This is a genomic window from Ralstonia pickettii (genome assembly GCF_030582395.1).
In the GTDB taxonomy this organism is placed as follows: Bacteria; Pseudomonadota; Gammaproteobacteria; order Burkholderiales; family Burkholderiaceae; genus Ralstonia; species Ralstonia pickettii_D.
Genome location: NZ_CP104382.1, coordinates 917694 through 975049, shown reverse-complemented (window position 1 = coordinate 975049; position 57356 = coordinate 917694). Strand labels below are relative to the sequence as shown.

The 57356-nt window shown below is 64.3% G+C and carries 50 protein-coding genes (2 of these 50 cut by a window edge); 35 read left to right on the top strand and 15 right to left on the bottom strand.

Annotated elements, in window-relative coordinates:
- The 8 genes from N5B55_RS21055 to N5B55_RS21020 form a co-directional block, all read left to right on the top strand.
- On the top strand, window positions 1-396 hold the 3' end of the coding sequence (locus tag N5B55_RS21055) for a DASH family cryptochrome (protein WP_304539942.1). It extends 906 nt beyond the left edge of the window; 396 of the gene's 1302 nt are visible here — the last part of the coding sequence; its start codon lies beyond the left edge, outside the window; it ends in the stop codon at window positions 394-396.
- 149 nt (window positions 397-545) lie between these two features.
- Entirely contained in the window at window positions 546-1925 is a 1380-nt protein-coding gene (locus tag N5B55_RS21050; RefSeq protein WP_304539941.1) for a sensor domain-containing diguanylate cyclase, read from the top strand.
- Between the two features lie 548 nt (window positions 1926-2473).
- Window positions 2474-3283, top strand: coding sequence for a polysaccharide lyase family 7 protein (locus N5B55_RS21045; RefSeq protein WP_154207635.1), 810 nt, complete (start codon window positions 2474-2476; stop codon window positions 3281-3283).
- Window positions 3284-3671: 388 nt separating this feature from the next.
- The gene (locus N5B55_RS21040; protein WP_304539940.1) at window positions 3672-5264 is read left to right on the top strand and encodes an MFS transporter; all 1593 of its coding nucleotides are present in this window, start codon (window positions 3672-3674) and stop codon (window positions 5262-5264) included.
- 70 nt (window positions 5265-5334) lie between these two features.
- Window positions 5335-5829 (top strand): MarR family winged helix-turn-helix transcriptional regulator, encoded by a 495-nt coding sequence (locus tag N5B55_RS21035; RefSeq protein ID WP_304539939.1) that lies wholly within the window; start codon window positions 5335-5337, stop codon window positions 5827-5829.
- Between the two features lie 29 nt (window positions 5830-5858).
- A complete protein-coding gene (locus N5B55_RS21030) occupies window positions 5859-6830 on the top strand; it encodes a magnesium and cobalt transport protein CorA (RefSeq protein ID WP_304539938.1) in 972 nt (323 codons plus the stop codon).
- Between the two features lie 10 nt (window positions 6831-6840).
- Complete coding sequence (locus N5B55_RS21025) at window positions 6841-7398, top strand: DNA-3-methyladenine glycosylase I (protein WP_304539937.1); 558 nt, start codon at window positions 6841-6843, stop codon at window positions 7396-7398.
- A 74-nt stretch (window positions 7399-7472) separates the two neighbouring features.
- Window positions 7473-8018, top strand: a complete 546-nt coding sequence (locus N5B55_RS21020; RefSeq protein ID WP_304539936.1) for an NADPH-dependent FMN reductase — start codon at window positions 7473-7475, stop codon at window positions 8016-8018.
- 22 nt (window positions 8019-8040) lie between these two features.
- Here N5B55_RS21020 and N5B55_RS21015 read toward each other — a convergent pair whose 3' ends face one another.
- Both N5B55_RS21015 and N5B55_RS21010 read right to left on the bottom strand, forming a co-directional pair.
- Window positions 8041-9267, bottom strand: coding sequence for a CynX/NimT family MFS transporter (locus N5B55_RS21015; protein WP_304539935.1), 1227 nt, complete (start codon window positions 9265-9267; stop codon window positions 8041-8043).
- A gap of 91 nt (window positions 9268-9358) precedes the next feature.
- Window positions 9359-10240, bottom strand: a complete 882-nt coding sequence (locus N5B55_RS21010; RefSeq protein ID WP_304539934.1) for a Rossmann-like and DUF2520 domain-containing protein — start codon at window positions 10238-10240, stop codon at window positions 9359-9361.
- Between the two features lie 180 nt (window positions 10241-10420).
- Between N5B55_RS21010 and yddG the strand changes: the two genes are divergently transcribed.
- From yddG to N5B55_RS20965, 9 genes are all read left to right on the top strand, one after another.
- Window positions 10421-11341, top strand: coding sequence for an aromatic amino acid DMT transporter YddG (gene yddG, locus N5B55_RS21005; protein WP_304539933.1), 921 nt, complete (start codon window positions 10421-10423; stop codon window positions 11339-11341).
- 173 nt (window positions 11342-11514) lie between these two features.
- On the top strand, window positions 11515-11670 hold the full coding sequence (locus tag N5B55_RS21000) for a DUF3309 family protein (protein WP_004634893.1): 156 nt from the start codon (window positions 11515-11517) through the stop codon (window positions 11668-11670).
- A gap of 141 nt (window positions 11671-11811) precedes the next feature.
- The gene (locus tag N5B55_RS20995) at window positions 11812-13371 is read left to right on the top strand and encodes an efflux transporter outer membrane subunit (RefSeq protein WP_304539932.1); all 1560 of its coding nucleotides are present in this window, start codon (window positions 11812-11814) and stop codon (window positions 13369-13371) included.
- Window positions 13368-14519, top strand: coding sequence for an efflux RND transporter periplasmic adaptor subunit (locus tag N5B55_RS20990; RefSeq protein WP_304539931.1), 1152 nt, complete (start codon window positions 13368-13370; stop codon window positions 14517-14519). Before N5B55_RS20995 ends, N5B55_RS20990 begins: the two co-directional genes overlap by 4 nt.
- Entirely contained in the window at window positions 14516-17611 is a 3096-nt protein-coding gene (locus N5B55_RS20985; protein WP_304539930.1) for an efflux RND transporter permease subunit, read from the top strand. Before N5B55_RS20990 ends, N5B55_RS20985 begins: the two co-directional genes overlap by 4 nt.
- 48 nt (window positions 17612-17659) lie before the next feature.
- Window positions 17660-18430 carry a crotonase/enoyl-CoA hydratase family protein gene (locus tag N5B55_RS20980; protein ID WP_304539929.1) on the top strand — a complete coding sequence of 257 codons (771 nt, stop codon included), beginning with the start codon at window positions 17660-17662 and terminating at the stop codon, window positions 18428-18430.
- A 385-nt stretch (window positions 18431-18815) separates the two neighbouring features.
- Complete coding sequence (locus N5B55_RS20975; RefSeq protein ID WP_304539928.1) at window positions 18816-19499, top strand: CsgG/HfaB family protein; 684 nt, start codon at window positions 18816-18818, stop codon at window positions 19497-19499.
- Between the two features lie 49 nt (window positions 19500-19548).
- Window positions 19549-19914 carry a DUF4810 domain-containing protein gene (locus N5B55_RS20970; RefSeq protein WP_004634880.1) on the top strand — a complete coding sequence of 122 codons (366 nt, stop codon included), beginning with the start codon at window positions 19549-19551 and terminating at the stop codon, window positions 19912-19914.
- A complete protein-coding gene (locus N5B55_RS20965; protein ID WP_004634877.1) occupies window positions 19914-20576 on the top strand; it encodes a DUF799 domain-containing protein in 663 nt (220 codons plus the stop codon). Before N5B55_RS20970 ends, N5B55_RS20965 begins: the two co-directional genes overlap by 1 nt.
- A 73-nt stretch (window positions 20577-20649) precedes the next feature.
- On the opposite strand, the gene metE is transcribed toward N5B55_RS20965, so the two are convergent.
- The gene (metE, locus tag N5B55_RS20960; RefSeq protein WP_304539927.1) at window positions 20650-22980 is read right to left on the bottom strand and encodes a 5-methyltetrahydropteroyltriglutamate--homocysteine S-methyltransferase; all 2331 of its coding nucleotides are present in this window, start codon (window positions 22978-22980) and stop codon (window positions 20650-20652) included.
- Window positions 22981-23104: 124 nt separating this feature from the next.
- Here metE and N5B55_RS20955 point away from each other — a divergent pair, with 124 nt between their 5' ends.
- Window positions 23105-24022 carry a LysR family transcriptional regulator gene (locus tag N5B55_RS20955; protein WP_178960825.1) on the top strand — a complete coding sequence of 306 codons (918 nt, stop codon included), beginning with the start codon at window positions 23105-23107 and terminating at the stop codon, window positions 24020-24022.
- On the opposite strand, the gene N5B55_RS20950 is transcribed toward N5B55_RS20955, so the two are convergent.
- Window positions 24023-24943 (bottom strand): LysR family transcriptional regulator, encoded by a 921-nt coding sequence (locus N5B55_RS20950; RefSeq protein ID WP_304539926.1) that lies wholly within the window; start codon window positions 24941-24943, stop codon window positions 24023-24025.
- Window positions 24944-25056: 113 nt separating this feature from the next.
- Here N5B55_RS20950 and N5B55_RS20945 point away from each other — a divergent pair, with 113 nt between their 5' ends.
- Entirely contained in the window at window positions 25057-26214 is a 1158-nt protein-coding gene (locus N5B55_RS20945) for an acyl-CoA dehydrogenase family protein (RefSeq protein WP_304539925.1), read from the top strand.
- Window positions 26215-26318: 104 nt separating this feature from the next.
- Complete coding sequence (locus N5B55_RS20940; RefSeq protein WP_304539924.1) at window positions 26319-26957, top strand: FMN-binding negative transcriptional regulator; 639 nt, start codon at window positions 26319-26321, stop codon at window positions 26955-26957.
- A 42-nt stretch (window positions 26958-26999) separates the two neighbouring features.
- Here the strand turns inward: N5B55_RS20940 and fahA are convergent, their stop codons facing one another.
- From fahA to N5B55_RS20925, 3 genes are all read right to left on the bottom strand, one after another.
- Window positions 27000-28271 (bottom strand): fumarylacetoacetase, encoded by a 1272-nt coding sequence (gene fahA, locus N5B55_RS20935; RefSeq protein WP_009239779.1) that lies wholly within the window; start codon window positions 28269-28271, stop codon window positions 27000-27002.
- Window positions 28272-28584: 313 nt separating this feature from the next.
- Window positions 28585-29931, bottom strand: a complete 1347-nt coding sequence (hmgA, locus tag N5B55_RS20930) for a homogentisate 1,2-dioxygenase (RefSeq protein ID WP_102065206.1) — start codon at window positions 29929-29931, stop codon at window positions 28585-28587.
- A 63-nt stretch (window positions 29932-29994) separates the two neighbouring features.
- Window positions 29995-31404 (bottom strand): MFS transporter, encoded by a 1410-nt coding sequence (locus N5B55_RS20925; protein WP_304539923.1) that lies wholly within the window; start codon window positions 31402-31404, stop codon window positions 29995-29997.
- Window positions 31405-31537: 133 nt separating this feature from the next.
- Here N5B55_RS20925 and N5B55_RS20920 point away from each other — a divergent pair, with 133 nt between their 5' ends.
- Window positions 31538-32455, top strand: coding sequence for a LysR family transcriptional regulator (locus N5B55_RS20920; protein ID WP_304539922.1), 918 nt, complete (start codon window positions 31538-31540; stop codon window positions 32453-32455).
- A gap of 207 nt (window positions 32456-32662) precedes the next feature.
- A complete protein-coding gene (locus N5B55_RS20915; protein WP_009239775.1) occupies window positions 32663-33715 on the top strand; it encodes an aldo/keto reductase in 1053 nt (350 codons plus the stop codon).
- 200 nt (window positions 33716-33915) lie between these two features.
- On the opposite strand, the gene N5B55_RS20910 is transcribed toward N5B55_RS20915, so the two are convergent.
- From N5B55_RS20910 to N5B55_RS20900, 3 genes are read right to left on the bottom strand one after another with little or no spacing between them, the layout of a single operon-like run.
- Window positions 33916-34125, bottom strand: a complete 210-nt coding sequence (locus N5B55_RS20910) for a DUF2783 domain-containing protein (protein ID WP_039375072.1) — start codon at window positions 34123-34125, stop codon at window positions 33916-33918.
- A 31-nt stretch (window positions 34126-34156) separates the two neighbouring features.
- Entirely contained in the window at window positions 34157-35836 is a 1680-nt protein-coding gene (locus N5B55_RS20905) for an FAD-dependent oxidoreductase (RefSeq protein WP_304539921.1), read from the bottom strand.
- A 2-nt stretch (window positions 35837-35838) separates the two neighbouring features.
- Window positions 35839-36798, bottom strand: a complete 960-nt coding sequence (locus N5B55_RS20900) for an MBL fold metallo-hydrolase (protein ID WP_116576286.1) — start codon at window positions 36796-36798, stop codon at window positions 35839-35841.
- Window positions 36799-37073: 275 nt separating this feature from the next.
- On the opposite strand from N5B55_RS20900, the gene N5B55_RS20895 reads away from it, so the two are divergent.
- The 4 genes from N5B55_RS20895 to N5B55_RS20880 all read left to right on the top strand — a co-directional run bounded on the left by N5B55_RS20895 (window position 37074) and on the right by N5B55_RS20880 (window position 41711).
- The gene (locus N5B55_RS20895) at window positions 37074-37958 is read left to right on the top strand and encodes an IclR family transcriptional regulator (protein ID WP_304539920.1); all 885 of its coding nucleotides are present in this window, start codon (window positions 37074-37076) and stop codon (window positions 37956-37958) included.
- A gap of 114 nt (window positions 37959-38072) precedes the next feature.
- Complete coding sequence (locus tag N5B55_RS20890) at window positions 38073-39125, top strand: branched-chain amino acid ABC transporter permease (protein WP_009239770.1); 1053 nt, start codon at window positions 38073-38075, stop codon at window positions 39123-39125.
- Between the two features lie 4 nt (window positions 39126-39129).
- Window positions 39130-40956, top strand: coding sequence for a branched-chain amino acid ABC transporter ATP-binding protein/permease (locus tag N5B55_RS20885; protein ID WP_304539919.1), 1827 nt, complete (start codon window positions 39130-39132; stop codon window positions 40954-40956).
- A gap of 11 nt (window positions 40957-40967) precedes the next feature.
- Window positions 40968-41711, top strand: a complete 744-nt coding sequence (locus N5B55_RS20880) for an ABC transporter ATP-binding protein (protein ID WP_304539918.1) — start codon at window positions 40968-40970, stop codon at window positions 41709-41711.
- Window positions 41712-41729: 18 nt separating this feature from the next.
- On the opposite strand, the gene N5B55_RS20875 is transcribed toward N5B55_RS20880, so the two are convergent.
- Window positions 41730-42071 (bottom strand): hypothetical protein, encoded by a 342-nt coding sequence (locus N5B55_RS20875; RefSeq protein WP_154207656.1) that lies wholly within the window; start codon window positions 42069-42071, stop codon window positions 41730-41732.
- A gap of 104 nt (window positions 42072-42175) precedes the next feature.
- Complete coding sequence (locus N5B55_RS20870; protein WP_304539917.1) at window positions 42176-42685, bottom strand: GNAT family N-acetyltransferase; 510 nt, start codon at window positions 42683-42685, stop codon at window positions 42176-42178.
- A gap of 164 nt (window positions 42686-42849) precedes the next feature.
- Here N5B55_RS20870 and N5B55_RS20865 point away from each other — a divergent pair, with 164 nt between their 5' ends.
- Together N5B55_RS20865 and N5B55_RS20860 are read left to right on the top strand one after the other, a co-directional pair.
- Window positions 42850-43722, top strand: coding sequence for a D-amino-acid transaminase (locus N5B55_RS20865; RefSeq protein ID WP_304539916.1), 873 nt, complete (start codon window positions 42850-42852; stop codon window positions 43720-43722).
- 66 nt (window positions 43723-43788) lie between these two features.
- A complete protein-coding gene (locus tag N5B55_RS20860; RefSeq protein WP_304539915.1) occupies window positions 43789-44343 on the top strand; it encodes a surface-adhesin E family protein in 555 nt (184 codons plus the stop codon).
- Window positions 44344-44392: 49 nt separating this feature from the next.
- Here the strand turns inward: N5B55_RS20860 and N5B55_RS20855 are convergent, their stop codons facing one another.
- Window positions 44393-44617 (bottom strand): hypothetical protein, encoded by a 225-nt coding sequence (locus N5B55_RS20855; protein WP_009239764.1) that lies wholly within the window; start codon window positions 44615-44617, stop codon window positions 44393-44395.
- Window positions 44618-44957: 340 nt separating this feature from the next.
- Here N5B55_RS20855 and aspT point away from each other — a divergent pair, with 340 nt between their 5' ends.
- Window positions 44958-46643 carry an aspartate-alanine antiporter gene (gene aspT / locus N5B55_RS20850; RefSeq protein ID WP_304539914.1) on the top strand — a complete coding sequence of 562 codons (1686 nt, stop codon included), beginning with the start codon at window positions 44958-44960 and terminating at the stop codon, window positions 46641-46643.
- 69 nt (window positions 46644-46712) lie between these two features.
- Window positions 46713-48338: a bifunctional aspartate transaminase/aspartate 4-decarboxylase gene (locus N5B55_RS20845; RefSeq protein ID WP_065855370.1), complete on the top strand. Its 1626-nt coding sequence runs from the start codon at window positions 46713-46715 to the stop codon at window positions 48336-48338.
- A gap of 13 nt (window positions 48339-48351) precedes the next feature.
- On the opposite strand, the gene N5B55_RS20840 is transcribed toward N5B55_RS20845, so the two are convergent.
- Window positions 48352-49302: an alpha/beta fold hydrolase gene (locus tag N5B55_RS20840; protein WP_304539913.1), complete on the bottom strand. Its 951-nt coding sequence runs from the start codon at window positions 49300-49302 to the stop codon at window positions 48352-48354.
- Window positions 49303-49390: 88 nt separating this feature from the next.
- Window positions 49391-50311, bottom strand: a complete 921-nt coding sequence (locus N5B55_RS20835) for a LysR family transcriptional regulator (RefSeq protein ID WP_304539912.1) — start codon at window positions 50309-50311, stop codon at window positions 49391-49393.
- A gap of 106 nt (window positions 50312-50417) precedes the next feature.
- Between N5B55_RS20835 and N5B55_RS20830 the strand changes: the two genes are divergently transcribed.
- The 5 genes from N5B55_RS20830 to N5B55_RS20810 all read left to right on the top strand — a co-directional run.
- Window positions 50418-50669, top strand: a complete 252-nt coding sequence (locus N5B55_RS20830) for a DUF2798 domain-containing protein (protein ID WP_304539911.1) — start codon at window positions 50418-50420, stop codon at window positions 50667-50669.
- A 420-nt stretch (window positions 50670-51089) separates the two neighbouring features.
- Complete coding sequence (locus tag N5B55_RS20825) at window positions 51090-51362, top strand: hypothetical protein (RefSeq protein ID WP_304539910.1); 273 nt, start codon at window positions 51090-51092, stop codon at window positions 51360-51362.
- Between the two features lie 79 nt (window positions 51363-51441).
- The gene (locus N5B55_RS20820; protein WP_304539909.1) at window positions 51442-51909 is read left to right on the top strand and encodes a GNAT family N-acetyltransferase; all 468 of its coding nucleotides are present in this window, start codon (window positions 51442-51444) and stop codon (window positions 51907-51909) included.
- A gap of 231 nt (window positions 51910-52140) precedes the next feature.
- Window positions 52141-53523 carry a hypothetical protein gene (locus N5B55_RS20815; protein WP_304539908.1) on the top strand — a complete coding sequence of 461 codons (1383 nt, stop codon included), beginning with the start codon at window positions 52141-52143 and terminating at the stop codon, window positions 53521-53523.
- 30 nt (window positions 53524-53553) lie between these two features.
- On the top strand, window positions 53554-57356 hold the 5' portion of the coding sequence (locus tag N5B55_RS20810; protein ID WP_304539907.1) for a PIG-L deacetylase family protein. 112 nt of this gene lie beyond the right edge of the window; only the first 3803 of its 3915 coding nucleotides appear in the window; its start codon is at window positions 53554-53556; the stop codon falls past the right edge of the window.

Here is a 57356-nt window from a genome sequence, read left to right as displayed (position 1 = left end):
GGCGCTCGGCTGTACCGCGCACGCGGTCTCGCAAATGAGGTACGGCACGCGGATCGCCCAGATGTGCAGGGCTTCGAGCGCTGGCGTCGTGCATTGACCGGCGAGCCGCTCGTCGATGCCGCGATGCGCGAGCTGGAGACCACCGGCTACCTCAGCAACAGGCTCAGACAGGTGGTCGCGAGCTACCTCGTGCATGAGCTCAGAGGCGACTGGCGTGCCGGTGCAGCGTGGTTTGAGTCCCAGCTCGTCGACTACGACGTCTACAGCAATCAGGGCAATTGGCTGTATATCGCGGGGCGCGGCACGGACCCACGTGGCGGCCGGCGATTCAACGTCCGGAAACAGGCCGCTGAGTACGATCCCGATGGGTCTTATCTCCGTCTATGGGCGGCGTGACAGTGCATGGCGAGCAATGCCCTGGACCGCAAGCGCCGGCTGTGAAGGGCGGCGGCGGAAATGAGCTTCGAATCACACATGCGGCCCACCGGCTAAAGACTGCGCATGTCGCGTCGATTACTCATGACGACGCCCCGAGCTAGCACGACATGACTGAAGCAGTACAACTGGAAGGTGGACGGCCCTCACGCACCGAGATTCTCGCAGCCGCGCTGATCAGCGCCATGATTGTTGCCGTGGCTGCGATCGCCTTCCGCCACGCCCAGCGCACCTTGCCAGAGGTCAAGCCGTTTCTGCCCATGTTCCTGACGGTGGTCGTCCTGTGTGAAGGGCTGACCGGCTATCTGTTATTTCAGCGCGCCCGCCTGGCCAGAACGCCTTTTTATGGGGCGCTTGCCGGCGCCTACTTTTTTGCCGCGGCGATTGCCATTGCGCAATTGCCTACATTTCCGGGCGTATTCAGTGCCGACGGCCTGCTCGGAGCCGGCCCTCAATCCGCCGTGTGGCTATGGACCTTCTGGCATTCGGGCTATCCGGTGTTGTTGCTGCTCGCGGCGCTGGGCCGGTATTGCCATGAACACAGTCGCGCAAGCCCTCAGCTCACGCAAGTGTTGCGAGCATTGCCGTGGTTGGGACCGATTTCAGCAGCTGTCGTAGTGCCGATCTGTATCTGGGGCACCAAGTATTTACCGGCGCTCATCCAGGGTGGGACATACGTCAACCTCGTTCGCATCCTAGGTGTTCCCGTGATCGGATCGAACGTCGTTGCGCTTGCAGGCTATCTGGCGCTGACCAGACTCCGGCGCTCGGTGGATGTCTGGGTCACTGTGGCGCTTGCTGTCGGTTTGGCCGACTCGTTATTGACCCTGCATGGTGGCGCTCGTTATACGCTGGGCTGGTACGCGGCACGGCTGCTCAGCGTGGTGTCCTCGGCGGTTGTACTGTCAATGCTGATTGCAGATATCACACGGCTATATCGGGCGCTGATGGCTGCGAATCACCGGCTTGAGCGGCAGTCGTTGCTCGACGGTCTGACGCAAGTTGGCAACCGTCAAGCATTCGACAGGTGCTGGGCGGCGGAATGGAAGCGCGCGCGGCGAACAGGGCTTCCGCTGTCGGTGCTGATGATCGACATCGACCATTTCAAGCAGATCAACGACACATACGGGCATGGCAGGGGCGACGCGTGTCTTGTCGAGGTGGCTGACATCCTTTCACGCGTTGCGGGAAAGCGCCCAACCGACCTGGTGGCACGCTATGGCGGCGAAGAGTTTGTCGTTCTGTTGGCAGACACAGAGCGTTCGCGCGCCCAGGTTATCGCCGAGCAGGTGCGCCGGGCGGTGGAGCAGGCTGCGCTGCCTGCGCCCTCCGTTCACGGTGTCGTGACCGTCAGCATTGGCGTGGCTGCTTACGCGCCGTCTACCGACCGCACGCCGGTCGCGGACCCTATATCCGACGTGCTGATGCAAGCCGATATGGCGCTCTACGATGCAAAGCGCGCCGGCAGGAATGCGGTGGTGGTGCGCTAGCGCAGCGGCTGCACATTCGGACTTTCATCGCATGCTCGGCACACCCCTGCCGCAAGTCAGCCGAGCGTGAAATGCGATACATCAACGTCAACTCATGCATGGCAAAGAGGCCGCACCGCATGACGGTTGCCCGGGGCAGGGGATCATGCCGTCACGCAAATTAGCCGGCTCGTAGGGCATCAGCTCTCCGGTCGCACACGCCCACGTCATGCGCATCAGGGTAGCGATCTTGGAGAGTCCAAGACGTTTCGCCCTTATGTGCCCCCGGCCGCTTTTTTCCCTTCAATTGCAAAGCAATCTTCAGCTCCGGATAACCTCGCGTCCCGGGCAGATTGGGAAAACGATATCTAAAAATCCTCCTAAACTCCTCGCACGGATGGAGGTCAGCTGGCATAAAGGCTTATGCCTTGTAAATTGTGAGAAAGATCCTCAAAAGAGAAAAAAATTACCTGTTGCAGGAAAACGTTTCCTATCGTAGCCTCCCGGCCAATGACCTATCGAGAGCAGCCCAACGAGATTTCAACCAGCAGCACAAACGAGGAGACGAGATGAAACATCGAATGGTGATTTGCCTGACGGCAGCCCTGGTGAGCAGCGTGCTCTCGGCATGCGGCGGCGGGGAGGACAGCGCGCTGTCCGTGCAGGGTCGAACCCTCCAGAAGATGGCCAGCGCGGCGGCCCCTGCAGTCAGCTTCAGTGACCCTCCCGGATCGAACTTCGACCTGACGCCTTTCACGCTGCAGTTGCCAACCGGCTCCTCCGGCAAGATCACCACGGTCAGTGGCTCCGACCTCGCGGCGGGCTACACCGACCCGACCTACTTCTACACGGACAGCACGGACGGCTCGATGGTCATGATGGACCCGACCCAGGGTTGGACGACCTCCGGCTCCCGACATCCGCGCACGGAACTGCGCGAGAACGCCATCTGGGACACCTCGGGTACAAATAAGCTGAACGCCACGGTTGCCGTTACGCAAGTGCCGGATCACACCGCGATCGGCCAGATTTTCCAGGGCACCGGTCCTAGCAAGCCACTGTGCGAGCTTCAGGTGAACTCGAGCGGAGGCGTCCAACTCCTGCTTGAAGACACCAACCAGGGCGGCAGCGCGACGATCTATCCGATTGCCACCGTGCCGGTCGGCAGCACGTTCGACTATGAACTGAGCCTCAGCGGCAGCACCATCACGGTCACCGTCAACGGCACGGTCAGCACCTTCACGATGGATTCAAGCTTCGAGGGGGAGAGCTTCTACTTCAAGGCCGGCAACTACGATCAGACTGCCGTATCGGGCCCGCCACTGACAACGCCGGGCACCGTGGTCAAGTTCTACGCGTTGACGCTGACGCACGAGTAAGCAGATCGTTCTCGCGACTGTCATCCCCAAGGCCCAGCGCAACATCGTTGGGCCTGGGCGTACAAAGCGAGCCGATGCTGTCACCCTCAGAAGCCTCGTTAGAGCAGCGGCCCCTCTAGCAAGGGGCTTGAGCGCTTTCTCGTTCAACTGGTCCCACTGATGGAAGTCAACGGCGCGCCGCGAATCACTTGCGCGTCGTAGATGTACGGCCCGGACGGCGTCATGTGCGGGGAGCAGTGCTCCATGCGTCTCAGGAAGGCGGACGGCACAGGCAAGTCGAGCGGGCATTATTTCCCGATCAACTGAAAGCAAGCCCTCGAGTCTTTCGCTACAATATTCGTTGACTCATCAATCGTTGATTTAGCATTTGTCTTGCCGCCCTCCCGCCATGGCCGTCCACACCGCGCTCCCGCACTCTCATACCCAGATCCTGCCGTTCAAGGAATCGCTCTTGGCGATGATCGGCATTTGCTTTGTCGTCGTGCTGGTGGCGTTCGACCAGACGGTGGTGGGCACGGCGCTGCCGACGGTGGTGGCTGAGCTCAAAGGCTTCGAGCTGTACGCGTGGGTGGCGACGTCGTACCTGTTGACCTCGGTGGTGACGGTGCCGATCTTCGGGCGTCTTGGCGACTTCTACGGGCGCAAGCCGTTCGTCATTGCCTCCATCGTGGTCTTCACGCTGGCGTCGGTCATGTGCGGCATGGCGGGCAGCATGACGTTTCTGGTGTGGTCCAGGGCGCTGCAGGGCATTGGCGGCGGCATGCTGGTCGGCACGGCTTACGCATGTATTCCCGATCTCTTTCCCGATGCGCGGGTACGTTTGCGCTGGCAGGTGATGCTGAGCGCGTCGTTTGGTATTGCCAACGCCATCGGCCCCACGCTCGGTGGGTGGATGACGCAGGCGTTCGGCTGGCGGTCGGTGTTTTACGTGAACATTCCGTTTGGCGTGCTGGGGCTGTGGTTCGCCTGGCGCTTCTTGCCGCATCTGCGCCAGAACGTGCACACCGGCCGTATCCGGCTGGATTGGCAGGGCGCGGTGCTCATCACGGTGGCGCTGGGCGCGTTGCAATTGTTTGTGGAATGGCTGCCGCGACATGGCCTGTCGCCGGCCTTGTTCGGCTGGCTGGTGCTGTCGGCCGCGGCGTTCGTGGCGCTGTGGTGGTGGGAGCAGCGCGCGGAGCAACCCCTGCTGCCGTTCGACATGCTGCGCAACCCGGCGCTGGCTGCGCTGTTCATGTTGGCGTTGCTGTCGGGTTTTTCCATGTTTGCGGTGTTGTTCTACGCACCGTTGCTGTTCCAGGGCGGGTTTGGCATGTCACCGCAGGAAGCCGGCCTGGTGATCACGCCGCTGGTGGTCTGCATCACGCTGGGCAGCATCATCAACGGACGTCTCGTCACGCGCATTCCCAAGCCCAACGCCATGCTGTATGCCGGCTTTGCGCTGCTGACGGTGGCGGTGGGGGGCATGTCAGTGTCGTTCCCGGGCATGTCGCATGTGGTACTGACGCTTCTGATGCTGCTGGCAGGGTTGGGGCTCGGCTTCGTGCTGCCCAATCTGACCGTGTTTGCGCAGCAGACGGCTGGCCGCTCGCACCTGGGCATTGCCACGGCGCTGCTCCAATCGCTGCGAATGGTGGGCGGCATGGTGGGCACGGCGCTGGTCGGCACGCTGGTGAGCGAGCGCTATGCCTCGGGCGTTGCCACTGCGCTGAGCGCCGACAGCGCGACGCAGTGGCTGCATCAGCTTGCCGATCCTGAAATTCTCATCGATCATGAGGCGCAAGCCGCCTTGCTCTCGCAGTTGCATGCTGCCGGCCACGACGGTGCGGCGCTGCTCGAAGCCGCCCGGCATGTGCTGGTCAGTGCCATCCACATCGGCCTGATCGTGGCAACGGTGGTGGCGCTGATTGGCCTCTGGTATGTGCGCCGTGTGCCGCCCGTGGTGCTGCACCATGTCGAGCCCGTGCAACATTCGGAATAGGCGCCAGATAGGCGAGAACAAGCCGGAGCGGTTAGGATGCGCGGTTTCCCAGCAATCTCAGCCCTGATCGATGACCTCTGAACGCGAACGCTTCGCCGTCATGCACCAGTTTGGGCGCACCTATCGTGCGTTCATGGCCGCTTTCGAGGCGCATGTCGGCCAGCCGATGCCGCGCTGGCGGATCTTACTGGCGCTGCACGACAACACCGGCGGCGGCATGGCTCAGAAGCAGCTCGCCGAGCGCCTGCAGATGGACCCTGGCGCGCTCACCCGCCAGCTCAAGGTGCTCGAGCAGCTCGGCTGGATCGAACGCGTAACGGACGCACGCGACAACCGTCTGACCAACGTGTCGCTGTCAGACGCCGGCTTGGCCGTCGTGCTTGACTGCATGCCGCGCCGCATCGCCTTCATCAATGCCACGCTCGACGGGCTGCCGGACGATCTCATGCACGCGCTGTCCGAAGCGCTGGCGCAAATTGAAACACGCCTGGCAGAAGTGCCGGCGCCGGCCGCCGCGGCCTCCGCCTCCGATATCAAGACGGCAGATCAGCCCGCAGACCGCTAATGCGCGCCGAATGCGTTCCGGAGACAACCATGTCCATGGTGATCAACAGCGCGCTGTACCGCAATGGCAAGCGCGAGCGTGACCTTTCCGTCGAGGCCATCAGCGACGTGCTGCACACGCCGGGCTCCTTTGTCTGGCTGGGACTGCATGAGCCCGACAATGCGATGCTCGACCGCGTGCAGGAGGAATTCGACCTGCACGATCTCGCCATTGAAGACGCGCGCAATGCCCACCAGCGGCCCAAGCTGGAGGTCTACGGCGACGTGCTCTTCATCGTGTTGAACACCGCGCAGATGGAAAACGGTAACGTCGTCTTTGGCGAGACGCACCTGTTTGTCGGTCGGGACTTTCTTGTCTCGGTGCGGCATGGGCCGTCGGCGTCGTATTCGCCGGTGCGCGAGCGTTGCGAGCGCACGCCGCAATTGCTGGCCAAGGGCGCGCCGTTTGCGCTGTACGCGGTGATGGACTTCGTGGTCGACAACTATCAGCCCGTGCTGGAACGCCTGCAGGAAGAGTTCGAGCAGATCGAAAGCCAGATCTTTGGCGACACGTTCGATCGCGCGGCCATCGAGCGGCTTTATACGCTCAAGCGCCAGCTTCTGCGCCTGCGCAACGCCGCACTGCCCGTGGAAGACATCGCCGGTCAGCTTGTGCGCCTGCATGAAGACGTGGTCCCCAAAGAACTGCGCGCATATTTTCGCGATATTGCCGACCATGCGCACCGTGCGGTGGGCGCACTCGATGTGATTCGCGAAATGCTGACCACGGCCATCTCCGTAAATGTGGCGCTGGTGTCGGTCACGCAGAACGACATCGTGAAGCGCCTGGCCGGTTGGGGCGCTATTCTGGCTATTCCGACCGTGGTGTTCAGCAACTACGGCATGAACTTCAAGGGCATGCCGGAGCTGGAGCATCCGGCGGGGTATCCCATCGTGCTGGCGTGCACGGCCACTGCTTGCGTGTGGCTGTATCGCAAGCTGCGCAAATCGGGCTGGATCTAGGAGACAAGAGATGGCGCGTTGCTGCTGGGCGGGCGAAGACCCGCTGATGATCGCGTATCACGACACCGAATGGGGCGTGCCGTCACACGATGATCGTCACCTCTACGAGATGATGATCCTGGAAGGTGCGCAGGCCGGGCTGTCGTGGCAGACCATCCTTCGCAAGCGGGCGCGCTATCAGGAAGTGTTCGAAGGGTTTGACGCGGCACGCGTGGCACGCTTCACGCCGGCACGTATCGAAAAGCTGCTCGCCGATCCGGGCATCGTGCGCAATCGGGCCAAGGTAGAAGGTGCCGTCATCAACGCGAGGAAGGTGCTGGAGCTTCAGGAAGAAATGGGTTCGCTCGATGCTTTCCTGTGGTCGTTTGTCGATGGCAAGACCATCGTCAACCGTTGGGAGAGCTACCGCGACGCTCCCGCCGCGACCGATGCGTCCAAGGCGATGAGCAAGGCGCTCATCAAGCGCGGTTTCAAGTTTGTCGGCCCGACCATCTGCTACGCCTTCATGCAGGCCACCGGCATGGTGGATGACCACGAAGCCGGGTGTTTTCGCGCCGGCAAGGTGTAACGCGTAAGGCCTCTTTTTGATCGGGCGAATGTCCGTTATTCTCGCCAGTCCCAACATTGACGGAGTCGTTCTTCATGTCGCTGAATTTTCTCGGCATTGCCGGTAGCCTGCGCCGCAAATCCACCAACCAGGGCCTGCTGCGCGCAGCATCCAGCCGCCTGCCCGCCGGCGTGGAGATGGACCTGGCCGACCTGACGGATATTCCGTTCTACAACGCCGACATGACGGAAAAGCCCGCTTCGGTGGTGCGCGTACTCGAACAGATCGGGCGCGCCGATGCGCTGGTGCTGGCTTGTCCTGAATACAACTACTCGCTAGCGCCGGCGCTGAAGAACATTCTGGATTGGGCCTCGCGCGAGCCCAACAACGCGTTGCTGGCCGGCAAGCCGGTCGCGATCCTGGGTGCAGGCGGCGGCATGGGCACGTCGCGCGCGCAGTACCACCTGCGTCAGGTCTGCGTGTTTCTCGACCTGCATCCGCTGAACAAGCCGGAAGTATTCGCCAACGCATTTGCCGGCGGCTTCACCGCTGATGGCGATCTGACGGACGAGCGCATCGCCGGGCTGATCACCGAGCAGATGCAGGCGCTGGCCAACTGGACGTTGAAGCACAAGGCTTGAAAAAAACCTTGCCGTAGATGACTCACTCGCCGGCGTGCAGCGTGCGGTTGCGCCCGGCGAGCGAGCCTGCCACAAGGGAGGCCAGCGCAATCGCGCTGAACAGCCAGCCCATCACGGCCCAACTGCCGGTTAGATCGTGCAGCACCCCCATGAGATACGGCCCGGCCGCCGCCATGGTGTAGCCAATGCCCTGCGTCATGGCCGACAGGCTTGCCGCCACGCGCACGTCGGCGGAGCGCAGCACAATCAGCGACAGCGCCACGCTGAAATTGCCGCCCTGGCCGAGTCCCAACAAGACCGCCCACCACCACAGCGTCGACAGCGGCGCATACAGACAGCCCATCAGGCCGGCCCAGCACATCAGCATCATCAAGATCACGGCGGGGCGTTGGTCGCGGCCGAGCCGCGCCACAAAGGGTCCACCCAGTGCGGTGATGAGCTGCACGAGAATCGACACCGCGACGACCACGCCGGACTGAACGGCTGACAGCCCGCGGTCTTGCAGGATCACGGGCAGCCAGCCGAACACGCAATACGCCAGCGACGATTGGAGCCCCATATGGAGCGTCACCTGCCAGGCGATCGGCTTGTTCCATAGAGAAACACGCTGCAGCCGGGTGGCCGCGCCCTTGCCGTGCGCATGCCGCATGTGCGGCCACCAGCCCACAAAGGCCAGCAGCGCCGGCAGGGCCCAGAACGCCAACGCAGGCTGCCAGCCGCCCAGCCATGCCGAAAGCGGAGCGCTTGCCCCGGCCGCCACCGCCGCACCAAAGCACAGCGCCATGGTGTAGACGCCCGTCATCAGGTCAGCCTGGCGGCCGAAATCGCGCTTGACGATGCCCGGCAACAGAATGCCCGTCACGCCAATGCAGGCGCCTGCAGCCAGCGTCCCGATGAAGAGCGGTACGACGCCACCCGCACTGCGCAACGCAATGCCTGCCGCCAACGCAATCAGCAAGCCACCCACGGCGCGTTCTGCGCCAAACCGGCGAGCCAGCACGGCGGCGGCCGGCGCAAATAGGCCCAGGCATAGCACCGGCAGCGTTGTCAGCAACCCCGCCGTCGCGCCCGATAACCCCGTGCCCGCCGCCACCTGCTTGAGCACGGGCGACAGGCTCGACAGCGCTGGACGCAGGTTCACGCCCACCAGCACCAGCCCGACAACGAGCAGGATCAGCGCTCCGGACGAACGGCGATCTGCAGCGTCATGCGTGACAGGAGAGGGCGAAGCGTGTGGACGTTGGGACATGGCAGAACAGGCGTGCGAGCAAGCTGCCGATTGTAGGGCGTGCGCCGGTTTGGTGCATGCGCGCCATCCGATACCAATCACGCCGACTCCGTCATTGCGTAGGATTCAGGCGCGCAGCGAGGCCGGCCAGTACGTCTGCGGAAGGTGTGCCGCGTTCGGCCGCCAATGCCAGCGCACGCCGTGTGAGCGCTGTGTAAAGCGCGGCGTGATCCGCGCCCAGTGCATCAAGCGCTTGCAGATGTTTGTTGATGACGCCGCTGTCTCCGCGCGAGACCGGGCCTGCCAGAGCGCCAGCCAGGCCACGTGCGCGGGCCGCCGCCAGCGTGCCGTCCACCAGCGGCCACATGGCCGCCACGGCGGCATCACGGTCGATGCCTGCCGCCTCCCACAACGTGGCAGCTTCGTGGAGTGCGCACAGCAAAAAGCTGGCCGCGTAGTTGGCGCCTGCGTGATACACGGCGCGTTGCCCGGCACGCACCTTCAACGGCGTGCAGCCGAGCCGCAGTGCAAAGCTGGCGAGTGCCGCGTCGTGCGGCGCATCGGCGTCAATGGCGATGGAGGCGCCGCCCAGCCGTTCGGCATCGTCCGGCAAGCCGGCAAACAGAAACAGCGGGTGAAAACTGGCGGTGTCTGCCCCGGCGTGGCGAGCGGCGTCCAGCAAGTCGCGTTCGCCGGCACCGCTGCAGTGGAGTACGAGTTGGCCGGGTCGCCAGCGCACGTGGTTGACCACGCCCGGAATAGCGTCATCCGGCACGGTCACGAACACCCAGTCGGCGGCATCCGCCACGCCTTGCGGGTCGGCCGCCTTGGCGCCGGTAGCGTGCGCAAGCCACGCGGCGGGTGCGCTTGAACGGTTGGCAACCGCCACGGTACGCACGCCTGCGCCGTGGGCCCGCATGGCCAATGCCCGCGCCAGCCGGCCCGCGCCAATCCAGCCCACCGAAACCGGCGTTTCGATTGCAAAAGACGTCATGGCTAATCCCGATTTTTCATGGTCCGCATCTTATAGCGAAGCCACATCGATAGACCGGGATGCAGCAGTCGGCCGATCGGGCGATGCCGCCGGTACACTGCACGCTTTTGCCGGCAGCGTTGATGCCGGGCCTAAGCAAGCGGTTTTCTCCAGGTGGACATGTCAGTGCAGGCAGGCGTTATGCAAAGCAAAAGTAGGGCAACCCTCATCGGTCTCATCGCAGTGCTGCTGTGGAGTTCGATCGTCGGATTGATCCGGGGTGTGAGCCAGCATTTGGGCGCCGTCGGTGGCGCTGCCATGATCTATACGGTCGCGTCGGGGCTGCTGGTATTCACCGTCGGTTTCAATCAGTTGAAGACGTTTCCGCGGCGCTACCTGCTGTGGGGCAGCCTGTTGTTCGTGTCCTACGAGCTGTGCCTGTCGCTGTCGATCGGCTATGCCAACAGCGGGCGGCAGGCGATTGAAGTCGGAATGGTCAACTACCTGTGGCCGACATTCACGATGCTGTCCGCGATTGCCTTCAACAAGCAGCGGGCAAACGCTCTGATCGTGCCCGGTGTGCTGATCTCCATCCTGGGGATCTGCTTCGTGCTCGGCGGTGAGCAGGGGCTGGACATCGCCGGCATGGCGGAGAACGTCAAGGACAACCCGCTCAGCTACGGATTGGCGTTCACGGGCGCGGTGATCTGGGCGGCGTATTGCACCGTCACCAGCCGGATTGCCGCAGGCAAAAACGGCGCGACGCTGTTTTTCATCCTGACCGCGCTGGCCCTGTGGATCAAGTTTTTCGCCACGGGCGGCGGCGCGATGCACTTCAGCGTGTCCGCGTTGATCTATCTTGCGTTGGCCGCGTCGGCAATGGGGTTTGGCTACGCAGCGTGGAACGTCGGCATTTTGCACGGCAACGTCACGGTATTGGCGGGCGCGTCGTATTTCATCCCGGTGTTTTCCGCGGCCCTGGCAGCGGCGCTGCTGCATGCCCCGCTATCCCTTACCTTCTGGCAGGGGGCGGCGATGGTGGTGGCGGGGTCGATCCTGTGCTGGCTTGCGACGCGCGGCGGTCGCGCCAAGACGTTGCCTTCGCCCAAGTCGTCCACCTGACGCAACAACGGGCACATCGGGAAACTGCCACCCTCACCCATTTCGCAATTAACCGCCAGGAAATAAAAAAAACCGCAGAGCGAGCCTGCATGGGAACGGGGCGTGCTAGATGCCGTGTAAGCCGCAGCGCCACGACGGAACGGCGGCATACCAACACAGAAACAGGAGGCATCATGTTGAGCACCATCCTCATCATCGTTCTCATCTTGCTGCTGATCGGCGCACTGCCGTCGTGGCCGTACAGCCGGGGTTGGGGCTACGGGCCAACGGGCGGCCTTGGGCTGATCGTGGTGATCGTGGTCATTCTTGTACTGCTGGGCTATATCTGACGCCGAGGCCAACATCGGCGCGCGCGGTTCTGAGCATCGCCTGACCGGTCGCAGAGGGTTGGCCGACCACCGTAGCGGGGCAGGTGTCTTGCGGACGCTTGACTGGGCATAATCCCAGCTGCGTTCCGAAGGACACTTCCCATGAAGACAGGTCGACACGCCGGCAGCCGCGCGCCCGGCAGTTGCGCCCAATCTGCGCCGCTGGTGCTGGCTTTGTTGCTGGCAGGCTGCGCAGTCGGGCCCGACTACCACACGCCGCCACTGAGCGGCACCGAAGCTCCGCAAGGCTGGCATGCCACGCTGCCACACCACGGCAGCCGCATGGCGCTGGCGCACTGGTGGGAGCAGTTCCACGATCCCGTACTTACCCAGCTTGTTGAGCAAGCCGATGCGACCAGCCCGACGATTGCGCAGGCGGTAGGTCGCGTGCGTGAGGCGCGGGCGAGTGTTTCGACCAGCCGCGCGGCGCTGCTCCCGCAATTGAAGGGCTCTGGCTCTGCTACGCGGCAGGGCGGATTTGGCGGCAGCCAATTTGCCGGCGGCGCAGGCGGGCTTTCTGCCGGCGCGCTCAATCCGACGCTGGGGCTGGGCACGATCACCACGCTGGGGGCGCAGGCTGATGCGTCGTGGGAGATCGACCTCTTCGGCGGCAAACGCCGCAGCCTGGAAGGTGCCGATGCGCGGTTGACGGCTAGCGAAGCCGATTGGCACGACGCGCGCGTATCGTTGGCGGCTGAGGTCGCCAATACCTACTTGCAGCAGCGCGAATGCGAGGCACTGGTCGACATCGGCGCGGCAACGCTGTCGTCCCGGCAGGAAACGCTGCAGCTGACTGAACGGAAATTCCGCGCGGGCTTTGTCGCGCCCGCCGATTTTGCCCAAGCGCAAGCCACGGTGGGTGATGCCGTCAATGCGCTGGAAGGCCAGCGCGCGCAATGTGCGCAAGGCATCGACAAGCTCGTCGCGCTCACCGGCCTGGACCACGATGCGCTGAACGGACTGCTGTCCAAGGCGAGCGCGCAGATTCCGGCACCGCCCGATCCCGGCGTGCCCGATGTGCCTGCGCAGGTGCTGTCGCAACGTCCGGATGTGTCGTCGGCCGAGCGCGCGGTGGCGGGTGCCAGCGCTGATGTTGGTGTGGCAGTCGCCAGCCGGTTGCCATCGATTACGCTGGCCGGCTCCATTGGCATCAATTCTTACCGCCTTGGCGGGCAATCTTTGACAAGCAAGTCCTGGTCGTTCGGGCCCTCGGTGTCGTTACCGATTTTTGACGCCGGCGCGGGAGCGGCGCGCGTGGAAACGGCACGCGCCCGTTACGACCAGGCGCTGGCCAGCTATCGCAGCAAGGTACGCCAGGCGGTGCAGGAAGTGGAAGATGCGCTGGTGCGCCTGGACGCTTCCGAGCGCCGCGTCGACGCCGCTGCGATGGCCGATGCCCAATATGCAAAGGTGCTGGAAGCGTCCAACGCCCGCTATCGTCTGGGGGCGGGCAGCCTGCTGCAGTTGGAAGACGTGCGGCGCACTGCGTTGCAGGCTTCGCAGTCCCTGGCGGCCGTCAAGCTCGAACGCGCGCAAGCCTGGGTCGCACTGTACAAGGCCGTCGGCGGCGGCTGGCGCGACGATGCGCCCAATCCTTATCCCGATCACAAGACCTCTGCACCGACCGCTCAGGGCCGGACGCATACCGGAAGCGCTTCATGACAGGACAACGAGTTTGGATGGCCGCGCTGGCCGTGATGCTGGCCGGCGCGCTGACGGCCTGCGGCAAATCTGCGCCCGAGAACAAGAAGAACGAGCAGACGCCTGCCAAGCCGGCGCTGGCTGTCAACGTTGCGCATCTCGCGCAGCAGATATGGCCGCGCGTCGCCACGGCCAGCGGTGCGGTGCAGCCGTGGCAGGAAGCCAGCATCGGCGCCGAGGTGAACGGGCTGAAGCTGGCGGAGGTGCTCGTCAATGTGGGCGATGTGGTCAAGCAAGGGCAACTGCTTGCCCGTCTTTCGGATGAAACCGTGCGTGCCGATGTAGCTGCGCAACGCGCCAGCCTGGCCGAAGCCGAGGCATCGGCCGCGCAAGCCGCCGGCGAGGCGCACCGCGCGCATGAACTCGACAAGAGCGGTGCGATCAGCCAACAGGATCTGATCCAGTACGACACGCAGGCCAAGACCGCCGCTGCCAAGCTGGCCGCAGCACGCGCCCAGTTCGAGAGTCAGCAGTTGCGCTTGCGTTACACCCGCGTGGTTGCACCTGACGACGGCGTGATCAGCGCACGAACGGCGACCGTGGGCGCCGTGGTGTCGTCCGGCACCGAACTTTTCAAGTTGATCCGCAAGAACCGCCTGGAATGGCGCGCTGAAATGCACGGCGACGTCCTGCCCCGCATTCAGCCCGGCCAGGTCGCGCGCCTGCGCCGCATGGATGGCGGCGTGGTGAACGGCCGGGTGCGCCAGGTCGCCCCCACGGTCGACGCCAACACGCGCAATGGTCTCGTCTACGTTGATCTGCCGCCGGAAGCTGCAACGTCCGGCGTGAAGGCAGGCATGTATCTGTCGGGCGATGTGCTGCTGGGCGATGCGCCGGCCGCGACGTTGCCGGAGACCGCCGTGTTCTCGCGCGATGGGTACGACTACATGATGGTGATCGGCGAGCAGGGCCGCGTGCGGCAGACCAAGGTGACGGTTGGCCGCCGCCAGGATGGGCAAGTCGAAATCGTGCAGGGCATTGGCGCGAAGGACGGCGTTGTGGCTGCAGGCGCCGCCTTCCTGACCGATGGCGATGTGGTGCGTGTGGCGGCCCCCGGTGCAGCCTCCATGCCCGCTGCGTCGGCCCCCGCAGCCGGAGCCAAGCCATGAATTTTTCCGCCTGGGCAATTCGCAAGCCGATTCCTTCGATCCTGCTGTTCATCCTGATCACGGTGGCGGGGTTGGTGTCGTTCAAGATGCTGTCGATCCAGAATTTTCCGGACATCGACTTTCCCGCGGTCTCCGTGACGGCCAGCCTGCCGGGCGCCACGCCCACGCAGATGGAAACCGAAGTCACGCGCAAGATCGAAGACAGCATTGCCAGCATCGGCGCGATCAAGCACATCACGTCCACCATCAACGACGGCAGTTCGACCACGATGGTCGAGTTCCAGCTCGAGAAGGATGTGCAGGAAGCCGTGAATGACGTGCGCGATGCGGTCAGCCGTATCCGCGCGCAGCTGCCATCGGACGTGCAGGAACCGGTCATCTCGCGCGTGACGTTCGCGAGCATGCCCGTGCTGACGTACGCCGTGGAATCGACCGACATGGACGCGGAGGATCTCTCCTGGTTTGTCGATAACACGGTCAACAAGCGTCTGCTGTCGGTGCATGGCGTGGCCAAGGTCACGCGCCAGGGCGGTGTCGACCGCGAAGTGCGCGTGCAGCTTGACCCCGTGCGCCTGCAGGCGTTGAACGTGTCGGCGGCGGATATCAGCGCGCAAGTGCGCGGCATGCAGCAGGAAGCGCCGGGTGGGCGCGGCAACATCGGCGGGCAGGAGCAGGCCGTGCGCACGCTCGGCACAGTGAAGAGCGCGCGCGAACTGGCGCAGATGGACATCCCGTTGTCCGACGGCCGGCGCATTCGTCTGGCAGACGTCGCAGACGTGCGCGACACCGCGGCCGAGCCACGCCAGATGGCGCTGTTCGACGGCAAGCCCGTGGTCAGCTTCCAAGTGTTCCGCTCACGCGGCGCAAGCGAAATCTCGGTCGCCAAGGGCGTGCGCGAGGCGCTGGCCGCACTGCAGGCCGAACGGCCCAACGTGCATGTGACCGAGGTCTACAACATGGTCAAGCCGGTGTCGGATGCGTACACCGCTTCGATGCATGCACTGTACGAAGGCGCCATCCTGGCCGTGATCGTGGTATGGCTGTTCCTGCGCGATTGGCGTGCCACGTTCGTGTCGGCCGTGGCATTGCCGCTGTCGATCATCCCGACGTTCGCGGCCATGCAGTTGCTCGACTTCACGCTCAACGGGATCACTCTGCTGGCGCTCACGCTGGTGGTCGGGATTCTGGTCGACGACGCGATCGTGGAGGTTGAGAACATCGTGCGCCACCTGCGCAACGGCAAGAAGCCGCTGGAGGCCGCGATGGAAGCGGCGCAGGAAATTGGCCTCGCCGTGGTGGCGACATCGCTCACACTCGTGGCGGTGTTTCTGCCGACGGCGTTCATGGGCGGTATCTCGGGCAAGTTCTTCAAACAGTTCGGATGGACAGCCTCGCTGGCGGTGCTGGCCTCGCTGCTGGTGGCGCGGCTGCTCACGCCCATGATGGCGGCTTATATGCTCAAGCCGCAGGACGAGCCCAACCGTGACGGCTGGGTCATGACCCGCTATCTGCAGGCGGCACGCTGGTGTCTCGAGCATCCGTGGAAGACAGGCGGCATGGCCGCAGCGTTCTTCGTCGTGTCGGTTGCCATCATCGGGCTGATTCCTGCAACGTTCCTGCCACCCGAAGACTGGGCGCAGCTGCAGATGACGGTGGAAAGTCCGCCCGGCAGCACGATCGCCCAAACGCGCGACAACACCGAGCGCGTGCGCAAGATCGTGATGCAGCACAAGGAAGTCCGTCACGTCTATACGGCCATCGGCTCGGGCGTGATGGCCGGTGTGCCGGGCTCCAGCGGGGGAGAGGTGCGCACCGGCACGCTCACGATCTCGCTCACCGACAGGCATGACCGGCACATCAAGCAGCAGGGCGTTCAACGGCAGTTGCGCGAAATGCTGGAAGGCGTGCCGGGCGTGCGGATCTCGTTCGGCGCGGTGGGCTCCGGCGAGCAACTGCAGGTGGTGCTTGCCGGCGACGACCCGGCCACGCTTCAGCAAGCCGCACGAGATGTGATGCGTGATCTGCGTACCGTCCCGGGGCTCGGCGCGGTCACGTCGTCGGCGAGTCTGCTACGGCCCGAAATCGTCATCCGCCCCGACTTTGCGCGCGCGGCGCAGCAAGGCGTAACCGCTGCCGCCATCGGCCAGGCCGTGCGCGTGGCCACCGCCGGCGACTACGACGTCAACCTGCCCAAGCTGAACCTGCCCGAGCGTCAGGTGTACATCCGCGTTGAACTCGATCCGAAGGCACGTAACCAGATCGACACGATCCGGCAGTTGCGCGTGCCGGGCCGCAACGGGGCGGTGCCGCTGGAAAACATCGCCGATATTTCCATCGGCAGCGGCCCCGCGCAGATCGACCGGTATGACCGCAGCCGCAACGTCACCATCAGCGTGGGGCTGGAGGGGCGCGCGCTCGGCGATACCAACATGGCCGTGGAAGCGCTGCCGTCCATCAAGAATCTGCCGCCAGGCGTGCGCCGCATTGCCTCGGGCGATGTGGAGGGCATGCAGGAGCTGTTCAGCAGCTTCTTCCTCGCCATGTTTGCGGGGGTGCTGTGCGTGTATGCGGTGCTGGTGCTGCTGTTCCACGACTTCACGCAGCCGGTGACGATCCTGGCGGCGCTGCCGCTGTCGGTGGGTGGCGCGTTCGGGCTATTGGCGCTGTTCGGTTTCAGCTTGTCGTTGCCTGCGTTGATCGGCTTGCTGATGCTGATGGGCATCGTCACCAAGAACTCGATCCTGCTGGTCGAATACGCCATCGTTGCGCGGCGCGATCTCGGCATGTCGCGCACCGAGGCGATCATCGACGCCTGCCACAAGCGTGCCCGCCCCATCGTCATGACCACAGTGGCCATGACGGCCGGCATGGTGCCGATGGCGCTCGGCCTGGAGGGCGATGCCGGCTTCCGTGCACCGATGGCGGTGGCGGTGATCGGTGGCCTGCTGACGTCTACACTGCTGAGCCTGCTCGTGGTGCCGGTGGTGTTCGAGAAGGTCGACGACTTCAAGGAGTGGGCGCTGCGCAAGTTCCGCGGTGCTCGCCATCACGGGCACTGTGCCGAGGCCGCGTCGGAGCACGGCCTGCGCTAGGTGTAGCATCGGGCGGACCGTCAACGTACCGCGCTGTGGAGACCGCCCATGCCCGATGCCGTGCTGTTCCAGACCGATGGCCCGGTCTGCACCATCCTGCTCAATCGGCCCGAGTGCCGCAACGCGGTGGACGGTCCGACCGCCGCGGCGCTGCTCGACGCGTTCGAGCGTTTCGAAGCCGATAGCGCGCTACGCGTTGCCGTGCTGGGCGGCACCGGTGGCCACTTCTGTGCCGGCGCCGATCTGACGGCCGTGGGCGATCCTTCCAGACGCAATCATCTCGATCCTGACGGCGGCATGCCCGGCCCGATGGGCCCTTCGCGCATGGCGCTGTCCAAGCCGCTCATTGCTGCGGTAAGCGGCTATGCCGTGGCGGGCGGGCTGGAACTTGCGTTGTTGGCCGACCTGCGCGTCATGGAGGGCGACGCCGTGTTTGGCGTGTTCTGCCGCCGCTGGGGCGTGCCGCTTATCGACGGTGGTACGGTGCGCTTGCCGCGCATCATCGGCATGGGTCGCGCACTGGACATGATCCTGACCGGCCGTGCCGTGCCCGCTGACGAGGCGCTCGACATAGGGCTTGCAAATCGCGTGGTCGGCCCCGGCGAAGCGCTGGCCGCGGCGCAGAAGCTCGCCCGAGACATCGCCGCGTTTCCGCAGCAATGCATGCTGGCCGATCGCGCGTCGGCGTATGCGCAGTGGGATTTGCCATTGGCGGCAGCGCTGCAGCAGGAGGGCGCTCGAGGCACGCCGATGGTGTTTGCCGAAGGGGTGGGAGGCGCCGCGCGATTTGTGGGCGGCGCTGGGCGGCATGGCGAATAACCGAATTGCGCGCCGAGCGGGTTTTTGCCTCTAAAAAGTCAACCCGAAATCCGAGGGGGCTTTGAGTTGACCGATTGCTGCTTTCATCAATGGCATCAGCCGTTACAATTCTCGCTTTCCTGAAAATAATGGACGCAATGACGTCCAGATAATGCAAGGGTGGTGTGGGAGTTTCGTCGCGACATACAGCGTCGCCAACGCTGTCGGCGCGCGCATCCGCGATGGCGTTGCCTGTCGCGCGGAGCGTTGCGGGCCGATCCAAAATTTCCTCTGTTTTCCATCAAGCGCGGGTCATCCCGTGCCGATAGTGCCTGGGCGCTTTGCGTGAGTGCTCGAAATAATATTTTAGAAAATCAGATTTAAGTATTTTTAAGGGAGAAGTCGAATGAATCAAACCTCGAAATTGATGATTGCCGGCGCCGCAGCGGTGGCACTCGGCATGCTCGGCGGCTGCGCGACCGAATCGTCGCAGGCGCTGCCGGTTGCCAAGGTGGAAAGCGCAAGCCGCCCATACGCTGGCGTGCGGGCCCCGATTGCCGTGGGCAAATTCGATAACCGCTCCGCGTACATGCGCGGGGTGTTCTCGGATGGCGTGGACCGTCTGGGCGGCCAGGCCAAGACCATTCTGATCACGCATCTGCAGCAGACGAACCGCTTCTCGGTGCTCGACCGCGACAACATGGCCGAGATCAAGCAGGAAGCCGCCATCAAGAACACCGCGCAGAAACTGAAGGGCGCCGACTACGTCATCACCGGCGATGTGACCGAGTTCGGCCGCAAGGAAACAGGCGATCAGCAACTGTTTGGCATCCTCGGCCGCGGCAAGGAGCAGGTCGCCTACGCCAAGGTCGCGCTGAACGTGGTGAACATCTCGACGTCGGAAGTCGTGTATTCGGTGGGCGGCGCGGGTGAGTACAAGCTGTCGAACCGTGAAGTGATCGGCTTTGGCGGAACGGCCAGCTACGACTCGACGCTCAACGGCAAGGTGCTGGACCTGGCTATGCGTGAAGCGGTGAACAACCTGGTCAACGGCATCGAAAGCGGTGCGTGGAAGCCGGGCGCGCAATAAGCGCAGACGCAGTCAAAACGAAAACACGAAATAAGGGGTAACAACTGTCATGAGCAAGGTGTTTGCGATGTGGCGCGTGGCGGCCGGCGTGGCCGTCGGGAGTGCAATGCTGGCCGGTTGCGCCGGCCCCAAGCCGCTGTACCAGTGGGAAGGCTACCAACCGCAGGTGTATCAGTACTTCAAGGGTGAGGCGAAGGAAGCCCAGGTGGCTGAACTCGAGCGCGGCCTGGAGAAGATCAAGGCGACGAATGGCGCCGTGCCGCCGGGCTATCACGCCCAACTGGGCATGCTGTATTCGGGCCTCGGCAAGGACGACCAGATGGTCCAGGAATTCAATACCGAGAAGGCACTGTTTCCGGAGTCGGCAACGTACATCGATTTCCTGATGAAGAACGTGAAGAAGGGGACCAACTGATGGCCAAGCGCTTTCTGAAACTGTTTGCCGCGGCCGGCGTGGTGACCCTGATGGCGGGTTGTGCTGTGCCGACCAAGAACGTCGACTATGCAGCCTTCAAGGCCAGCAAGCCGCGTTCGATCGTGGTGCTGCCGCCGCTGAATGAATCGCCAGACGTGGGTGCCACCTACGGCATGCTGTCGCAAGTGACGGTGCCGCTGGCAGAGGCGGGTTATTACGTACTGCCGGTCGCGCTGGTGGATGAAACCTTCCGCCAGAACGGCCTGAACACCGCAGGAGACATCCACGGCGTGCCGGTGGCCAAGCTGCATGACATCTTCGGTGCAGATGCGGCGCTGTACATCACGGTCACGCAGTACGGCAGCAAGTACATGGTGGTGAGCAGCTCCACCGTCGTGTCGGCCGATGCCAAGCTGGTCGACCTGAAGAGCGGGCAGACGCTCTGGACGGGTCGCGCAAGCGCGTCCAACAACGAAGGCGGAAACAACTCGGGTGGCGGCCTGATCGGCATGCTGGTGTCGGCGGCCGTCAACCAGATCATCGCCAACGTCACCGACCAGGGCTACAAAGTGGCCGGTACGACCAGCGCGCGCCTGCTGTCGGCCGGGCAACCGGGCGGGCTGCTGTATGGTCCGCGCTCGCCGAAGTACGGCACGGACTAAGCTGCCGTCTGCCGCAAGAAAAAACGCCAACCAGCGCAAGCCGGTTGGCGTTTTTATTTGGTGCTATCGACTTTTAAGCCGTCGCACCTTCGTCCTGCGTCGCCTTGCTGCCCGCATGCAGCGCCTTGGCATGCTTGGCGCGCAAGCGGCGCGTGGCTTCCACCATGCCTTGCAGTGCCGCTTCCACTTCCGGCCAGCCGCGCGTTTTCAGGCCGCAGTCGGGATTCACCCACAGGCGTTGCACCGGCACAACCTGCGCGGCCTTGTCGAGCAGCGCTTCCATCTCTTCGACACGCGGCACGCGCGGCGAATGGATGTCGTACACGCCCGGCCCAATCTCGTTCGGGTATGCAAATTCGCCAAACGCGTCGAGCAGTTCCATGTTTGAACGCGAGGTCTCGATGGTGATTACGTCGGCATCCATTGACGCGATGGCCGGCAGGATGTCGTTGAACTCCGAATAGCACATGTGCGTGTGGATCTGCGTGTCGTTGCGCACGCCGGAGGCCGATACGCGGAACGCACGCGCCGCCCACTCCAGGTAGCCCGGCACATCGGATGCGCGCAACGGCAGGCCTTCGCGGAACGCCGGTTCGTCGATCTGGATCGCGGCAATGCCGGCGGCTTCCAGGTCGCACACTTCGTCACGCAGGGCCAGGGCAATCTGCAGTGCGGTCTGCTCGCGCGGCTGGTCGTCGCGCACGAACGACCACTGCAGCATCGTCACGGGGCCGGTCAGCATGCCCTTCATCGGCTTGGCGGTCAGGCTTTGTGCGTACTTGGACCACTCGACCGTCATGGCTTCCGGGCGGTACACGTCGCCGTAGATGACGGGCGGCTTCACGCAGCGCGAGCCGTAGCTCTGCACCCAGCCGTTGGCAGTGAAAGCGTAGCCCCACAGCAGCTCGCCGAAGTATTCGACCATGTCGTTGCGCTCGGCTTCTCCGTGCACGAGCATGTCGAGGCCGAGCGCTTCCTGACGGCGCACGACGTCCGTAATCTCCGCGCGCATGCGTTGCAGGTAATCCAATGCGGGCAGTTCGCCGCGCTTGTGCAGTGCGCGCGCTTGACGAATTTCCGCTGTTTGCGGGAACGAGCCGATCGTGGTGGTCGGCAGCAGCGGCAGGTTCAGGCGGGCTTGCTGGGCTTCTGCGCGGTCGGCGTAAGGTGCTGCGCGTTCTGCGTCTTCTGCGCGGATCGCGGCGACGCGCTTCTTGACGCTCGCGTTGTGCACGCGGCGCGATTCGGCACGCGAGGCGATGGCGGCGCGGTTGTCATCGAGCGCCTGCTGCACGGCGGCGGGGCCTTCGACCAGCGCGAGCTTGAGGATCGCCAGTTCGTCCAGCTTCTGGCGCGCGAAGGCCAGCCAACCCTTGAGTTCGTCGTCGAGCTTGGTTTCGGCGGACAGGTCGACCGGCACATGCAGCAGCGAGCAGCTCGGCGCCACCCACAGCCGATCGCCAAAGGCGTCGGCCAGCGGCGCTACGCGCTCCAGCACGCGTGTGAGATCGGAGCGCCAGATGTTGCGGCCGTCGACCACGCCAACGGAGAGCACCTTGTCTGCGGGCCACGGCGCGAAGGCGCCAAGCTGTTCGGGCGCACGCACGAGGTCCAGGTGCACGCCATCGACCGGCAGGGATTTGATGAGCGCGGCGTGGTGGGACGCGGCTTCGAAGTACGTCGCCAGCAGCACCTTCGGGCCGTTGGCAGCGGCCAGCGCCTCGTAAGCGGGGCCGAATGCATCTACCCAGGCTTGCGGGAGATCCAGCACCAGCGCTGGTTCGTCGATCTGCACCCATTCCACATTCAGCGCGGCCAGGCGCTGCAGCACAGCCGCGTACGCCTGAAGCACTTGCGGCAGCAGCGCGAGCTTGTCGGTCAAGCCGTTGCGCGCCTTGGCCAGATGCAGGAACGTCACCGGCCCGATGAGCGCAACCTTCACGCGGTGCCCAGCGGCCTGTGCATCGCGCACTTCGTCGAACAGCCATTCGGTGCCGGGGCCCCATGGGCGATCGAGGAGGTCCGGCGTGAGTTCGGGCACGAGATAGTGGTAGTTGGTGTCGAACCACTTCGTCATTTCCATGGCGGCGTGGTCGGCATTGCCACGCGCAAGGACGAACGATTGCGCCAGCGTGAGCTGCGCGGCGTCAAAGCCGTAGCGCGTCGGAATGGCGCCGAGCAGGGCGGCAGTCTGCAACACCTGGTCGTACCAGGCGAAATCGCCCACGGTCACGAAGTCGAGGCCGGCCTCGCGCTGGGCAGTCCAGTGGCGCTCCCGCAGGGCGCGGCCGGTGGCTCGCAGGTCGGTTTCGGACGAGGCCCCCTTCCAGAACGATTCGAGCGCGAACTTCAGCTCGCGTTGGGCGCCGATGCGCGGGTAGCCGAGGGTATGGATGGTCGTCATGGTGGTCGCAGGAGAGGCGATTCGGTTTTCAGTCCAGCGATGATCGGCGACCCGCTTTCATGAATCAAATGATATTATTTTCGATAGCCTTGAATGAGATTCATACATCGGAAGTCGCACGAACATGCTCGAAATTCGCCATCTGCGCACGCTGATCGCCCTGGCCGACGGAGGCTCCGTCTCGCGCGCCGCCGAGCGGCTGCACCTAACGCAATCGGCGCTGTCGCATCAACTGCGCGCACTGGAGTCGCATTACGGGCTGGCAGTCGTGCGCCGCAAGGGGCAGACGGTGGAATTGACCGAAGCCGGGGAGCGCATGCTGGAACTCGCGCAAAAGGTCGTCGCCGACATCCAGGCCGCCGAGCGCGACCTTGAGCGCATCAAGGGCCGCGCGGCCGGCACGCTGCGCATCGCGCTGGAATGCCACACCTGCTTTGACTGGCTGATGCCCGTGATGGACGCCTTCCGCCAGCGCTGGCCCGAAGTGGAGATGGATCTTGTGTCGGGTTTTCACACCGATCCGCTTGCGCTGCTCAAGGACGGACGCGCCGACGTCATCATCGGCTCTGATGCCAAGATGCGGCGCGGCGTGGTGTTTGCGCCGCTGTTTCGCTTCGAGATCCTCGCCGTGCTGCCCGTCGACCACGCGCTGCGCAACAAGAAGTGGCTCGACGCGAAGGACTTTACGGACCAGACGCTCATCACGTATCCCGTGCCCGAAGAGCGCATCGATCTGATCCGCCAGGTGCTGACACCGGCCGGCATCGCATTCAACCGCCGCACGGCGGAGCTGACCATCGCCGTGCTGCAGCTCGTTGCCAGCCGCCGCGGGCTGGCCGCGCTGCCGAGCTGGGGCATCAAGAACTACGTCGATTACGAATACGTGGTGGCCAAGCGTGTCGGCAAGGAGGGCCTGTGGAGCGATCTCTACGCCGCCATGACGCGCGACTATGCGCAGGCACCTTTTGCCCAGGACTTTATCGAGACGGCCAAGTCGATTTGCTTTGCGCAGCTGCCTGGGCTGATGCCGCTGGAGGCGTGATCAGGCGCGTTCCTTCTGCGGCAGGCGCGGCAGCTTGCCTTGCAGCCCGTCCTTCAGGAAGTCCAGCAAGTGTCGCGTCGCGAGCGTCCGGTATCGACTCGGCATCGCCAGCATGTAAAGGCGGCTGCCAAACGCGCTGAACCGATATCCGGGCAGCACGCGTTTGACGTGACCGTCGCGCAGATCATCGGCTGCGGCGTAATAGGGCAGGATTCCGAGGCCATTGCCCGAACGAACGGCGGCTTGCAGGAAGAGGTAGTTGTCGGACGAGACGCCCGGGTCCAGCGTCACGAGCGTCCGTTCATCGCCCAGTTGCGCCGACAGCCGCAACGGTTGTCCGACGGCCGGCGCGCTGACGATGGTGTGATCTGCGAGCGCGTCGAGCGTTTTCGGCACGCCATGCACGGCCAGGTAGTCCGGCGCCGCGCACAGCACCCAGTCGACTTCATCGAGCAGCGTGGCGACCAGCGATTCCGGCGGGTTCGAGACAATGCGCAGTGCCACGTCCACATCCTCGCCAATCAGGTCGGACACGCGGTTGTCGAACCGCACATCCAGGCGGATATCCGGATACGACCGCTTGAACGCCACCAGCAGCGGCGACACCAGCAGATGCCCCAGCCCCGTCGGCACCGACAGCCGCACGCTGCCTTGCAGCGATTTGCCGAGCGACGAGACCAGCGCGTCGGCGGCAGCCATTTCGCGCAGGATGCTTCGGCCGTGTTCATAGATGCCGGCGCCCACCTCCGTGGGTTCCACGCGGCGCGTGGTCCGGCGCAGCAGTTGCACGCCCAGTGCGCGCTCGAACGCCTTCAACCGGTGGCTCACGTTGGAACGTGTGGTTTGCAGCCGGCGCGCCGCCGCCGACAGGTTGCCCGCATCGACGATTTCCACGAACAGCTTGAGCGCATTGAGATCCATGACCGCCCATCAGATTGGTGAATCGAATTCGACATTCTGTTGATGCCGGCGCGGATTGTCAAAGTATGCCAACCCGGTAACATCCCCCGGCATATCCCACAGGAGCAGGTGACATGGCGCTCGACGACGAATCCTTCGGCTTGCTGCAGCAATCGGTGCAGCGCTTCATCCAGGAACGGCTCGTGCCGGCGGAGAACATCCTCGAGGAAGAGGACGACGTGCCCGCCGACATCGTTGCCGACATGAAGGAGATGGGCCTCTTCGGCCTGTCGATTCCGGAAGAGTACGGTGGCATTGGCCTGGCGATGGTGCAGGAATGCGAGGTGGCGTACGACCTCGGGCACACGGCGCTGGCGTTTCGCTCGGTGTTCGGCACCAACGTCGGCATCGGCTCGCAGGGCATCCTGATGGACGGCACCGATGCGCAGAAGGCCGATTACCTGCCGCGCATCGCCAGTGGCGAACTGATCATCTCGTTTGCGCTGACGGAACCGAACGCGGGGTCGGATGCGGCGTCGCTGCAGACGCGCGCCACGCTGGACGGCGATCACTACGTCATCAACGGCACCAAGCGCTACATCACCAACGCGCCGCGCGCCGGGGCGTTCACGCTGATGGCGCGCACAGGCGGCGAAGGCGCGGCCGGCATCTCCGCCTTCATCGTGCCTGCCGACACGCCGGGCATCACGTTGGGCAAGCCTGACAAGAAGATGGGGCAGCGCGGCACCAAGACGTGCGATGTGATGCTCGACAACGTGCGGGTGCCCGCCGCCAACATCATCGGCGGCGTGGCGGGGCAGGGCTTCAAGACGGCGATGAAGGTGCTGGATCGGGGCCGTCTGCATATCTCGGCGCTGGCCTGCGGCATGGCGCATCGGCTCATCACTGACGCGGTGGCCTACGCCAAGGAGCGCAAACAGTTCGGTCAGCCCATCGCAGACTTTCAGTTGATTCAGGCCATGCTCGCCGATAGCCAGACAGAGCTGTACGCCGGCATGTCGATGGTGCGGGATTGTGCGCGCCGCTACGACGCAAAGCCCGTCGGCAAACAGGATCACGAGGTCAGCATGCTGGCCTCGTGCGCCAAGATGTTCTGTACCGAGATGGTCGGTCGCGTGGCGGATCGTGCAGTGCAGATTCACGGTGGCGCGGGCTACATTGCCGAGTACAAGGCCGAGCGCTTCTATCGCGATGTGCGCCTGTTGCGCCTGTACGAAGGCACCACGCAGATCCAGCAGCTCATCATCGCCAAGAACCTGCTGCGCGATTAGGCTGGCCCTAGCAATTCGCGTGAATCTGGCTCTGTTTTGGAGCCACGTTGTGGTTCAGAATGGGCGCTTTCCTGTTCGATTGCTCGGTCGTTGCCGGAGTCGCCATGTACATTCCCGCCCACTTTGAAGAATCGCGCCCTGACGCGCTGCACGACCTGATCGCGCAGAATCCGTTCGGGACGCTTGTCACGCATGGCGAGCATGGGTTGGATGCGAACCACATCCCGTTCTTGCTGCTGCCGGAAGAGGGCAAGCTTGGCGTGCTGCATGCCCATGTGGCGCGTGCCAACCCGGTCTGGAAAGACGTGGCGAATGGCGATGACGTGCTCGTCATCTTCCGCGCGGGCGATGCGTATATTTCACCGACGTGGTATCCGAGCAAGCACGAAGCCCACCGGCAGGTGCCGACATGGAACTACCGCGTCGCGCATGCGCATGGCCGGATCACCGTGCGTGACGACGAACGTTTTGTGCGCGGCGTCGTGGCTCGCCTGACGCGCACGCATGAGGCATCACAACCTGCGCCGTGGAAGATGTCCGACGCCCCATCGGACTACACCGACGCGCTGCTCAAGATGATCGTCGGCATCGAGATCGAGATCACGCGCATCGAAGGCAAGCTCAAGCTGAGTCAGAACAAAGAGACGCGAGATATCGTCGGCGCCGGCGAGGCGCTCAGGGCCAGCGGCGAGCGTGTGATCGGCGACGCGATGCTGGCCTGCGCTGCTGCCAAGACAGAATAAAAGGCGGAGCGGCGGACTGCTGACCCGCCGCTCCGCACTGCCTTACTTCACACTGCGCGCCGGCAGAATCTCGCCGCGTACTTCCCCAAAGCCCACACGATAGCCATCGCCCTGGCACCAGCCGGTCATGGTGACTTCGTCCCCGTCTTCCAGGAAGGCGCGCGTGGTGCCGTTGCCGAGGTCCAGCGGCTGCTTGCCGTTGACAGTCAGCTCCAGCAGGCTGCCGTAAGAATCCGGCGTGGTTCCACTGATGGTGCCCGAGCCCATCAGGTCACCCACGCGCACGTTGCAGCCGGACACGGTGTGGTGCGCGAGCTGCTGCGCCATCGTCCAGTACATCGCGCGGAAATTCGTGCGGGCGATGGTGGTGCGTTCGCCGCCGTGGGGCCGCAATGCAGTTTCGAGAGCGATGTCGTACGCGTTGGGCCGGCTCTGCCGCAGGTACTCCAGCGGCTCGGGCGACTGCACCGGGTTGGCCACGCGGAACGGTTCCAGCGCCTCCATCGTGACGATCCACGGCGAGATCGATGTGCCGAACCCCTTCGAGTTGAACGGGCCAAGCGGCACGTATTCCCATTGCTGAATGTCGCGTGCGCTCCAGTCGTTCAGGAGCACGACGCCGAACATGTAGTCCGGTGCCGCGTCGACGGAAACCGGCTCACCCAGCGCGCTCGGCTTGCCAACCACAAAGGCCATCTCGAGTTCGTAGTCCAGCTTGCGGCAGGCCGTGAAGATCGGGCGCGGCTGGTCGGGCAGCTTGATCTGGCCCATCGGGCGGTGCAACGGTGTTCCGCTCACCACCACGGAGCTGGCGCGGCCGTTATAGCCGATCGGGATTTCCAGCCAGTTCGGCAGCAGCGCGTTTTCGGGATCGCGGAACATGCGGCCGACGTTGGTGGCGTGCTCGCGCGACGAATAGAAGTCCGTATAGCCCGGGATGTCGATGGGCAGATGCATCACGGCATGCGCTTGCGGCACCAGCGCACGGGCGTGCAGCGTGGCGTTGTCGCGCACGTGGGTGTCGGCCACGCTGAACAGCGCTTGGAGCTTCTTGCGGGTGTCGGACCAGACGGGCTTGCCGAGTGCGATGAAGGTGTTGAGCTTGCCGGTGCGGAACGTGCCGCGGGTTGCTGCGGGGAGCAGGCCGGCGTCATCCAGCACGCCGAGATCGATGACCTGATCGCCAAGGGCTACGCCTGCGCGTGGCGACGGGTTTTCCTTGGTGGAGAAGATGCCGAAGGGCAGGTTTTCCAGGGGGAAGTGGGTGTCGGGGGTGTTGGCGGATTCTAGCCAGCTTAGTTGGCGGGTGGTCATGATGGGGCGGTGGTTTGTTTGTTGAGTCGGTTATTGCTTGACGTTGCTGGTGCATCCCTTGTTTCACCCCCTGCCGGGGGCGACTCACTTTCTTTGTCTTGCCAAAGAAAGTAAGCAAAGAAAGGCGCGCCCGAGATGGCGACTTCCCCTTGAATTTATGTCGCAGGGAGGGGAAGGAGCCAAACTCGCTACGCTCAGACAGGGCTCCTTCCTTTTTCCTCCCTGCAACAGAAATTCAAGGCGCCATCTAGGGCAGGGTACGGCCACACCTTCGGGATGCTCGCCTTGGCGTCAATGTGAATTCGTCGATCGCTTAACGCTTGGTCGGGTCGAAATGCTTCTTGAGGCCCTGCCAGCATTCAAAGTACTTGGCTTGCAGTTGCGCCGATTCCGCCGCGAAGCGGGTGGGCCGAATGACCGCCGGCGTCTCGAACATGAAGGCCATTGTTGCGTCGACCTTGTGCGGCTTGGTGGTGTCGCCGTTGCTCGCTTTCTCGAACGTGTCGGCATCGGGGCCGTGGCCGCTCATGCAGTTGTGCAGGCTGGCGCCGCCCGGCACGAAGCCTTCGGCCTTGGCGTCGTACACGCCCTGGATCAGGCCCATGAATTCGCTTGCGACGTTGCGGTGGAACCAGGGCGGGCGGAAAGTGTTTTCTGCGGCGAGCCAGCGCGGCGGGAAGATCACGAAGTCGATGGTGTCCACGCCCGGCGTGTCGGAGGGGCTTTGCAGCACCAGGAAGATCGACGGGTCCGGATGGTCGTAGCTGATCGAGCCGATGGTGTTGAACAGGCGCAGGTCGTACTTGTACGGCGCGAGGTTGCCGTGCCAGGCAACAACGTCCAGCGGTGAGTGGCCGATCTTCGCGGTCCACAGGCTGCCTTGGAATTTTGCGACGAGTTCGAAGTTGCCCTCGCGGTCTTCGTACCACGCGTGCGGGGTGAGGAAGTCGCGTGGGTTGGCCAGGCCGTTCGAGCCGATCACGCCCAGGTCGGGCAAGCGGAAGAGCGCGCCGAAGTTCTCGCAGATGTAGCCGCGTGCGTCACCATCCGGCAGTTCGACGCGGAAGCGCACGCCGCGCGGCACGACCACAATCTCCAGCGGTTCGACATCGACCACGCCCATCTCCGTCAGCAGGCGCAGGCGGCCTTGCTGCGGGACGATCAGCAGTTCGCCGTCGGCGTTGTAGAAGAAGCGGTCGGTCATCGACGCATTGGCGGCGTACAGGTGGATGCCGCAGCCGGTTTGCGCGTCCGGCCCGCCGTTGCCGGCGAAGGTCACGATGCCGTCGATGAAATCGGTGCCGGCCGCCGGTGCGGGCAGCGGGTCCCAGCGCAGCTGGTTGGGCGAGGGCGGCACCTCGTTGAAGTTGCTGTGGAAGCGGCCTTGCGCCATGGCCTCGAATGGCAGATGCACGGCGCCCGGGCGGATGCGATACAGCCACGAGCGGCGGTTGTGCGCGCGCGGGGCGGTGAACGCCGTGCCGGAAATCTGTTCCGCATACAGGCCATACGGCGCCTTCTGCGGGGAGTTCTGACCGTGCGGCAGCGCGCCGGGCAGGGCTTCGGTGGCGAACTCGTTGCCGAAGCCGCTTTGGTAAGCGGGCCGGTCCAGCGACGCCGGGGTGAATGCGTTCTTGACCGTCGGGGCGAGCATGTTCATGGTGAAGTCCTTGGAGAAAAAGTCAGGAGCGTCTTCAGGGAAAGCGTAGTCGTTACCGAGCCATCAAGCAGGCTTGCCGGTTGCGCGACCTGAGGCAAAGCGTGCGGCGTCCGCGCCACTGGCGGCCAGCGTAAGCGCCAGCACCATGCCGAATGACACCATCGCCGGCACCGCGGCGGCCGAGAACAACGCCGGGCCGCTCCATTGCATCGCAATCAACTGGCCGCCGATCACCGGGCCGATGACAGAGCCGATGCGGCCCACGCCAAGGCTCCAGCCGATGCCGGTGGCCCGCAGCGTGGTGGGGTAATACGTGGCGGCGAGCGCATTTACCGCAGGCTGTCCGCCGACGATGCAGAAGCCGGCCACGAACACCACCGTCACCAGCACGGGCAGCGCAGCCGCCACTTGGCCGATCAACCCGACGGTGACGCAGGCGACCAGGAAGCACACGGCCAGCACGCGCACAAAGCCGAGGCGATCGATCAATCGGCCCAGCGTGAGCGTGCCGATCACACCGCCCACCTGCAGCGCGGTGGCGACCAGTACAGCGGTATCCGTCGGATATCCGGCATCGCGAATCAGCGTCGGCAGCCAGTTCGACAGGAAGTACAGGTCGATCAGGTTCATGAAGTTGATGACCCACAGCACGAGCGTGACCTTGGCGCGGCCTTCCGTGAACAGGGCCGAGACCGGCATACCGCGCGCGGGCGCCTCGGGCACCACGAATTGCGTCTGCGCGTTCACCTGCAGTTGCGGCGCCAGCTTGCTCAGCCAGCGAGCCAGACGCTGATGGCGCGTTTGTCGCATTTGCCCATGGCCCCTGAGCACCAGGTATTGCAGGGATTCCGGCAGCCACAACACCATCATCACGCCAATGACAAGAGGCACCAGGCCGCCCACCAGAAACACCGCATGCCACCCAAAGCGCGACAGCAGCGCCGCGCTCACAAAGCCGCCAAGTGCCGCGCCCACGGTAAAGCCGCACGACACCAGCATCATCCAGGTCACGCGAGAGCGTGCGGGGCTGAACTCACCGGCCAGCGCCATCGCGTTGGGCATGATGCAACCCAGGCCCAGGCCTGTGATGAAGCGCAAGACGAGTAGCGCCTCCACCGTTGCCACCTGCGTGGTGGCCAGCATGCAGGCCGCAAAGAAGAACGTGGCGACGATCAGCACCGGCCGCCGCCCGAAGCGGTCGCCCAGCACGCCAAACACCAGCGCGCCGACCGGCATGCCGAACAGCCCCGCGCCGAATACCGGCCCGAGGCTCGCCTTGGTGATGTTCCAGTCCTTGATGATGGCTGGCGCCACATAACCCATGGCCTGCACGTCGAAGCCGTCGATGATCAGGCACAGCCCGCAGATGGCCAGCAACAGAATCTGAAAGCCGCCAACCTTGCCCTGATCGATTAGCCGGACGAGGTCGATGGGCGTCGACGATGTGTCACGTGCGGCGGGTGCAGGGCGCATGGTGGTCTCCGGTGGCGGGGTTGCCGCTCAGTTTTGGATTCTTGGTATGCGCGTATTGTCCGGATCGGATGAGAATTTGGAATATCAATGCGAGAATGCATGCTATTGATATTGTGAATGTCGAGGCGTCGTCATGCTGAATCTGCGGGATGTGGACCTGAACCTGCTGGTGCTGTTTCAGGAAATCCTGCGCGAAAAGCGCATCTCCGTCGTGGCCGAGCGGCTGGGCCTGTCGCAGCCGGCGGTCAGCAACGCGCTGTCGCGCCTTCGCCAGACCTTTGATGACGAACTCTTCGTGCGTACGCCGCGCGGCATGATGCCGACCGCACTTGCCGAGCAACTGGCCGAACCGGTGGCCACGGCGCTCGACACGTTGCAACGCGCCTTCGGCCAGCGCACGCACTTTGAAGCGGGCACGTCCACGCGCACCTTCACCATTGCCATGAGCGATGTGGGCGAGGTGTATTTCATGCCGGTGCTGGCGCAGTTGTGTGCTGAGCAGGCGCCCGGCGTGCGTATCGACACGCTGCGTGCGGGCGGGTTCGACATGAAGGCCGAAATGGAGGCCGGCGCCATCGACCTTGCCATTGGCGCGTTCGATGATCTTTCCGGCGAGAGCATCTTCCAGCGCCGCCTGTTCCAGCAGGATTATGTGACGATGTTCCGGCGCGGACATGCGCTGTCGGAAGGCAGGCTCACGCTGGAACGCTTTCGCGCCGCGTCGCATCTGGTGGTGGCGAGTTCGGCCAGCCCTTACAACGCCATCGGGCCGCTGCTGGACAAGGCGGGGATCACGCAGTCGGCGCGCTTTTCAGTGCCGCACTTCGTGGCGGTGCCGTACATCGTCAGCACGACCGATCTGGTGGTGACGGTACCGCGCAAGCTGGCCGAGCGGGCTGCGCCGCCGTTCGGGCTGGAGTTCGTGGCGCCGCCGCTCAAGCTTCCGGCACTGCAGACCAATGTGTTCTGGCACCGGCGCTTCCATCAGGACGCCGGCAACCAGTGGCTGCGCAACCTTGTCGCGCAGCGCTTTGCAGAGCTGGAACGCTAGGCATCAGCTTGCCCAGGCCGTGCGCTGCAGTCTTCCGCGGGATGACCGGTAGGCTTGCCTAGCCTGGTCTTCTCGCGCCTGGGCCATCACCCTGCATCCGACCGAGCGCTCTGCAGGATCAGCCGGTCCGTCTTATCCTCTGCGTTGTCTTTCGCATCTGAGCCTGTGCGCTCAGCATTCCATTCCCACCGTATTGGAGTCGATCACATGCGTTACAACCGACTGGGCCGGACCGGCCTGTTTGTTTCTGAGCTATGCCTCGGCACGATGACCTTCGGCGGCAGCGATGGCATCTGGCAGCACATCGGCGATTTGCAGCAAGCCGATGCCGAGCGCCTGATCGGGCGCGCCCTCGACGCCGGCATCAATTTCATCGATACGGCGGATGTGTACGCCAATGGCGTCGCCGAGCAGTTGACGGGGCAGGCGCTCAAGAACCTGAAGGTGTCGCGCGACAGCGTGGTCGTCGCCACCAAGGTGTTCGGGCAGACCGGCGACAGCGTGAACGCGCGCGGCGCCTCGCGGTTCCACATCATGGACGGCATCAAGGCGAGCCTGAAGCGCATGCAGCTTGACCATATCGATCTTTATCAGATCCATGGTTTCGATCCCGCCACGCCGATCGAAGAAACCGTGCGTGCCCTCGACACGCTGGTCCAGCATGGCCACGTGCGCTATGTGGGTGTATCGAACTGGGCGGCGTGGCAGATCGTCAAGGCGTTGGGCATTGCCGAGCGGCTGGGCTGCGCACGCTTCGAAAGCCTGCAGGCGTATTACACAGTTGCCGGCCGTGACCTGGAGCGCGAGTTGGTGCCGATGCTCAAGAGCGAAGGCCTGGGCCTGATGGTGTGGAGCCCGCTGGCCGGTGGCCTGCTCAGCGGCAAGTACACACGCGAGCAGCACGGCGAGCAGGACAGCCGCCGCAACAAATTCGATTTCCCGCCGGTGGACCGGGCACGTGCCTACACGTGCGTGGATGCCATGCGCGTCATGGCCAATGCGCGCAGCGTGTCGGTCGCGCAGATTGCGCTGGCGTGGCTGCTGCATCAGCAGGCAGTGACCACCGTGATCGTCGGTGCCAAGAAGATCGAGCAGCTCGACGACAACATCGCGGCCACCAAGGTTGAACTGACGGCGGAAGAACTCGCGCAGCTCGACGAGCTGAGCAAACTCCCGGCCGAATACCCGGGCTGGATGCTGGAGCGGCAAGGGGAGTACCGGCGTGGCCAGCTTGCCGGAATGCGGCAAGCTGTGCGCTAGTCTGCCGGCTCAAATCGTTCGCCTTTGAACACGCGGCGCGGATTGCCGCGCTCCACCTGGTGATGGAGCGCGCGCCGTTGCGCACGCTGCGCCGCATCGGCCGCCGCGTTATCGTTTTGGTGGAGCGCGTTCCCCTTCGCGCCAACCCAGCCGCAAGTACGATCAAGCTTAAGCGTTGGAATGATGAAACGCGATGACGCTCAGGTTGCCGTGGCTGCCGGCAATGCAAGACGCGCCGCCGCCAGCGCTTCACGCAATACCGCCATGTCGCCGATATGGTTCGCGAGCAGCAGGATGAGCTGCGCGTTGAGCATCGCGCTGTGCTCCTCGTCGAGGTTGCGGTGCGCGTCGATCAGCGCTTCGTAAAAGTCATCGGGGCGCGGCAGGTTCGGTTGCGTATTCAGCGGCATGGCGATCGGTGATCGGTGATCGGTCTTCAACTCAGGCGGAGACTGTGGCATGCGGCTCTGCTGCCGGCGCGGTTTGCCCGGTGGCGCGAAGCAACGCAGCGGCCAGCTTGGCAGGCTCAAGCGCGCGCCAGCGTGCACAGACGTGCTGATCTGGGCGGATCAGGTAGGTCGTGCCGGCGCGTGCGTCATAGCGTTGTGCGACCAGGCCATCGATGTCTTCCAGCGCCGTCACGTTGGCTGAAACGGTGCCGATGCCGCCGGCCGGGAAGACTGCCAGCGTACGAAGCGGTAGCGCTTCGACGCGTTCTCCGGCACCGCAGAAACGCAGCGCCGTGAAGCCGCTGTGCAGATGACCGAGGAGCCAATCTGCGCGGCCATCGGCGGTGCGCACCGGCGCGTCGAGTGCGACAGCGCCGGGCACGAGCGTGCAGGCGAAGGGCGCTTCATCTTCGGTCTGCAATGTAGAGCCCTCGAGCACTGTCGGCGTAGACAACCGTCCGCTGTTGACCAGGGTTCGCGCAAACGGATAGTGCTTGGCCAAGCGCAGTGTGGCATCGCGAAAGAGCCGGCTGACTGCGCTCTTGGGCGTGATGAAGTCGGTCGAGCGGGTGGAGTGGCGGATGTTGTCGTCGGCAGCGAACTCGCGCTCGCTCGCGTACGTGTCGAGCAGCGCGTCGGGCGCGTCGCCGGCAAGCACCATGCGCAATTTCCACGCGAGGTTTTCGGCATCCTGCAAGCCGCTGTTGGCGCCGCGCGCGCCGAACGGCGACACCCGATGCGCTGCATCGCCGATGAAGAGCACGCGGCCGTGGCGGAAGCGGTCCATGCGTTCGCATGAAAACGTATAGACGCTGACCCATTCCAGCTCGAAATCGACGTTTTCGCCCAGAAGCGCGCGCACGCGTGGAATGACGCGCTCCGGTTGCTTCTCGGCGACGGGGTCGGCGTCCCAGCCGAGTTGGAAGTCGATGCGCCAGACGTTGTCGGGTTGATGGTGCAGCAGCACCGACTGATTCGGGTGGAACGGCGGATCAAACCAGAACCAGCGCTCGCTCGGGAACGGCGCATCCATACGCACGTCGGCGATCAGGAAGCGGTCTTTGAAGGTCTGGCCGCGGGCTTCGAGGCCCATCATGTGGCGTACCGGGCTGCGCGAGCCATCGGCGGCGACGACGTACCGCGCGCGCTGTGCGTACGTGCCATCGGGCGTCTCAATGCTGAGCGTCACGCCATCGGCATCCTGCGTGAGGGCCGTCACCTTGTTCTTCCAGCGCAGTTCGATGTTCGGCAAGGCTTGCGCGCGTTCAACGAGAAAGCCCTCGACGTAGTACTGCTGGAGGTTGATGAACGCCGGCCGGCGGTGGCCGGTTTCGGGCAGCAGGTCAAAGCTGTAGAGCAGCTCGTCCTTCAGGTAGACCTTCCCAACGTTCCAGCTCACGCCCTTGTCGATCATGCAGTCGCCGCAACCGAGCCGATCGAAAATCTCCAGCGAGCGCTTGGAGAAACAGATCGCGCGTGAGCCGGTCGACAGCGTGCAATCGTCGTCGACGACGACCACGGCCACGCCCTGCTGCGCCAGATCGATGGCCGTGGCCAGCCCCACCGGCCCGGCGCCGACGATGACAACGGGGCGCGCTTCAGTGGCCGCGCCGGGTTGCTGTTCGGCGCACGGCGCATACGCGAAGACGCGGTTCTGGAAGTCGGGATTCATGTTCAGCCTTGCAGGGCGGCCCACATTTCCTTGTCGCGCTCGGCGGTCCAGATGCGCGGGTGCTTGATGCCGCTGGCCTCGTCAAAGGCGCGCGTCACGTCAAACGGTAGGCAGTGCTCATAGATGAAGACGCTGCCAAATTTCGGGTCCATGGCCGCGCGGGTATGCGCCATGGCGGCCTTCAGGTCCATCTTCTGCGCGACGGCTTCCTTGCCACGTTGCAGCAGCGTAGACACGAAATCGCGTGTATAAGCGAGGCCCTTCTCGACTTCGCCCGGATTGAGCAACGCGGGGCCGCGGCCGGGCACGAGCTTATCGGCGCCGAGCGCGCGCAGTGCATCCAGCGTGGCGGGCCATTCTTCGAGCTGCGCATCGCCGCAGTAGCAGGCGGCGTCATACTCGACGAGGTCACCGGAGAACAGCACCTTCTGCGACGGAATCCACACCACCGTGTCGCCCTTCGTGTGGCCGGGGCCGAGGTGCAGGATCTTCACTTCCAACTTGCCCAGAAACAGTGTCAGCTCGCGCTCGAACACCAGCGTCGGCCACGTCAGGCCCGGCACGGTTTCCACGCCGGCAAACAGGCGCGGGAAGCGCTCGATTTCGGACTTCATATCGGCCTCGCCGCGCTCGACGATCATTTCGTACGTGCCGCGGCTGGCAATGATGTTCTGTGCGCCCTCGGCAAAGTAGGCCGACGCGCCCAGCACGCGCACCGCGTGATAGTGCGACAGCACCACGTGCTTGATCGGCTTGTCGGTGATGGCGCGAATGCGTGCGATCAGGTCTTGCGCCATCGCGGGCGTGGCGGTGGTGTCGACGATCAGCACCGAGTCGTCGCCAATGATGACGCCGGAGTTCGGGTCGCCCTCGGCTGTATAAGCGTAAGCGTTGGGGGAGAGCTGGGTGAAGGTGACTTGTTTGGCCTCGAGGTCGGCTTGCGAGGCGAAGGCTTTGGCCATTCTGTCACTCCTGGTGTAGTGGATTACGGTTGGGGGAATTACGTTTCAACATGCGTGGCTCGGGAAGCCTGCGTTGGGTTGGGCTGAGGGCAAGCCATGCCGAACGCTGGCAATCATAGACCGCACGGTCTGGAGACGCGCCTAGGGTATACGTTGATTATGGTTAGAAGCATTGCTTATACAATGCATAAAAATCAAAAACGGCCGCCTACGCGTTGCTGCGTGCTACGCTCGCAGCACTTTGTCGGCCCCGTCCAGCCAATACGCCCCGAGACATGGAGACCACGGAAGTCGAAGACGACCTGCCCACCGATGGCGATGCAGAAGACGCGCGCGCAAACCGCGACCGTTCGGGCATCCAATCCATCGAAGTCGGCTCTCAATTACTCGTGGCGCTCACGCGTGCCATGCGGGCAATGGCGCTCGGCGATCTCGCGCGCGCCGCCGGTATGCATCCCTCCAAGGCGCATCGTTATCTGGTCAGCCTGCAGCGCGTGGGCGCGGTGTCGCAAGATCCGCTGACCGGCCGCTACGAACTCGGCCCGTTTGCGCTTCGCCTGGGCCTGGCCAGCCTCAACCGTTCCGATGCCATCGTCCGCACGCGGCCGTTGCTGGCCGGCCTGCGAGACCAGACCGGTCACACCATCGGCATTGCCGTGTGGAGCGATCGCGGCCCAACTGTCGTGCATTGGGAGAAGGCGGGTGGTGCGCCGGGTGTGAACCTGCGTATTGGCGACGTCCTGCCGATGCTCAATTCCGCCACCGGCCGCTTGTTTGGCGCCTATCAGCCGATGGAACAGACGCTGCCCTTGGTGGAACGCGAACTGCACGAGCGTGCCGGTGACGATCTCCCCGGTTTGCCGCGGTCTCTGACGGATTACTACCGCCTGTGCGAAGACGTCCGCACTGAAGGCGCATCGTGGGTGTCGGGCAGCCTGCTGCCGGGCGTGAACGCGCTGTCGTTGCCGGTGTTCGGTGCACGCGGGCAGCTCGTGCTGGTGTTGATCGCGCTGAACCTGCAACCGCTGTTTAACGCGCAGCGCGGCGGCGAGCTGGAGCACACGTTGCGCACGTTCGTGATGCGCTTGTCTGCCATGCTGCAGGCACCCGCGGAACGCCCTGCGAAAGCCGGCAGCCGTCGAAGCAGGGCGGTGCGTTAGGGTTGTCGCCAATTTCATCCTGTCGTAAGAAATTTACTATCTCGTAACGCGTGGCGCCCCCTCGCCCGGCTCACATCCGGCGCGAACTCCACGATTACAAGAACGAGGAGCTTCATGGATTTGTCGATTGCCGCCATCCTGGCGCAAGACGGCGTGACATCGGGCGCGATCTACGCGCTGCTGGCACTGGCGCTCGTGCTGGTGTTTTCCGTCACGCGCGTGATCTTCATCCCGCAGGGCGAATTCGTCGCGTACGGCGCGCTCACGCTGGCTGCCATCCAGGCCAACAAGGCGCCGCTGTCCGCCAGCATGCTTGTAGCGCTGGGCGTCCTGACGTTCCTGGTCGAGATGGGGCGTACGCTGCTGCAACCGGAACTGCGCCTGCATGCGCTGCGCACGGGCGCCGTCTATGCAGGCAAATACCTTGTTTTTCCGGTTGCCGTGTACGTCGCCGCTCGCATGCTGGGCCCGATGACGCTGCCCATGCTTGCGCAGGTGGCGTTGACGCTGCTGATCGTCATTCCGATGGGCCCCATGATCTACCGCCTGGCCTATGAGCCCTTGGCCGAAGCCAGCACGCTCGTGCTGCTGATCGTTTCGGTGGGCGTGCACTTTGCGATGGTCGGCCTGGGCCTCGTGATGTTTGGCGCAGAAGGCTCGCGCACGGAGGCGTTTTCCGATGCGCGCTTTGATCTGGGCGCGCTCAGTGTGTCGGGCCAGAGCCTTTGGGTGGTGGCTGTATCGGTGCTGATGATCGTGGCGCTGTACTTCTACTTCGGCCGCACGGTCTCGGGCAAGGCGCTGCGGGCCACCGCGGTGAACCGGCTGGGTGCGCGGCTGGTCGGCATCGGGACCACACAGGCCGGGCGATTGGCTTTCACGCTGGCGGCGGCGCTCGGCGCGCTGTGCGGCATCCTGATTGCGCCGCTGACCACGGTCTACTACGAGTCCGGTTTCCTGATCGGATTGAAGGGCTTCGTTGGAGCCATCGTGGGCGGGCTCGTGAGCTATCCGGTGGCCGCGCTGGGTGCGCTTCTGGTGGGGCTGCTGGAGTCGTATTCATCGTTCTGGGCGTCGGCGTTCAAGGAGGTGATCGTGTTCACGCTCATCATTCCGGTGCTGCTGTGGCGATCGCTCACCACCAAGCATGTCGAGGAAGAGGAATAAGCCGATGAACACGCTGACCAAATCTTCCGAAGGCACGGCGCAGCGCGGCTGGCTTTCGCGCAACCGCGTGCTGACCGCGTTGTTCGTGGTCGTGCTCGTGCTGATCCCGATCGTGCCCACGCCCGAGTTCTGGATCACGCTGCTGAACTACATCGGGCTCTATAGCCTTGTCGCGCTGGGACTCGTGCTGCTGACGGGTGTCGGCGGGCTGACCTCGTTCGGGCAAGCGGCGTTCGTTGGCCTCGGTGCATACAGCACCGCCTATCTGACAACGCAGTACGGTGTCTCGCCGTGGATCGGCTTGTTGGCCGGGTTGGTGATCACGGTGGTCAGCGCCTACGTGATTGGCCTGATCACGATGCGCATGTCGGGGCATTACCTGCCGCTGGCGACGATTGCGTGGGGCCTGTCGCTCTTCTTCCTGTTCGGCAACCTGGAATTCCTGGGAAAGTACGACGGGCTGAACGGCATTCCGGTGCTGAACGTGCTGGGTAAATCGCTGCAGACCGGCCGCGAGATGTTCTACCTGATCTGGGCTGTCGTTGTCGTGGCGGTGCTGGCGGTGCAGAACCTGCTGAATTCGCGCCCAGGCCGCGCCATCCGCGCGCTCAAGGGCGGCGGCACGATGGCCGAGGCGATGGGGGTGAACACCGCATGGATGAAGGTGGTGATCTTCGTGTTTGCGGCGGTGCTGGCCTGCATTTCGGGCTTTCTCTATGCGCATCTGCAGCGCGCGGTGAACCCGACGCCATTCGGCCTCAACTACGGCATCGAATACCTGTTCATGGCGGTGGTCGGCGGCGTGGGCCACGTGTGGGGCGCGGTGCTTGGCGCGGGTTTGCTGACCATCCTGAAAGACAGCCTGCAGAGCATCCTGCCGAAGCTGCTCGGCTCCAACGGCAACTTCGAAATCATCGTGTTCGGCGTGCTGCTCGTGCTGTTGCTGCAGTACGTGCGCGATGGCGTCTGGCCGTTCATCCGCAAGCTGTTTCCATCGTCTCCGACGGCGCGCGCACCCGACGATGCACCGGCACTGAAGCAGCGCGAGAAGCCCCAAGCCGGTGAGCTGATCCTCGACGTGCGCGCTGCACGCAAGGAATTTGGCGGCCTGGTTGCCGTGAACGATGTCAGCTTCCAGGTGAAAGCCGGCGAGATCATCGGCCTGATCGGCCCCAATGGCGCCGGCAAGTCCACCACCTTCAACCTGGTGACGGGCGTGCTGCCTGTCACGCGTGGCGAGGTGCTCTACCGTGGCGAGCGCATCAGCGGCAAGCCATCGCGCGAGATCGTCAAACGCGGTATCGGCCGCACCTTCCAGCATGTGCAATTGCTGTCGGGCATGACCGTGTTGGAAAACGTGGCCCTTGGCGCCCACCTGCGCGGCGATTTTTCGGCGCAAGGCGGGGTGCTCGCCAGCGTGGTGCGCATGAACCAGGCCGAAGAGCAGAAGCTGCTGTTCGAAGCGCGCCGTCAACTGGAGCGCGTGGGTCTGGCCGATTGCATGTATCAGGAAGCCGGCAGCCTTGCGCTGGGCCAGCAGCGCATTCTGGAAATCGCCCGTGCCCTGTGCTGCGACCCCGCGCTGCTGCTGTTGGACGAGCCCGCCGCGGGCCTGCGCTACAAGGAAAAGCAGGCGCTGGCCGCGCTGCTGACCAAGCTGAAAGCCGAAGGCATGAGCGTGTTGCTGGTCGAGCACGACATGGACTTCGTCATGAACCTCACCGATCGGCTGGTCGTCATGGAATTCGGCACCAAGATTGCCGAAGGGCTGCCGCAGGAAGTGCAGCAGAACCCCGCGGTGCTGGAAGCCTACCTGGGCGGCGTGGAATAAGGAGAACGCGCATGTCAGTCATCCTGGAAGTGAAGGACCTGCACGTCCGCTACGGCAAGGTAGAGGCGCTGCACGGCGCCAGCCTGAAGGTGGAGTCGGGCCAGATCGTGACGGTCATCGGCCCGAACGGCGCAGGCAAATCGACCATGCTTGGCGCCGTCATGGGTGCGCTGCCAACGACCGGCTCGGCCAGCGGCGTGGTCTCGTATCTCGGTCACAACCTGACTGGTCTGCCGGTGGAAAAGCGCGTGGCACGCGGTATGTGCCTCGTCCCGGAAAAGCGCGAGCTGTTTGCCACCATGAGCGTGGAAGACAACCTCGTGCTGGGCGCGTACCGCCGCAAGCGTGCGGGTGAGCGCAACTATCTCGACCAGATGGAGGTGGTGTACGACTTGTTCCCGCGCCTGAAAGAGCGTCGCGCGCAAGAAGCCGGCACGCTTTCCGGCGGCGAGCGCCAGATGCTCGCCGTGGGCCGCGCGCTGATGGCCAAGCCACAGTTGCTGATGTTGGATGAGCCGAGCCTCGGTCTTGCGCCGCTTATCGTCAAAGAGATCTTCCACATCATCAGCGACCTGCGCAAAACCGGCGTGGCAACGTTGTTGATCGAACAGAACGCACGTGCCGCCCTGCAGGTGGCGGACTACGGTTACGTCTTGGAAACGGGCGACATGACGCTCGAAGGCCCTGCGCAGGAACTGGCCGTCAACCCCCGCGTGATCGAAACCTACCTGGGCTTGGCGAAGAAGGCCGCCTGAGCGCTGCGGGGAGCCGGATCAATCGTCGTCGTCATGACGATGGTGCCGGCGCCATTCACGCTCGCGCCAGCGTTGTTCACGCCATTGGCGTTCCTGCCATTCGCGGCCGCGCCCATCGTCGTAGTAGCCGGGGGCAACAATGACCGGCTGCGGCGCGACATAAACGGGTTGCGGTGCATAGTAGGCCGGCGGCGGGGGCGGGGCGTACACCGGCGCCGGGGCATAGACCGGTGCGGGTTCGACATAGACGGGCGCCACTGGCACGCCGATTCCAATATCGACATTGACGCGCGCCACGGCCAACGGCGAGGACAGCGCCGCAGCGGCTGCCAGCACGTACAGCGCGAAGTTCTTATGCATGTGGGAATTCCTCAAGACATCGCACTGTAGTTGAACCGGATGCGCGCAGTCTTACAGAAGATATACGGGTGTTGCGAATTGTAACGAAGTGCCTCGCTGGCCGCTCACGGCAACGCGCGCTCCATTAGATACGCCTTCTCGCCATAAACCGTGCGCAGCGTGGCCAACGCGCCTTCATCCAGATCGGCCGACTGATAATCAAGGCGGCGCCAAAAGGCATCCGCGCCTTGCACGGCCACCAGCCGCGATTCGCGCAGCCCTTGAGCGTGGGCGCTGGCCAATGCGATTGCGTAAAGCTGCTCCCCCAAACGCTGGCCCCGACCGGCAGGCGCGATGGCCATGTCGTGAACGAACCAGAGCACATCGGCCGCATCCGCAACAGGCAGCGGCACGTGCAATTTGGGCGGTGTCCATGCATGCCACGCATGCGAAAGCAGGTAGCCGACCACCTCGCCGCCGCGCAAGGCGACCAGGCACAGGGCCGGACTGCGCGCCCAGCGGCTGGCAAGCGCATCGCCCGGTTCTAGAAACCCCTCGCCGTAACAGGCCTGCTGCACGGCGAGGATGCCGGCCAGGTCGTCTGCGACGATCGGGCGGATGGTGATTTCGGACATGGGTGCGCGGTCGGACGAAAACGGCAGAGTTTAACGGAGCGGTTTCGCGCATCATGCCGTTTTCGCATAACGTGGGCACACATCGGTATTCGCAGGATCGCGCACGTATCCTGTAGATTCGTTGGCAGGGCAGTCCCGCCCACACTTGAATCCTCTCTCCGAGCATGTCGCGAATCATCTTCCTGAACGGCCAATACGTGCCGGCCGCCGAAGCCACCGTCTCCGTCATGGATCGCGGCTTCACCTTTGCCGATGGCATCTATGAAGTCACCGCCGTGGCGCGCGGCAAGCTCGTCGACAACGACGCGCACCTCGCCCGCCTGACACGATCGCTGTCCGAGATCGGCATCGACAACCCGTACACCGACGCGGAATGGACGCGCGTGTGCGAAGAGCTGGTGGCGCGCAATGGGCTGGACGAGGGTGTGGTCTACATGCAGGTCACGCGCGGCGTGGCCGAGCGCGATTTCGGCATACCGGCTGACATCTCGCCGACGGCCGTGGCATTCACGCAGGTCAAGTCCATCGTCGACAGCCCGCTCGCAAAGAAGGGCGCAACTGTGGTGACGGTGCCCGATCTGCGCTGGAAGCGTTGCGACATCAAAAGCGTGGGCCTGTTGCCGCAGGTGATGGCCAAGCAGATCGCCGCCCGCGCCGGCGCGCACGAAGCCTGGATGACCGACGGCGAACGGGTGACCGAAGGCGCGTCGTCGACCGCGTTCATCATCACCGCCGATAAGCGGCTGATCACGCGTCCGCTGTCGAACGCCGTGCTGCCGGGCATCACGCGTGTGTCGATCCTGGCGCTGGCACGCGAATATGGCGTGACGCTGGAAGAGCGCACCTTTACCGTGGCCGAAGCTCAGCAAGCCGCCGAAGCGTTCTACACGAGCGCGTCGACGTTTGTGATGCCGGTGGTGTCCATCGACGGCGTGCAGATCGGCAGCGGCCAGCCGGGCCCGCTCACGCAGGCGCTGCGCACGCTGTATCTGCGTTTTGCCGGCGTGGACGTTGCCGAACCCGTCGACCAGATGTGACGTAAGCGGTTGCGCCAGCGCGGTAGAATCGCCCGCTCAGTTTTTTGCAGCAAGGCGAGACACCCCATGAAGACAGGAGGCTGGCGCTGGCAAAGCGCCATCGCGGCGACCGCTCTGGTTGCTGCGCAGTGGGCAGCGATGCCCGTATCCGCACAAACCATTTCTGCGTCGGCCGCTGCGCCGACGGGGGCCGCGCAAGCCGTTTCGGCCGATGCGCCACCCGCCCTCGAATCATCCTCCGCCGATTCCCGGTGGCGCCGCTTCGAGAGCATCAACGGCATTGTTTCGTATATCGATCGGCAATCGGTCAAGCCGCAGCCCGGTGCCGCGGCCGATGCCAATTCGCACACCGTGCACTTCCGGCTCTTGCGCAACGTGCTGCCCGACTTCACGATCAAGACAGCAGATGGGCAGCCGATCCGTTCGTCGGTCAAACAGGTCGTGCTCGACTGCGCGCGACATAGCTACACAGTGATTGCACAAACGCTCTATCGCGCGCGCAACGCTACCGGCAAGCCGCTTTACCAGATCCATTACGGCGACGAGGCGCAAAGCCGCTCGCTGCGCGAAGGCAGCGTCTTCGAATGGATCGCCGGCCGCTTTTGCGGCACAGGCCACTAACCCTGTGGCCGGCACGGGCGGCGCAAATGCCGCCCGGCATGTTCGCGGTTCAAATGGGCGCAGCTTCCCGGCTGTCGCTGCCGTTCTCGCTTTCCTCGCGGCCGCGCGCGTAAGGCTGCCGCTCCTGCTCAAGCTCCGGATAACGGCGTGAGGCGAAGCCCATGGCGGCTTCGTACGAGCCAAACTGGTTTGATTCGGCGGCCACACCGTCGTTGACCAGAATTGCGTACCACTTCCCGTAGAGCGGGCCGTACACCACGACCTTGCTTTTCATCGTCTTGTCCCTGTTTCTTGTGTCGACGGCCGACTACGCGGTTTACGCGAAGCGGCGGCTCGAGCCGTCCGGGCGTCAGGTCATGACGCGCCGTCAGCGTTGTGGCGGTCGATGATTACAGCGTGTTACATGCACGTCAACGTTTGCGTTGGGCGCAATCTTCTAATGCAATGTGTTGAATATGTGCTCTGACAGTTAAGTTTTGTGAAATTGACATCATTCATGTGCAGCCTCTAACGTCCACGGGCGTGTTGAGCGGCACACGGGGTGGCGCCTTACGCGATGTCTGTTTGTCTGCTCAACCAGACAAGCCTCTAAGATTTTCCGGAGAGTCGCTGCCATGGATTGGATTCACAGCGTGTTCAAGAGCGTGCCCGAGACAGCGCTCTTTCTGTCGCTTGCCATTGGCTACGCAGTCGGCAAGATCAATTTCGGCAAATTTCAAATCGGCGGGGTGGGCGGATCGCTGATTGCCGCGGTATTGATCAGCCAGTTTGGCGTGACGATCGATTCCGGCGTGAAGAGCATCATGTTCGCGCTCTTCATCTACGCGGTCGGCTACGAAAGCGGGCCGCAATTCTTTAGCTCCCTCAATCGCAGCACGCTGCGCGAGATCGCCATGGCGGTGTTTCTTGCGGTGAGTGGCTTGGTCACCATTCTCGTGTGCGGCAAGCTGTTCGGCTTTGACAAGGGCTTGACCGCCGGCATTGCGGCGGGCGGCATGACACAGTCGGCAGTCATTGGCACCGCGGGCGATGCCCTCTCACGCATGGGCCTGCCGGCCGACGAGGTGGCGCATCTGCAGTCGAATGTGGCCATCGGCTATGCAGTGACGTACGTGTTCGGCAGCCTGGGCGCCATCATCATGTGCGTGAACATTCTGCCGCGCCTGATGGGGCGTGAGCTGCGCGATGATGCCAAGAAAGCCGAGCTGGAAATGGCCGGAGGCAGGCGCCCGCTCGAGCAGGGCGAGGTGGCCTCGCTGCCGGCACTGGTCGGACGCGTGTATGACGTGACCACGGGCGCAGGCAAGACCGTGGAGGAAGTCGAGACCACACTGGACGACGGCATCACCATCGAGCGCATCTTGCGCAACGGCGACGAAATCGCCATTGAGCCGGCGTTGAAACTGCAGCGCGCCGATCGCGTTCTGCTGATCGGCCGTCGCGAAGCCGCAGCCAAGGCCTGGACGCTGCTTGGCGACGAGTCCACCGTGTCTTCCGACATGGATCAGCCACTTCAGGTGCGCGATGTCGTATTCACGCGCAAGGGTGCAAGCCACAAGACGCTGGGCGAGATGAAGGCACAAGCCACACGCGATATGAAGCACGGCGTGTACATCGCGCGCATCACGCGCATGGGTAAGACTGTGCCGCTGTTGGACGGCACCGTCATGCTGCACGGTGATGTCGTCACGTTGCACGGCGCACCGTCCGACATCAAGCGCGCGGCCGCCGAAGTCGGCTATCCCGTGCCGCCGGGCGACAAGACGGACTTCGTCTACCTTGGGCTGGGGGTGCTGGTCGGCCTGCTGATCGGTACGCTGGTGGCAAAGGTAGGCGGCATACCGCTGACGCTGGGGAGTGGGGGCGGGGCGCTGCTCTCGGGGCTGGTGTTTGGCTGGCTGCGCGGCAAGCATCCCACCTTCGGCCAGTTGCCCAACGCAGCGTCGCAAATCCTCAAGGACATGGGCTTGGCCGCCTTTGTCGCCTGTGTGGGCCTGGGCTCTGGCGCGCAGGCGTGGGCGACTCTGCAGAAGAGCGGCGTGTCGATCTTCGTTGCCGGCGTGATCGTCACGATGGTGCCGTTGATCCTGACCTACCTGTTCGGCCGTTATGTGCTCCGCTACGACAATGTAGCCGTGCTGGCGGGTGCGCTGTCGGGCGCGCGTTCAGCCAACCCCGCGTTTGGCGGCGTGCTGGAGAAAGCCGAGAGCAGTGTGCCGACCATTCCCTTTGCCATTACCTATGCGCTCGCGAACGTGCTGCTGACCCTGCTGGGTCCGCTTGTGATCGCCTTCGCCTGAGCGTCTCTTCGGCCTGCTGCTCGCGTGGTGGGCTCTCCTTCGCCAACGCTGCATCCACGGGAATCTGCGATGACCACCAATCCGACGCAAAAATCCAAGGAACTGGAAGCCCTTGGGCAACTGAGCCCGTTCGAACTGAAGGACGTGCTGATCCAGCTTGCGCAGAGCGATTCGCAACGCATCATGCTCAATGCCGGGCGCGGCAATCCGAACTTCCTGGCATTGGAGCCGCGGCATGGCTTCTTCCAGCTGGGCCTGTTCGCACTGGAGGAGTCCGAACGCTCGTTTTCTTTCCTGGCCGAGAGGATTGGCGGCATCCCGACCAAGGAAGGTTTTGAGGCGCGCTTTGAAAGCTTTGCTCGCCGCAACGCAGATGTGCCGGGCGTGAAGTTTCTGCATCACGCGGTGTCGTACGTACGCGATCAACTGGGCCTTTCCGCCGAGGATTTTCTGGCGGAGATGGTGAACGGCATTCTCGGCTGCAACTATCCGGTGCCGGATCGCATGCTGAAGATCAGTGAGCAGATTGCTGCGCGCTATCTGAAGCAGGAAATGATCGGCAGTGCGCCGTTTGTCGGCCAGTTTGATCTGTTTGCCGTCGAGGGCGGTACGGCAGCGATGACGTATCTGTTCAGCACGCTCCAGGAGAACTTCCTGCTCAGTGCCGGTGACAAGATTGCGCTGGGCATGCCGATTTTCACGCCGTACATCGAGATTCCGGAACTCAACAGCTTCCAACTCGTCGAGGTCAAGCTGAATGCAGACCCATTCGACGGCTGGCAATACACCGATGAAGAACTCGACAAGCTTCGCGACCCGAGCGTGAAGGCGTTCTTCCTGGTCAACCCCAGCAACCCGCCGTCGGTGAAGATTTCCAAGGACGGCTTGAAGAAGCTTAAGGCCATCGTGGACGAACGCCACGAGGCCGGCAACGATCTCATCATCCTGACCGACGATGTGTACGGCACGTTTGCGGACGACTTTGTCTCGCTGTTTGCAGTGGCGCCGTACAACACGATCCTGGTGTATTCGTACTCCAAGTACTTCGGGGCGACGGGTTGGCGCCTGGGCACCATCGCCACGCATGAAAAGAACGTGCTGGACGATAAGCTGGCTGCGCTGCCCGAAGACAAGCGCAAGATCCTGCACCAGCGCTATGCGTCCATCACGACCGAGCCGGACCAACTCAAGTTCATCGATCGTCTGGTTGCGGATAGTCGGACGGTGGCGCTCAACCACACGGCAGGCTTGTCGACGCCGCAACAGGTGCAGATGGCGCTGTTCTCGCTGTACGCCCTGATGGATCAGCCGAACGCCTACAAGGCTGCGGTCAAGCGCCTGGTGCGCGGGCGCAAGGCGGCCCTGTACCAGGCGATCGGTATCGAGTGTGAGGCTGACGAGAATGACGTCGCGTACTACAACATCCTTGATGCCGAAGTGGTAGGCCGCAAGACCTATGGCGAAGCATTCGTGCAGTGGTTCAAGACCAAGACGAAACCGGCGGATGTGCTATTCCGCCTGGCCAAGGAGAGTGGCGTGGTGCTGCTGCCCGGCAATGGTTTTGGGGCACTTAACCCGTCGGTGCGCGTGTCGCTGGCCAACTTGAACGAGCCGGACTACATCCGCATTGGTGCAACGCTGCAGCGCTTGTTGGAGGAGTATCACCAGCGCTGGCTGGACGAAGGCGGAAAGTAACGCGCTGCCTGGATCAGGCCGGCACCCGCGTGCCGGCCACACGCGCGTGACGCAATTCGGCCGGCTCATGGCCTGATTCGACGTAGTCGGCAAAGCGGCGGATGCAGTCCGCAACCCAGTCGGGGCGACGCAGTGGCAGCCAGTGCCCGGCGTCGACCTCATGGCGCCAGTAATGCGACACCCAGGCTTCCACAGCGCGCGTAACGGCGGGGCTGACATAGCGGTCACGCGTTGGGACGATCAGCTGCACGGGCGCATGCGGTGCGCGCGCCTGAGGACGGGCCAGGCGGTCGCGAAAATTCGCGCGATACATGCGCACGCCGTTGCAGGCATCGCGCACAAGTGTCGGTCGCTGGGTCTCGATGCGGATGCCTTCCGTTTTGTGCAGCCACCACGGCCAGGCGCGCGCGACCCACAGCCGCCACGACCATTCGGGCACCAGCGGCAAGTGGAAATACCCCACATACCAGGATTGCAGCCGCTGCTTCCACACTGCACGCCTGGCTGCAAATGTGCCGGCATCGAGCTGCGTACGCATCCAATGTCCGACGTGGTCCAGGCACGGGCCTGAGATCGACGTGTACGACGCGATGCGCCCGCGCAGGCGGTCCGTCGTCACCGATTCCCAGCTATGGATGGAGCCCCAGTCGTGCCCGACCAGATGAAAGCGCTCACCTGGCAGCAGGGCATCGGCTACAGCGGCAAGGTCGTCGACAAATTGGGGGATGCGGTAACCGGTGGTGTCTGCGGGCGCATCGGACAGGCCGGCGCCGCGCACGTCGAAGGTCAGCACCCGACGGTCGCGCGCCAGCGTATCGCGCACGCCGCGCCAGACGGAGCTGTCGTCCGGGTAGCCATGCACGAGAACAATGGCAGGGCGCTGCTGCGCAGTATGGTCGGACGGTAGCGTCATGCGGGCATGCAGCCGAATGTTGCCGGAGCGCACCACGTGGCTGTTGTGCATCGAGAGGCCTCCTGGAAAAGGGATGCGGTGCAATCTCTGCAGCCTACGAGGTAACGGGGCGCTGCGACAACGCGTGTTTTTACCCGTTTCAAGCAGTGCCTGAAGCACTCGCCGGTGGGTCGGCCTGCAACAGCGGCGTGGCTGCAGTGAAAGCTGCCAGATGCTCCAGCAACGTCCGCACCTTGCGCGGCAACTGTTGTTGCGGCCACACCGCGTAGATGGGGCGCTGCGGCGTACGCCAATCGGGCAGCAGGCGCTCCAGCCGGCCGGCCTCCAGCGCCTGGTGGCAGAGCGTGTGCGGACAGTACAGCAGGCCGAGGCCCGTTTCAGCCAGCGTCACGCCCAGTTCGATGTCGTTCAGGTCGCAGCGTCCATGGGGCTGCAGTTCGATGGTTTCCTCGCCATCCGGTGAGGTGAAGCGCCATGTCGAGAGCGGCGACGACACCAGCAGCCGATGCGCCTGAAGTTCATGCGGATGCGTGGGGGCGCCATGCGCGGCCACGTACGCAGGCGACGCCACCAGCACCATCCCGATCACACCGAGCCGCCGCTGTCGCAGCTTCGGGTCGTCCTGCTGGCCGACGCGGATGGCCAGATCGGCGCCATGCCGCCACACGTCTTCATTGCGGTTACTGAGCAATAGCTCCAGGCGGATGTCCGGCCACATCGCCATGAAGCTTGCATACGCGGGTGCGAGCAGCCCGCGTGACAGGTTCAATGGCGCCAGCACGCGCAGGGTGCCCTTGACCTGGTTGAGGCCGTCGTCGAGCGTGGCCGTGGTTTGCGCAAGCGCGGTCAGAAGCGGGCGGCATTGCTCGTAGTACAGCTGGCCCTCCGGTGTCGGCTTCAGGCTGCGGGCGCTGCGCAGCAGAAGCTGGCAACCCAGCGCTGTCTCGAGCTTCTGCAGGCGCCGTGTCAGCGTGGCGGGCGGCAGGTTGGCGTGACGCGCTGCGGCCTGGAGACTGCCGTGGTCCACGATGGATACAAAGAGGGCCAGATCGTCGAGCATGATTCCATTTTCGGAATTTAACTTTCAATAAACGTCTATAGTTTCTTGAAGCGCGGTTGTCTAGCATACCGTCAATCACATTTGATGGCTTGCAAGGAGAACTGCCATGTCGATGCCTGTTTCCACTGCTACACGTCTGCGCGTCATCTTTGCCTGGCTGATGTCGGGCCTGATGTCGCTGTTGATGACAGGCTGGAGCGGCTGGATCAACGCTGGTATCAGCCCCGGCTTTCTCGCCCGCTGGGCGCATGCCTTCGTACTGGCGTGGCCGGCCGCCTTCAGCATTGTGCTGATTGCGGCGCCGGTGGTGCAGCGGCTGACACAGCGCCTCGTGATGCCCAATCCGATGCAGCCCTGAAAAGAAAACAGCCCACCGGGAGGACGGTGGGCCGCAAGGTTGACAGCAGGAAAGACCGATTGAAACGGACGCCGGACCGACATCCCGTAGGGTCCGGCGATATGGCTGGTACAACACCCGACCCTTATCGCGATGACGCTGAAGTGCGTGGAGGTCGCACTGCCCGATACCGGGTCGCGACCGGGCCATGCAGCGCACTGTAGAGGGTCGATGCTTTCAGCAAACTTTCTTCCGGCGGCCGGTTTTCTACGGAGAATCCCTAGGTTTCCAGCATGGGCACGCGCGCTGCCGATGTCGTGCGCGGCACATCGCCGCTGCCGGGGCGAAGCAGCACGTGCGTTGCGGGAAGCCGGCGTACCCGTTGAAGCACCGCAGCGGCAGGCGAGCGTGCAGCAATTGCAGACAGCGCTCGTGGGTGGCATGAGCCGCGTCAACGATGCCCGAGAGGTGCTGAGCAATGTGAGCAACGCGTCAGCGGATCTGCGCAACGCGGATCGCGATTTTGCATCCCTGTACAAGACAAGCCTGCTGGACGCAGCTGACCAGCGCACGCAGGTGTTTGCTCAGCAACACGTGCCTCCTGGATACTTGAATACGATCGACTACGGTTCGCCTTACAGCCATGCGCTGGAAGCGGTTCAGGCCGAGCTGAAGCTGGATGGTGTTCCGCCTTCCGCATTCGGCCCGCGCTAAGCCATCAGTAGGTAAGCCGGCTGCATGTGGGGCAGCAGGCTGGCAGAATGCCGGAGCGTTGCCACCCGGCCAGCTCACCATGACCGCACCTGCCGACCTCCACATTCGCTCCATCCACCAAGACGACTTTGCCGCCTGGAAATCGCTCTGGGATGGCTACAACGCCTTTTACGGCCGCGCCGGCGAGACGGCCTTGCCCGACATCGTCACGCAGACGACCTGGCAGCGCTTCTTCGACGAAGCAGAGCCGGTCTACGCGTTGGTTGCCGAGCGTGGCGGCGAACTGCTCGGCATCGCGCATTTCCTCTACCACCGCAGCACCACGCAGATCGGCATGAGCTGCTATTTGCAGGATCTGTTTACGGCGCAGGCCGCGCGCGGGCAGGGCGTGGGCCGGGCCTTGATCGAAGCGGTCTACCGGCGCGCACAGGCCGATGGCTTACCGCGCGTTTATTGGCAGACGCACGAAACCAACGCGACCGCCATGCGCTTGTACGACGCGCTGGCGGACAAGTCGGGCTTCGTGGTTTATCGCAAAGTATTCTGAGCCGCTACGGCATCCAGTAAGGCCGGAAGTGCGCGTGCGGCATCGTCCCGCGCGCAGCTGGCATATGTGCTCGCTGCATTAGCAAAATCCGGAACACCGCATGTGCGGGCGGCACGTAAGGTCGCGGTTTCTGACCTTTTGTGCTGCTGTATGCCTGTCACCTTGCCTGCGTTGGTGGACGCGTCCACTGCGTCTACTTCGTTTGTTTCCTCCTCGGATCAGCAGGCGCGTTTGCGCGACCTCTCAGCACAGATTCGCGACGCACAGCGCGCGGTGACAGCGGCACAACCTGCCCAGCGCATCGACCCCGAGACGACCGACCCCGCACGGCAACTGGCGCAGGCAGCCTACCTGGCCGCGCAGTTCGCCTTGCAGGCGCTGCAGGCCGAGCGTGCGGCATTGACCGCGCAGTCGCGTGGGCAGCACGCCGAAGAAGCGGCCGCCCAAGCCGCGCGGCAGCAGGCGCAACGCAATGGGCAACTGGCGAACGACATGGCCGCCGCAGCCCGAGCGCATCTGCAGGCCGATGCTGTGGCTACGGCACAGCCCAGCAACCATGTTCAGACTGTGATGACGGTGCAGCAGAGGCAGCGCCAGGAGGCTGCAGTGCCCGCGCTGGTGCTTGCACGGGCACAGGCGGACGAGGCTGACGCGCGCGTTGCTCAGGACATGGCGCAGCGCCAGCTCGACGACGCGCGGCAACTGCTGGATTCAGCCGAGGCCAGTGACCGCGCCGCGCGGCCGCCGGTGCGTAACCTGCCCGCCGAGCCCTCACAGGCCACGTTGGATGCGCGCACGCAATGGAGTGACGCTCAGGCGGCGGCCCGCAATGCCACGCTCATCCTTAACCACTCGCACGATGCTGCACATGCCGACGCATTGGCCGTGCTTTCTGACGCCGCCAACCGCGGCGATTGGCAGACGTACCACGATGCCGTCGTCGCCGGCCGCGCCAGCGGCGCCATCCCCGACGACGAAGCGCAGAACCTCGAGCAGGCCGGCGACGATGCGCTCGTCAAAGCGCAAGCCGACATCGCTCCGGAGCGGCGCGTTGCCGACGCACAGTACGCCGATCAACAAGCGCGGCAGCAGCAGATTCTGCAGTGCCAGCCCCGGACGCAGGCGCTGCCCACCACGGCGGCACTTGCGCAGGCGCGCCAGGATGCCGTGCCGACGTGGACGGCGGCCTTTCTGGCGGCCGACAACGCCAAGACGCTCACCGGCAAGTTGGCGGGCGACGCGCAGCGACAGGCTGCGCACTCCCAGGCGACAGCCGACCGTGCGCAGGCGGAGCTGACGCGGCTGACTGCACAGCGCACGCTGCATGGCGCCGAGCAGGACTTGCGCATGGCTCAAGCCACCGGCGCCGATGCGACGACGCTTGCCGGACTGCGCGCAAAGGTCGACAGTGCCCGGCAAGGCACGCAAGACGCCACCCGCGCGCGTCTGCAAGCCCAGACGGACGAGGCCGGCGCGCACGCTCAGGATCTGCTTGCCGCCCTGTCACCGGCCCGGCAGAACGATGCGGACGCCCGTTTCAAGCTGTTCCAAACGCACGGTCAGGGGCTGGCCCGCCCGTATCTCCAGCAGTTTTTCCTGCAGTTTGGCGATTAAGCCATCACGGTGTCGTCGGCCGATCAATTGATGAATCTCGCGGGCCTGGCGTTCGGCATCCTGCCCGTGACCGATCTGGATGCGCCCACGCCGCAGGCACTTGCCGAGGCGGCCCGGCAGGGGCGCTGGTTTGCCGAGGCACCGGCCGATGTGCGGGCGCAGCTTCAACGGATCGTTGACCGCGTCTATGGTGATGCCGATCGCACGCGGCCACTGCAGGTGAACTTCCTGCCGTTTGTCACGGCCATCAAGCCAGGCTCCGAGCTGACACCTGCCGACAGCGTGATCCAGGACGGCGCGCTGATGCAGTTCACGCGCGCTGATGGCACGACCGGCTGGGTGGATGCCGGCGCCAACCGCACCTACGATTCGCTCGACGATTTCCGCCACGCATGTGACCTGCCCGTCGGTGGCGAGGCCGCATTGATGGTGGCACCGGACTGCGACGCGCAAGGCGCCAATCGCTTCGATGCCGATGGGCAACTGCGTCTGTTCATGGGCGAGGCGCGCATCGAAAGCGTGTTCGAAGCGGCGAACCGCACGTTCCATCTGGACGCGATGTTGGCGGGCGGCTTGCTGGTTGCGGGTGTGCTGACCGACGGCATCGTGCCGTTGCTGGCCGGTGCGGCAGGCCTTGTGTACGGCGCCGCGCGCTCGGACCTGCCTCAAATGATCTTGCACGACGAAGACCTCAACCCGCTGACGAGCGGCCACGCGCGCCAGGTGTGGGGCACCGTCTTGGCCGAAGGTCTTGGTGGCGCTGCGGCCGTTGCACTAGGGCGCGCGCTCGTGCTCGGTGCGCGTGTTGCGGCAGAGGGTGCGCAACTGGAGGCGTCGGCCGAAGCGGCATTGAATACGTCGCTTGCCCGTACGACTACTGTGGCCCGGGGGCTTGGCAGAGCCGCGGGCGTGGCGGGCGGCGTCAACCTGGCGGATGGCCTGGCCGAAGCCTTGCCGCATTTCGACGAGATGAGCGAGCACGATCGCGACGATTTGTGGGCACAGCTCGTTCCGGACGTGGCAACCATGCTGCTGACGCATGCAGTCGATTACGTGGCGCCGGCGGAGCGCACAACGCCGGCAGCGTGGTTGCATCCGGATTTTGGGACGACGCACGTGCCGCGCAGTGAGGCGGGCGCCACGGAAATGGCCGTAGCGATGACTGCCGCCGAGTGGCGCGCGGGTGGCCTGCCGCGTACCAAGCGCCAGCGTGCTAAAGCGCAGTCGTCCGGTATCAACAAGATGCTGGTGGTGCTGGCCCACCCCGACGACGACACCATCATGGCCGGCATGCTGCGGCGGGCCATCGCGGCAGGCACCGAGATTCACGTGGTGTACATCACGCGTGGCAACGGCGGGACGATCTTCAGCACGGAGTCCGGCGTCCCGCTGCCCGTGTACGGCGGAGACAGCGCGGAATTTGCCGAACCCGGTGCACTGGGCCAGCTGCGCGAAGAGGAGCTGCGTGCGTTCTATGCACGGCTGGGTGGCGGCTCACGCGTGAAGGTGACCGTGCTGCACGGCAATGCCGACATCAACCCGTGGCGCCGGCCCGGCGAGCGCGTCGTGCGTTACAGCATTGTTGCCAGATGGAACATGCGCTTCATCGTGCGCTACCTGGCCGAACGCATGCGCTCGGAGCAATACGATCTGGCCGTCGGGCTGCGTATCAACCGCAACGTGCATCCGGCCCACGCCGAAAGCAGCCGCCTGATGCGCCAGGCCGCGCGTGCTTACCAACGTTCGACCGGCCAGGCACTGCCCTTGATGTGGGCGAACGAGATCGGCTGGTATCCGACCGCCGTGCTGGATCTACGCGGGCGTACCTGGACGCTGCGGTTGAACGATGCGGAGCGCAGGCTCAAGGCCGATGCCATCGCTGCCTACGCTTCGCAGCCGCCCGCACATGCGCACCACTTCGGCAACGAGCGCCCTTACGAACAATTCACCTTTGCCGCTGGAACACCGGCACAGGCGCGGATCGACATCCAACGATATTTCCTGCGTCGAGCGGCCGACCGTGATGCCGCGGCGGGAACATCCCCCGCATTCGAAACCGTGACCACGCCGCCTTTGCGATACCGAAAGGACTGGGGGTTTGCACGCGTGGAAACTGTCGAGCCCCCGTTGCCGCTACTCAAGCCGGCGCTGCCCGATCCCTCCGTCGATGCCGATGCCGCCGTCGAGCGCGCCACTGCATTTGCGCTGCGCGGCGAGGGCGTTGACCCGGAGCATATTTCCGACGAGCAGGAAGCGTGGCGCATGTTCTTGAGCAACCTTCAGCCGCGTCCGCTGGAGTGGCAGCCGCTTTGGCGCCGTCTGCTCAATGGCTTCTCGAACGAGCCAGGGCGTTTCTGGGCGTCCCGCCAACCGGAGAGCACGGTATTCGTGACAACCTCGCGGCCGCCGCAAACTGTTTTTGGCGAGAAGGGGATCGGCCTGGCGCTGGACGCGTCGGATACGCGAGTGTGGTCGTCGATCACGGCGGCGCGCGGCGATGCGGCACGCCAGATCGCGCAGGCTCCGGGCGGGCGAGGCGTGCGGTTTACGTACCCCGTCGTGATGGGCGCGCGCGATCTGGGTCGCATGCTCAAGGTGGGCTGGCTGCCGCCCGAGTCGCCGCAGGGGGCCATCGTGACGGTGGCCGCCAACAGCCGGCGCCATCACGAAAGCATTCCCAACCCACGCAACGCCTACGGACCCAAACCGGGCGAGCCTTACGCGCCGCCGACCGTTTCCGGCGGCATGAAGATCCGTGGCCCGGTGTTCCGCGCGTTGGCCTCGACGGCCACGATCGCGTCCGCCACCTACGCCGGCGTGCGCTACGGTCTACCGACGTTCACGCTGGCGGACTGGAATGCTTTGAGTCTCGGCATGCTCGGCCTGCGGTCGACGCTGGGGATGGTGTCGGATGGCGTGCGCGTGCGCATCGCGCGTCAGGCCGATGCCTCGCCGGCGTCCACGTGGCGCCTCATGACCGGCTGGCGCGGCACGCTGCGCGGCGTATCGAAAGCCGACCGGGACCGCTACCGCACGCTCGGCATGTTGCTCAAGGTGAATCCGCACGACAGCGATGCCCTGCGGCAGGTGGACGCCGCGCCCGGGCAGGTTCTGTCGGCGCGCAGCGAGCTTGGCTGGCTGCTTGAGACCATCCGCATGTGGAGCTACGGCCCGAACGATGTGTCCAACCTGTTGCATCTGGTGCATCCCGGCTTCTTCGACCCGTCGTTCGCATCGTTGCAGGCGGCAGGCGATACGCTTTCGAACCTCGCGACGCTGGTGTTTTCTGCTGTGCATCCGATGGCCAGCATCAGTGCGCGGCTGGGCCGCACGTTGAGCCTGCGGGCGGATCGGCTGCAACAGGACCCGACCGTGCGGCCGGCAGGCGCAAGTCTGCCCTCGATGTTCGGCGGAACAGAACATCTGCCCCGGCCGCTGCAATGGCTGATCGCCCTCGGGCCGCGCCCGTTGATCGTGTATCCGTTCCTGCCGGAGGTGGGCACGCCTACCAGCAAGCCGGTGCCTGTGACGTTGCTGCAGGAGTGGTCGAACAAGCTGGCGACGCTCGGCGTCGTGCCATTTGCCGGCGCTGACGCCACCCATCTGCTGCTGGCAGCCGGCAGCAGCCATTGGTCATCGGCGCTTGTGGAACTCGGAAAGGTATCGGCGGACTGGTGGTTCTTCCGCGCGTTTCAGCAGATGCATATCGATGCCTACCGCGCCCGGCGTGATCTTGGCCGGGTCGTGCGCCACAACAGCTTGCTGCCGTGGTGGCGCATGCCGGTCGGCGGCGCGGTCAAGGGGCCGAACGTGCCTGCAGCGGACGACTTTCT

Coding starts and splice junctions, on each gene's coding strand:
- N5B55_RS21050 (WP_304539941.1), top strand. CDS start 546: ATGACTGAAGCAGTACAACTGGAAGGTGGACGGCCCTCACGCACCGAG.
- N5B55_RS21045 (WP_154207635.1), top strand. CDS start 2,474: ATGAAACATCGAATGGTGATTTGCCTGACGGCAGCCCTGGTGAGCAGC.
- N5B55_RS21040 (WP_304539940.1), top strand. CDS start 3,672: ATGGCCGTCCACACCGCGCTCCCGCACTCTCATACCCAGATCCTGCCG.
- N5B55_RS21035 (WP_304539939.1), top strand. CDS start 5,335: ATGACCTCTGAACGCGAACGCTTCGCCGTCATGCACCAGTTTGGGCGC.
- N5B55_RS21030 (WP_304539938.1), top strand. CDS start 5,859: ATGTCCATGGTGATCAACAGCGCGCTGTACCGCAATGGCAAGCGCGAG.
- N5B55_RS21025 (WP_304539937.1), top strand. CDS start 6,841: ATGGCGCGTTGCTGCTGGGCGGGCGAAGACCCGCTGATGATCGCGTAT.
- N5B55_RS21020 (WP_304539936.1), top strand. CDS start 7,473: ATGTCGCTGAATTTTCTCGGCATTGCCGGTAGCCTGCGCCGCAAATCC.
- N5B55_RS21015 (WP_304539935.1), bottom strand. CDS start 9,267: ATGTCCCAACGTCCACACGCTTCGCCCTCTCCTGTCACGCATGACGCT.
- N5B55_RS21010 (WP_304539934.1), bottom strand. CDS start 10,240: ATGACGTCTTTTGCAATCGAAACGCCGGTTTCGGTGGGCTGGATTGGC.
- yddG (WP_304539933.1), top strand. CDS start 10,421: ATGCAAAGCAAAAGTAGGGCAACCCTCATCGGTCTCATCGCAGTGCTG.
- N5B55_RS21000 (WP_004634893.1), top strand. CDS start 11,515: ATGTTGAGCACCATCCTCATCATCGTTCTCATCTTGCTGCTGATCGGC.
- N5B55_RS20995 (WP_304539932.1), top strand. CDS start 11,812: ATGAAGACAGGTCGACACGCCGGCAGCCGCGCGCCCGGCAGTTGCGCC.
- N5B55_RS20990 (WP_304539931.1), top strand. CDS start 13,368: ATGACAGGACAACGAGTTTGGATGGCCGCGCTGGCCGTGATGCTGGCC.
- N5B55_RS20985 (WP_304539930.1), top strand. CDS start 14,516: ATGAATTTTTCCGCCTGGGCAATTCGCAAGCCGATTCCTTCGATCCTG.
- N5B55_RS20980 (WP_304539929.1), top strand. CDS start 17,660: ATGCCCGATGCCGTGCTGTTCCAGACCGATGGCCCGGTCTGCACCATC.
- N5B55_RS20975 (WP_304539928.1), top strand. CDS start 18,816: ATGAATCAAACCTCGAAATTGATGATTGCCGGCGCCGCAGCGGTGGCA.
- N5B55_RS20970 (WP_004634880.1), top strand. CDS start 19,549: ATGAGCAAGGTGTTTGCGATGTGGCGCGTGGCGGCCGGCGTGGCCGTC.
- N5B55_RS20965 (WP_004634877.1), top strand. CDS start 19,914: ATGGCCAAGCGCTTTCTGAAACTGTTTGCCGCGGCCGGCGTGGTGACC.
- metE (WP_304539927.1), bottom strand. CDS start 22,980: ATGACGACCATCCATACCCTCGGCTACCCGCGCATCGGCGCCCAACGC.
- N5B55_RS20955 (WP_178960825.1), top strand. CDS start 23,105: ATGCTCGAAATTCGCCATCTGCGCACGCTGATCGCCCTGGCCGACGGA.
- N5B55_RS20950 (WP_304539926.1), bottom strand. CDS start 24,943: ATGGATCTCAATGCGCTCAAGCTGTTCGTGGAAATCGTCGATGCGGGC.
- N5B55_RS20945 (WP_304539925.1), top strand. CDS start 25,057: ATGGCGCTCGACGACGAATCCTTCGGCTTGCTGCAGCAATCGGTGCAG.
- N5B55_RS20940 (WP_304539924.1), top strand. CDS start 26,319: ATGTACATTCCCGCCCACTTTGAAGAATCGCGCCCTGACGCGCTGCAC.
- fahA (WP_009239779.1), bottom strand. CDS start 28,271: ATGACCACCCGCCAACTAAGCTGGCTAGAATCCGCCAACACCCCCGAC.
- hmgA (WP_102065206.1), bottom strand. CDS start 29,931: ATGAACATGCTCGCCCCGACGGTCAAGAACGCATTCACCCCGGCGTCG.
- N5B55_RS20925 (WP_304539923.1), bottom strand. CDS start 31,404: ATGCGCCCTGCACCCGCCGCACGTGACACATCGTCGACGCCCATCGAC.
- N5B55_RS20920 (WP_304539922.1), top strand. CDS start 31,538: ATGCTGAATCTGCGGGATGTGGACCTGAACCTGCTGGTGCTGTTTCAG.
- N5B55_RS20915 (WP_009239775.1), top strand. CDS start 32,663: ATGCGTTACAACCGACTGGGCCGGACCGGCCTGTTTGTTTCTGAGCTA.
- N5B55_RS20910 (WP_039375072.1), bottom strand. CDS start 34,125: ATGCCGCTGAATACGCAACCGAACCTGCCGCGCCCCGATGACTTTTAC.
- N5B55_RS20905 (WP_304539921.1), bottom strand. CDS start 35,836: ATGAATCCCGACTTCCAGAACCGCGTCTTCGCGTATGCGCCGTGCGCC.
- N5B55_RS20900 (WP_116576286.1), bottom strand. CDS start 36,798: ATGGCCAAAGCCTTCGCCTCGCAAGCCGACCTCGAGGCCAAACAAGTC.
- N5B55_RS20895 (WP_304539920.1), top strand. CDS start 37,074: ATGGAGACCACGGAAGTCGAAGACGACCTGCCCACCGATGGCGATGCA.
- N5B55_RS20890 (WP_009239770.1), top strand. CDS start 38,073: ATGGATTTGTCGATTGCCGCCATCCTGGCGCAAGACGGCGTGACATCG.
- N5B55_RS20885 (WP_304539919.1), top strand. CDS start 39,130: ATGAACACGCTGACCAAATCTTCCGAAGGCACGGCGCAGCGCGGCTGG.
- N5B55_RS20880 (WP_304539918.1), top strand. CDS start 40,968: ATGTCAGTCATCCTGGAAGTGAAGGACCTGCACGTCCGCTACGGCAAG.
- N5B55_RS20875 (WP_154207656.1), bottom strand. CDS start 42,071: ATGCATAAGAACTTCGCGCTGTACGTGCTGGCAGCCGCTGCGGCGCTG.
- N5B55_RS20870 (WP_304539917.1), bottom strand. CDS start 42,685: ATGTCCGAAATCACCATCCGCCCGATCGTCGCAGACGACCTGGCCGGC.
- N5B55_RS20865 (WP_304539916.1), top strand. CDS start 42,850: ATGTCGCGAATCATCTTCCTGAACGGCCAATACGTGCCGGCCGCCGAA.
- N5B55_RS20860 (WP_304539915.1), top strand. CDS start 43,789: ATGAAGACAGGAGGCTGGCGCTGGCAAAGCGCCATCGCGGCGACCGCT.
- N5B55_RS20855 (WP_009239764.1), bottom strand. CDS start 44,617: ATGAAAAGCAAGGTCGTGGTGTACGGCCCGCTCTACGGGAAGTGGTAC.
- aspT (WP_304539914.1), top strand. CDS start 44,958: ATGGATTGGATTCACAGCGTGTTCAAGAGCGTGCCCGAGACAGCGCTC.
- N5B55_RS20845 (WP_065855370.1), top strand. CDS start 46,713: ATGACCACCAATCCGACGCAAAAATCCAAGGAACTGGAAGCCCTTGGG.
- N5B55_RS20840 (WP_304539913.1), bottom strand. CDS start 49,302: ATGCACAACAGCCACGTGGTGCGCTCCGGCAACATTCGGCTGCATGCC.
- N5B55_RS20835 (WP_304539912.1), bottom strand. CDS start 50,311: ATGCTCGACGATCTGGCCCTCTTTGTATCCATCGTGGACCACGGCAGT.
- N5B55_RS20830 (WP_304539911.1), top strand. CDS start 50,418: ATGTCGATGCCTGTTTCCACTGCTACACGTCTGCGCGTCATCTTTGCC.
- N5B55_RS20825 (WP_304539910.1), top strand. CDS start 51,090: ATGAGCCGCGTCAACGATGCCCGAGAGGTGCTGAGCAATGTGAGCAAC.
- N5B55_RS20820 (WP_304539909.1), top strand. CDS start 51,442: ATGACCGCACCTGCCGACCTCCACATTCGCTCCATCCACCAAGACGAC.